This window comes from Mesorhizobium sp. M1423 (assembly GCF_040317575.1).
GTDB lineage: Bacteria > Pseudomonadota > Alphaproteobacteria > Rhizobiales > Rhizobiaceae > Mesorhizobium.
On record NZ_JAMYKU010000025.1, the window covers coordinates 56635 to 103922 of the forward strand.

The following is a 47288-nucleotide window of genomic DNA, read 5'->3' on the forward strand; positions in this document are numbered from 1 at the left end:
GGGCGCCGCCGGAGGCCGCAAACAGGATCAGCGGCCGCTTGCGCTGCAGGGCGACCTCAAAGCCATGCACGATGGCGTCACCGGCCGCCATGCCGAGCGAGCCGCCCATGAAGGCAAAATCCTGCACCGTCACCACCACCGGCAGGCCTTCGACGGTACCCAGCGCATTGATGATGGCGTCTTCCATGCCGGTCTTGGCCTTGGCATCCTTCAGCCGGTCTACATAGCGCTTCTCGTCGCGGAACTTGAGTGGATCCTGCACCACCTTGGGGTTTTCCAGCGTTTCGTATTTGCCGTCGTCGAGGAAGAACTTCAGCCGTTCCTTGGCCGATATCTTCATATGGTGGCCGGAGGACGGGATGACGAACTGGTTCTGCTCCAGATCCTTGTGGAACACCATTTCGCCGGTCTCGGGATCCTTGATCCACAGGTTTTCCGGCATGTCGGTGCGGCGGCCGAGCATCGAATTGATCTTCGGGCGGACGTAATTGGTGATCCAGTTCATCGCTTCGGCTCCTGTCCTTACGAAGAGTTAGACCATGATCCCGAAAAGTGGAAACCGGTTTTCGGCAAAGATCATGGTCAACCAGATGATCAAGACTATTCGGCGGCAGCAAGGCGAGCCGCGCGAACCCCTTGCGACAGTCCGCTGACCAGCGTGGCGACAGCTTCTGCCGGATCGGCGGTCTTTTCGCCCTTCGGCCCGAGCACGTTGGCGACCGCATTGACGATCGCCGTGCCGACGACGACGCCGTCGGCCGAGGCACCGATGGTGCGCGCCTGCTCGGCGGTCTTGACGCCGAAGCCGACGCAGACGGGCAGGTCGGTATGGCTCTTGATGCGCTTGACCGCTGCCGCCACCTTGCCGGTGTCGGCCAGCGCCGAGCCGGTAATGCCGGTCATCGAGACATAGTAGACGAAGCCCGACGTGTTCTGCAGCACCTTGCGCAGGCGCTTGTCGTCGGTGGTCGGGGTCGCCAGCCGGATGAAGTTGATGCCGGCCTTGAGTGCCGGGATGCAAAGCTCCTCGTCCATCTCCGGTGGCAGGTCGACGACGATCAGCCCGTCTATGCCGCTGGCCAGCGCGTCGCTCAGGAAGCGCTTGACGCCGTAGATGTAGATCGGATTGTAGTAGCCCATCAAGACAATCGGCGTTTCATTGTCGCCGGCGCGGAATTCCGAGGCCATCTTCAGCGTCTTGACCAGTGTCTGGCCGCCCTTCAGCGCCCGCAGGCCGGCCGCCTGGATCGCCGGGCCGTCGGCCATTGGATCAGAAAACGGCATGCCGAGCTCGATGATGTCGCTGCCGGCGCCAGGCAGCGCCTTCATGATCGACAGCGACGTGTCGTAGTCGGGGTCGCCGCCCATGAAATAGGTGACGAGTGCCGGTCGGCCTTCGGCCTTCAGCTTCGCCATGCGGCGGTCGATACGGGTGGTCATGATCAGATCTCCATGCCCAGCATATTGGCCACCGTATGCACGTCCTTGTCGCCGCGGCCGGACAGATTGACGATGACGATCTGGTCCTTGTCCATATCAGGCACGATCTTCACCGCCTGCGCGATAGCGTGGGCGGATTCCAGCGCCGGAATGATGCCCTCGACGCGCGTCGTCAGCTGAAACGCCTCGAGCGCCTCGTCGTCGAGGATCGGCACATAGTCGACGCGGCCGGAATCGCGCAGCCACGAGTGCTCCGGCCCGACGCCGGGATAGTCGAGCCCGGCCGAGATCGAGTGGCCGTCCATGATCTGGCCGTCGGCGTTCTGCAGGAGGTAGGTACGGTTGCCATGCAGCACGCCGGGCGCGCCGGCACTCATCGAAGCGCAATGCTCGATGCCATCGAGGCCGCGGCCGCCGGCTTCGACGCCGATGATGCGAACCTCTTTGTCGTCGAGGAAGGGATGGAACAGGCCGATGGCGTTGGAACCGCCGCCGACACAAGCGATGATGGTGTCCGGCAGCCGGCCTTCCTGCTCGAGGATCTGGGCGCGCGCCTCGGTGCCGATCACCGATTGGAAGTCGCGCACCAGCTCTGGATAGGGGTGGGGGCCGGCGGCGGTGCCGATCAGGTAATAGGTGTCCTCGACATTGGTCACCCAGTCGCGCAACGCCTCGTTCATGGCGTCCTTCAGCGTGCCGTGGCCGGCGGTCACCGGCCGCACTTCCGCGCCCAGAAGCTTCATGCGAAAGACGTTGGGGCTTTGCCGGGCGACATCGGTCGCGCCCATATAGACGATACAGGGAAGCCCAAAGCGCGCCGCCACTGTAGCGGAAGCGACGCCATGCTGGCCGGCTCCGGTCTCGGCGATGATCCTCGTCTTGCCCATGCGCTTGGCGAGCAGGATCTGGCCGAGGCAGTTGTTGATCTTGTGCGAGCCGGTGTGGTTCAGATCCTCGCGCTTGAAATAGACCTTTGCGCCGCCCCCGAGGCCCTTCGCTGCGGAAACCTCGCGAAGATGCCTGGTCAAGCCTTCGGCGAAATAGAGCTTCGACGGCCGCCCGGCGTAATGCGTCGAGAGATCGGTCAGTTCGGCCTTGAAGTCCGGATCGTTCTTGACCTCGTTCCAGTGCCGCTCCAGCTCAAGGATCAGCGGCATCAGCGTTTCGGCAACGAAACGACCGCCAAAAATGCCGAACATGCCCTGCTCGTCGGGGCCGGTGCGGAAGGAATTCGGTATCGCCGGCTGATCCATCGCCGATCTCCTGGTCTGTGGTTTGAAGCGTGGTCAGGCGGCGCGGTTGTCGCGTGCTGCCCCGACGGCCCGGAAAAATTGTTCGATCAGCGCCGGTTCCTTGACCCCCGGCGCGCTTTCCACGCCCGAGGAAAGATCTATTCCGGGCGGGTTCGCCAGCCGAAGGGCGTCGCCGATATTGCCGGCATTGAGCCCACCGGAAAGCATGTAATCGACGCCGGCGTCAAGGCCGGCCAGAATGCGCCAGTCGAAGGCAAGACCGTTGCCGCCCGGCAGTTCCGAACCCTTAGGCGGCTTGGCATCGAACAGGAAACGGTCGGCAATGCCGACGAAGGGTTTAACCCGCTCGAGATCGGCAGCCTCGCTGACCGGCAAGGCCTTCATCACCGGCAAGCCGTAGCGCGCCTTCACCTCAGCCACCCGGTCGGGCGTTTCGGCGCCGTGAAGCTGCAGCATGTCGGGCTGCATTTTTTCGACGATCTCGTCCAGGAACGCGTCGCTGGCGTCGACCGTCACCGCAACCGCCTTGGTCTTGCCGCGCGCCGCTTCGCGCAGGCGGCCGGCTTCCACCGGCTCGACATAGCGCGGGCTTTTGGCAAAGAAATTGAAGCCGACATGGCTGGCGCCGCCGGCCAATGCCGCGGCCAGTGCCTTGTCAGTCTTCAATCCGCATATCTTGATGTCCAGCGCCATGGCGCGGGATTGGCACGAAACGACCAAAGAGTCGAGAAAAAGCATCCTGTTTGCCGCCGGCGCGGAACGCGCTACCTTGCTAATGTAAGTGCGGAACGCGCCACCTTGCTAATATAAGAGCGCAACGCGCTACCTTGCTCAGGCACAAAGGCGGGAGAACAAAGACCATGCCGGAAAAGACCGTCGCGGAACTCAGGCAAAAGCTGGCGCAGGCCCATGAGGTCATCGCTCATTTGATGGACAAGGCAGCCTTCAACGGCGCGGAGGCGCATCGGGCGCTGGCTTATTTCAGCAACGATGGCTTCGAGAAGGATTTCCTGCCCTGGCCGCGCCATGTCGACGAGGGATTGCGGCCGGAGGAGTTGAACGCCGCCAACGACGATTGAATCGGACAACTACTCGAACGTGATCGCCTGCAGCGCGCCGCCATTGCGCTTGAGCCAATCCTTGCAGCGCTCGGTGTCCGGGCACAGCTGCTCGCATAATTTCCAGAATTTCGGGCCGTGGTTCATCTCCTTGAGATGCGCCACCTCGTGCGCCACGAGGTAGTTTATCACCGGCCGCGGCGCCATCATGATGCGCCAGGAAAACGACAGATTGCCGTCCGACGTGCAGGACCCCCAGCGGCTCGACGTATCCTTGAAGCGGATCGCCTTGGCGCGCTTGCCGACCGCAGCACTGTGCTTGGTCACCAGCGCCTCGATCTCGCGCTTGGCTTCGCGCTTGAGGAAATCGGCGATGCGGCGCGGCAGATGCAGGCGCTCACCATGCACGATCATCAGCGGACCGCGCTCGTCGCGCGACAGCGTGACTGTACCGCGTTTCGACGGTTCATGGACGATGCGATGCGACACACCGCGCACCGGTATCTTGATGCCGGGCCGCACCTGCGGCCGGTTGGGCACCTTGGCCAGCCTTTGCTCCAGCCAGTCCTGATGACGGTCGAGGAATTTTTCCACCTCGCCGCGCCGCAGCCCCGGCGGCACGGTGATGCGCAGGCCGCGGCCGCCGGAATCGATGCGCAGCGTCAGGCGCCGCGCCCTGTCGTTCTCGACGATCTTGAGTGGCAGCGTGCGGCCGGCAACGCAATGCTCGCGCTCCACGACGGGCGTGGGCTTGGGTTTCGTCGGGGTGCGAAAGAAGCCGAAGGACATTCCGGGACGATACGTGATTCGAGGGAAACGACTAGAACAAAAAAGAAACGGCGCCGCTGACGCGACGCCGTTGGATTATCTATCTGGGCACGGGACCCTTACTCGTCGAGCAGGCCTGGCGTGGACTTGCCGGTGGTTTTGTTGTTCGTCGTCGACCCGGTCGTGGGAGACGTCGACTTGTTGCGGTTGGCCATGAAACGATCGAACTCTTCCTGGTCCTTGGCGCGGCGCAATTCGCGGGCATATTCGTCGAACTCGCTCAGCATCTCGTCGAGCTTGCGGCGTTCCTCGGCAAGCCGCTCGAGTTCCTTTTCGCGCCAGTCGTCGAAAGCGACGTTGCCGGTGCGGGCGGAGCCATGGCCCCAGCGCGCGGCCTTGTCGGAACCGCGGCGGCAGCCGGCGAAGATGCCGTCGGTGGCGCGGTTGACGTCACGCTTGAAGCCGTCGAGCCGGTCGCCCCAGATGATGTAGGCGAGCATGGCGAAGCCGAGCGGCCAGAACACCATGAACCCGATCACCATCAGCGCGATGGTCGCCGGCGTCCAGGCCGGACGGATCAATGCAGATGTGTTCATTTCTCCCAATCCTTCAGTTGGAGACAGCCAAATCCGGCTGCGTGGAATCGAAATGGGATGGAGAAAACGGCGATTCAAGACAGCAACCGCCAAAACCGGACAAGCGGCTGAAATGATTATCGCTTTTTGAGCATTTCAAGGAAAAGCACGACCAATCCGGCGATCAGGCCCCAGAACGCCGCACCGACGCCGAACAGCGTCAGCCCTGATGCGGTGACGGCGAAGGTGACGGTAGCGGCCATCCGCTCGTCCTCGTCTTTCAAGGCGATCGACAGCGCATTGGCGAGCGGTGCCATCAGCGCCAGGCCGGCGACCAGCGCGATCAGGCTCTGCGGCAATACGGCGAAGATCGCCACCAGCGAGGCGCCGAACAGGGCAAAGACAAGATAGGCCAGCGCATAGAACGGGCCGGTCTTCCAGCGCTCGGCCGGATCGGGATGCACGTCGGGTCCGGTGCAGATCGCCGCCGAGATCGCCGCAAGATTGGTCGTCGAGGCGCCGAACGGCGCCGTCAGCAGCGAAAACAGGCCGGTGACGCCGATCAGCGGCCCGGGTTCGGGATGATAGCCGGCTGCCCTCAGCACGGCGAGGCCGGATAGGTTCTGCGAGGCCATGGTGACTAGATAGAGCGGCAATGCCAGGCCGATGATCGAAGCGGCGGTGAACTGCGGCATTACCAGCGTCAAGCTCGAGAGTTCCGGTGCCGGCAGACCGCCGACCCGGTCGGTAAGAAAGGCCGCGAGACCGCCGCCGATCAGCACCAACAGCACCGACAGCGCCGGGTTGAACAGGCGGATGACGAAGAAGACCGCAACCAGCGGCAGGATCAGCCAGGGGTCGACGGGCACGGCCTTCACCGCATTGATGGCGAAGGTTACGACGATGCCGGCCAGCATTCCGGACGCGACCGAAGCCGGTATTCTGGCGATCAGCTTGGTCAATGGCCCGAACAGGCCGGTGGCGACCAGCAGGACCCCGGTGACGATGAAGGCGCCAACCGCCTCGCCCATCGAAAAGCCGGTCGATGCGGCGATCAGCGCGACGCCCGGCGTCGACCATGCGGTGATGACCGGCATTTTCGTGCGCCAGGACAGCCACAGGCTCTCGATGGCCATCGCCAGGCAGAGTGCCGTCACCCAGCTTGCGGTCTCGACCTGCGTTGCGCCGACCGCCTTGGCGGCGGCAATGACGATGGCCAGCGTACCGCCGAAGCCGACGATCGCCGCCACAAAGGCGGACACCGGAATGGAAATGCGCATGTTTCTATCCCGCCTGCCGCACCATCGCGTCCACCGCCCGCACCAGCATGTCGAGATCCTGAGGCCGCGACAGGCGGTGGTCGCCGTCCGGAATGAGCGACAGCGTGACGTCGTCGGCCGGCAACAGGCCGACCAGCTTCAGCGCATGGCTCGACGGCACGTCGGGATCGGCCAGGCCTTGCAAGATGTGGACCGGGCAGTGCGTGTCGATCGGCCCGGTCATCACCCGGTTGCTGCGGCCGTCCTCGATCAGTGCGCGGGTGTAGATGTACGGTTCGACGGAATAGTCCGACGGCTCTTCGAAGAAACCCTTTTTCCTGAGGTCGCGCTTCTGCGCCCCAGTCAGCACCGGCTCCACCAGTTCGAACGTGAAATCGGGCGCCGGGGCCAGCAACACAAGGCCGGCGACGCTGTTCTCGCCCGCCTTACGCAATTCCTGCACCATGCGCAGCGCGATCCACGCGCCCATCGACGAACCAACCAGGATTTGCCTGCCCTGGGTGAAGCGGCGGAAAACCGCCAGGCTCTCGCCCAGCCATTTCGAGATGGTGCCGTCGGCAAAGGCGCCACCCGATTCGCCATGGCCGGAATAATCGTGGCGCAGGAAGGCCCGGCCTTCTTTGCGCGTCCATTCCGACAGGGTTTCGGCCTTGGTGCCCAGCATGTCGGATTTGTAGCCGCCAAGCCAGACGATGCCGGGCTCGGCACCTGCCGCATGCCTGACGGCGATGCTCGTCCCGTCGACGTCTAGGAAGATCGGGGTGGTGGTGCTCATGGTGTATTCCCTCGCGCCGGTCTTTTGGCACAAGCGGGGGTTCAACGAAAAGTGCTCTGTTACTTTCTTCGCTTGGTGCAGAGGAGCATTCATCGAGCAGGTGATTTCCTGAGAATGCTGTGCTATTGACTCCGACCGCGCGCTCACCACATTGCGCGTTCGCAATTCTGAACTGAAGAACCCCTTAACGAAACGGCTCAAGGAGACCACGACCATTCGCAGACCTTTCAAAGCAGCGGCGCCGACCAAGGAAGGCCCGCGCTCCAACCGTGATATCCGGGTTCCCCGGGTCCAGCTAATCGACGCCGAAGGCCAGAACCGGGGCGATGTCTCCATCAACGACGCATTGCTGCTCGCCGAAGAGGCTGGGCTCGATCTGGTCGAGATATCGCCCAATGCAGTGCCGCCCGTCGTAAAGATCCTCGATCTCGGGAAGCTGAAATACGCCAACCAGAAGAAGGCGGCCGAGGCGCGCAAGAACCAGAAGGTCATCGAGATCAAGGAGATCAAGATGCGCCCGAACATCGACAGCCACGACTATGAGACCAAGATGAAGGCCGTCCGGCGCTTTTTCGAGGAAGGCGATAAGGTCAAGCTGACATTGCGCTTCCGCGGTCGCGAGATGGCGCACATGGAACTCGGCATGCAGCTTCTGAATAAGGTTCGCGAGGAAGTGGCGCCCATCGCCAAGGTCGAAGCCGAACCGAAGCTCGAAGGCCGCCAGATGATGATGGTGCTGGCGCCCCGCTAAAGCGCGTTGCGCTTTAGTTCTGTTTTGTGCATGTCGTTGTCCCAAAACCGCTGCGCACTTTTGGGCGACATGCATTAAATCCGCCTGAATCATGTTGCAAGGCGTCCCGGCGATCGGCGGGGCGCCTGTTTTCTTGGCCAGACGCTGCGATCGCCGGCGAGAGCAACGACGCTCTGGTTCCCTCGACGATCGGATTCCCGACATGGTCAATGAAGTCAGATACGCGCAAGTTAAGCACGGGCTTGGCAGCTACCAGCATATGCGCAGGATGGTACTTGCCGTTCTCATCGTGGTGATGTTCGCGGCGCTGCTGTTCGGCCAGTCGGTTTTCCCTCCCGATACGCCAGTGCATGAAACGATCGAAATGGTCGGCGTCGTGCTGATCTTTCTCGGCATCGTCGGGCGCTTGTGGTCGACGCTTTACATCGGCGGACGCAAATCCTCCGAAGTGGTGACCGGCGGACCCTATTCGATCACGCGCAACCCACTCTACCTTTTCTCCACTTTAGCTGCCGCTGGTGTCGGCGCACAGATCGGCTCCATCGCGGCCACGATCGGCTTTGGAGCGCTCTGCGCGGGTGCCTTTTACATCGTTATCCTGCGCGAGGAGAAATTCCTCAAGGAGGTTCTCGGCGCGCCATACCAGGCCTATCTGGCGAAAGTGCCGCGCTTCTTCCCGAAACTGTCACTGTATCAGGAAGGCGACACCGGCAGCTTCAAGCCGCGCCTGCTGCGAACCACGTTACTGGACGGGCTGGTGTTCCTCCTTGCCTTGCCGGCTTTCGAACTGATCGACGGCGCCCAGCAGTCGGGCATATTACCGGTGCTGTTCCGTTTCCCCTGAGCACTACAAGGTTGCTGAGCGCTGGGTGTTGCGCGCGCCCTCGCTTTGACGTATATGACCGCGTTCCAAAAAAAACCGCCCGGCAGGGCATGCCGTGGCGGTTTCATTTGCTTTTCGGGCTTTGGTCGGCCTGAAGCGAACAAAAAGCGCATTGGTGCGCATATAAACGGAGTAGCAAAATGCCCAAGATGAAGACCAAATCGGCCGCCAAGAAGCGGTTCAAGATCACAGGTACGGGTAAAGTTCTGTCGGCTGCGGCCGGCAAGCGTCACGGCATGATCAAGCGTTCCAACAAGTTCATTCGAAATGCCCGCGGCACGATGGTTCTGGCTGAACCGGATGGCAAGAAGGTCATCAAGAATTTTCTGCCGAACGGCCTCTAGGGCATGATGCCAAAAAGTTGCAGACTTTTTGGAAAACATCATGCGCCAAATAAGGGCATTCGGTCTGGACACGCATTTGTTTACGCAATTCCGAACGGAAAACCGCTAGGCACTTTTCCTGGAATTGCTTTTAAGGAGATCATGACATGGCACGCGTAAAGAGAGGCGTCACCTCGCACGCCAAGCACAAGAAGGTCCTGAAAGCCGCCAAGGGTTTTTACGGCCGCCGCAAGAACACCATTCGCATCGCCAAGCAGGCGGTGGAAAAGTCGCTGCAGTACGCCTATCGCGACCGCAAGAATCGCAAGCGTTCGTTCCGCGCGCTGTGGATCCAGCGCATCAATGCGGCGACGCATGAGCATGGCTTGACCTATGGCCGTTTCATCGACGGTCTCAACAAGGCCGGCATCGAGATCGATCGCAAGATCCTGTCGGACATGGCCATCCACGAGCCGCAGGCTTTTGCCGCACTCGTGGCCAAGGCCAAGGTCGCGCTCGAATACCTGAAGAACACCACGCCGAACGCTTTTGAAAGCGCTGTCGCTTAAGACCAGCGCTTCCCAAGCTATTCGACACTTGATTTGGGAAACCCGCGCTGGCAGGGCTGGCGCGGGTTTTTCTTTGCTTCCAATCGGGTCTGGAACATGAGTGACATGGAAACTCTCGAAAATTCCCTGATGGCCGAGATCGCCTCTGCCGCCGACGAGCAGGCAATCGAGGCGGTGCGCGTCTCTGCCCTCGGCAAGAAGGGTTCGGTCTCCGAGATACTGAAGACACTCGGCTCGATGAGCGCCGAGGAGCGCCAGGTCAAAGGTCCGGCAATCAACGGCCTCAAGAACCGCGTCACTGAGGCGCTTTCGGCCCGTCGCGCCGAGCTGAAAGATGTGGCGATCACGGCACGGCTTGCCGCCGAGAAGGTCGACGTCACCTTGCCGGTGCGACAATCGCCGGCCGAGCGCGGCCGCATCCATCCGATCAGCCAGGTTATCGACGAGATCGCGGCCATCTTCGGCGATCTCGGCTTTGCCATCGCCGAAGGTCCCGACATCGAGACCGACTATTACAATTTCACCTCGCTGAACTTCCCGGAAGGCCACCCGGCGCGCGAGATGCACGACACCTTCTTCTTCCAGCCGGACGAGCAGGGCGAACGCAAGCTTTTGCGCACCCACACCTCGCCGGTGCAGATCCGCACCATGGAGATGCAGAAGCCGCCAATCCGCATTGTCATTCCTGGCAAGACCTACCGGCAGGATTCCGATGCCACCCACTCACCGATGTTCCATCAGGTCGAGGGGCTGGTGATCGACAAATCGGCCAACGTCGCCAACATGAAGTGGGTACTGGAGGAGTTCTGTAAGGCCTTCTTCGAGGTGCCGAGCGTCAAGATGCGCTTCCGGCCGTCCTTCTTCCCCTTCACCGAGCCCAGCCTCGAGGTCGACATCCAGTGCGACCGTTCGCGGCCGGGCGAGGTGCGCTTCGGCGAAGGCTCAGATTGGATGGAGATCCTCGGCTGCGGCATGGTCCACCCCAATGTGCTCCGTTACGGCGGGCTCGATCCCGACGAATACCAGGGCTTTGCCTGGGGCATGGGCATCGACCGCATCGCCATGCTGAAATACGGCATGCCCGACTTGCGCGCCTTCTTCGACGCGGATGTGCGCTGGCTGTCGCATTACGGTTTTAGGCCGCTCGACATGCCGACGCTGTTTGGCGGGCTAAGCGCGTGACAATCGGGCCGCAGCAAATCCGCGGGCAGGTCGCCTTCCTGCACATGTCCGACGCGCGGCCGCATAGCTTCAAGTGCAGCGTGCCCAGACCAGACGGAACACAGTCATGAAACTCACCCTCTCCTGGCTCAAGGATCACCTCGAGACCGATGCCTCGCTGGCGGAAATCGTCGAACGTCTCACCTCGATCGGCCTCGAGGTCGAGCATGTCGACGACCGGGCGAGCCTGGCCCCCTTCGTCATCGCCAAGGTGCTGGCGGCGGTCCAGCATCCCGACGCCGACCGGCTTCGCGTGCTGACCGTCGACACCGGCGACGACAGGGCGCCAGTGCAGGTCGTGTGTGGAGCGCCGAACGCCCGCGCCGGCCTGATCGGCGCCTTTGCAGCACCCGGCACCTATATTCCCGGCATCGACGTGACGCTGGCCGTCGGCAAGATCCGCGGCGTCGAAAGCCACGGCATGATGTGCTCCGAGCGCGAGCTCGAACTGTCCGAGGAGCATGACGGCATCATCGACCTGCCGGCCGATGCGCCGGTCGGCACCAGTTTCGCCGCCTATGCCCATCTCGATGATCCGCTGATCGAGATCAATCTGACGCCGAACCGGCCGGATGCCACCAGCGTCCATGGCATCGCCCGCGATTTGGCGGCAAGCGGGCTCGGCACGCTGAAGAGCGCGCCGATAGAGCCGATCCCCGGCAAGGGCGAGACGCCGGTCAAGGTGACGATCGAAGCGCCGGAGCTCTGTCCCGGCTTTGCGCTGCGCCTGGTGCGCGGCGTCAAGAACGGACCGTCGCCGAAATGGTTGCAGCAAAGGCTTCTCGCCATCGGCTTGAGGCCGATCAGCGCGCTCGTCGACATCACCAATTACGTCACCTTCGATCGCGGCCGGCCGCTGCATGTGTTCGACGCTGCGAAGGTCACCGGCAACCTCACCGTGCGCCGGGCACGCGACGGCGAAAAGGTGCTGGCGCTCGACGGCCGCCAATACACGCTGACGCCGGAGATGTGCGTCATCGCCGACCAGGACGGCATCGAATCGATCGCCGGCATCATGGGCGGTGAGCATTCCGGCTGCGACGAGAACACCACCGACGTGCTGATCGAGTCGGCGCTTTGGGATCCGATCACCACCGCCCGCACCGGCCGCACGCTCGGCATCATCACCGATGCACGCTACCGCTTCGAGCGTGGCGTCGACCCGGAAATGATGATTCCCGGCGTGGAGCTGGCGACGAAGCTGGTGCTCGATTTCTGCGGTGGCACGCCGGCGCAAACCGAAGTCGTCGGCTATGCCGGCCATCAGCCGAAGATCGTCTCGTTCCCCTTGTCGGAAGTGAAGCGGCTGACCGGCATCGAAGTGCCGCGCTCGACAAGCCTCGACATTCTAGCCCGCCTCGGCTTCAGGCCGGAGGGCACGGGCGATGTCGTCAATGTGGCGGTCCCGTCCTGGCGGCCGGATATCGACGGCAAGGCCGACCTGGTCGAGGAGGTCATGCGCATCCACGGCGTCGACAATATCGCGCCGCAGCCGCTCGGTTCCCATGACGCGGTCAACGCCAAGATCCTGACTGTGCTGCAGATCCGCACCCGCGCCGCCAAGCGGGCACTTGCCGTGCGCGGCATGATGGAGGCCGTCACCTGGTCGTTCATTCCGGCAAAACACGCCGAATTGTTCGGCGGCGGCCAGCAGGCGTTGAAGCTTGCCAACCCGATCGCCGCCGATATGTCGGACATGCGGCCGTCGCTGCTGCCGGGCCTGATCGCAGCCGCGCAGCGCAACGCCGACAAGGGCATCGGCGATGTCGCGCTGTTCGAAGTGTCGGGCACTTACGAGGGCGACGGCGCCGACCAGCAGCGGCGTGTTGCCGCCGGCGTTCGGCGCGGCACCGCCAAGCTCGAGGGCTCCGGCCGTCATTGGGCCGGCAACGCCGGCGCCGTCGGCGTCTTCGACGCCAAAGCCGATGCGATCGCAGCACTCGAAGCCTGCGGCGCGCCGGTCGAGCGGCTGCAGATCGAGGCCGGCAGCCCGGCCTGGTATCACCCCGGCCGCTCCGGCACGATCAAGCTCGGGCCGAAGGTAATCCTTGGCACGTTCGGCGAGTTCCACCCGAAGACGCTGGAGGGGCTTGACGTCTCCGGTCCGCTTTGCGGGTTTGAGGTGTTCATCGATGCCGTGCCCGAGCCGAAGGCCAAGCCGACGCGGACAAAGCCGAGGCTCGATCTGTCCGCCTTCCAGGCGGTCAAGCGCGATTTCGCCTTCGTCGTCGACAAGGCGGTCGAAGCCGGCACACTCGTTCGCGCCGCCCTTGCCGCAGACCGGAAGCTGATTTCCGGCGTCTCGGTGTTCGATGTTTTCGAGGGTGCAGCGCTCGGCGCGGCGAAGAAGTCGATCGCCATCGAAGTTTCGATCCAGCCGGTCGAAAAGACGCTGACCGACGAGGATTTCGAGGCGCTGGCCAAGCGCATCGTCGAGAATGTCGGCAAACAGACCGGCGGCGTGCTGCGCGGCTGAGGGATTGCGGACGCATGGCGAATCGCCCTCCAAAGGGCGATGAACCATTTGCGCTATTCAGGGCTGCCCTTCGAGGAACAGCGTGCAGCCTTTCTCGATATCGTCTCGGCCGATCCGCTGGTCGGCGAGACGCTGTCGCGGGTACGGGCGCTCGACCTCCCCGACTGGCTGGTCGTGTCCGGCGCGCTTTACAACAGCGTCTGGAATCATCTGACGGCGAAGCCTTCGGGATATGGCATTCGTGATGTCGATCTGTTCTATTTCGATGAGAGCGATCTGTCTTACGAGGCCGAGGACACGGTCATCCGCCGGGCGGCGAAGCAGTTCGAAGGACTGACGCTGCCGGTCGAAGTGCGCAACCAGGCGCGGGTGCATCTGTGGTTTGAGGCGCGCTTTGGCGGTTCCTATCCCAGACTGTCGTCGTCCGCCGAGGCGCTGTCCTATTTCGCTTCGAAAACCCATGCGGTCGGCGTTAGATTCGGCACCGATGGGCAACTCGCGCTCGTGGCGCCGTTCGGGCTCGACGACATCTTCTCGTTTCGCGTTACCCCGAACCGTGCACTGGATAATCAGCAGACGCACGAGATGAAGGGCGCGCGTGCGAGGGAGAACTGGCCGGAGATCAGTGTCGTGCCTTGGTAGGAAATGTCGGCGGGACAGCACCCCCTCTGTCCTGCCGGGCATCTTCCCCTCAAAGGGGGAGATCGGCAGCTTCGCCGCCCTACCCCTCTTTCAACGTTGGCGATTGGCGAAAGTCGAAGTGACATCCAATCTCCCCCCTTGAGGGGGAGATGTCCGGCAGGACAGAGGGGGGTGCCTCGCGCCAATATCTCGCAATTATTTGCATTGCGGTGCGACCGAAAACGGGACGCCGAAACGCCCCGTTTCGATTACGCCGTCGATCGCCGTTCAACCGTTGACCAGCGCCAGCAGCTCCTCGGTATAGCGCTTACCGACCACCTTCTCCGGCGACAGCGCATCGCCAATGGATGCCACCTCGGCCTGGCTCAGCACGATATCCGCTGCCGCCGTATTCTGCTCCAGATGGCGGATTTTTCGCGCACCCGGGATCGGCACAATGAAGTCGCCCTGATGCAGCACCCAGGCGAGCGCCAGCTGCGCCGGCGTTACGCCCTTCTCGGCAGCAATCTTTTCCAGCACCGCGATGACCACCGCATTGGCCGCCATGGCGTCGGCCTGGAAGCGCGGCAACCCGCGGCGCCAGTCGTCGGCGCCGAGAACATCGGGCTTGGCAATCGTGCCGGTGAGCAGGCCGCGGCCGAGCGGGCTATAGGGGACAAAGCCGATGCCGAGCTCGCGACAGACGGCAAACACCTCTTCCTCCGGATCGCGGCTCCACAGCGAATATTCGCTCTGCACCGCGGCGATCGGATGCACCGCATGCGCCCGGCGGATGGTCGCCGCACTCGCCTCCGACAGGCCGAGCGCCCGCACCTTGCCCTCGCGCACCAGCTCGGCCATGGCGCCGACCGTATCCTCGATCGGCACTTTGGGGTCGACGCGGTGCTGGTAATAGAGGTCGATGACCTCGGTATCCAGCCGCTTCAACGACGCTTCGGCAACCGCCTTGACGTGTTCCGGGCGGCTGTCGACGCCGGCCATGCGCTCCATGCCGCTGCCTTCTTCCAGGATCTTGAAGCCGAATTTCGTCGCAATCGTCACCTTGTCACGCACCGGCTTCAGCGCCTTGCCAACCAGGATTTCGTTCTCGTAGGGGCCATAGACTTCGGCCGTGTCGAAGAAATTGACGCCGATGTCGACAGCGTGGCGCAGCGTGGCGATCGCGTCCGCCTCCGGCTGGCCACCATAGGCAAAGCTCATCCCCATGCAGCCGAGGCCGACCGGGTAGACGTCAAGTTCATTGCCGAGCTTGCGGGTTTGCATCACGTATCTCCTTGTTGTGATGGTTGTGATGCCGCAGAGATAGCGTCTTGCGCTGCGTTCGATAATCGGCTCTCATTTGCACAGGCTGTTCCAAAAAATAGATCAATGAAGCGAACCCATCTTTCACAGCTCGCTGTACTGGCAACGGTCGCCCAATGCGGCAGTTTTCGCGGCGCGGCCAAGGAGCTGGCAATCGCGCCATCGGCGGTCAGCCACGCGGTTTCCAGCCTCGAAGCGCGCCTCGGCGTGCGCCTTCTGGCGCGCAGCACGCGCAGCGTCGCTCCGACCGAGGAAGGCGCGCAACTGCTCGAACGTCTCAGGCCGGCGCTATCGGAGATCGATCTGGCGCTGGAATCGGCGATCGAGGCGCGCGACCGGCCGGCCGGCAATCTCAGGCTGACCGTGCCGCGCACCGCGGCCCACCTGACGCTGACGCCAAGACTCGGCGCCTTTGCCGCCGCTTATCCGGAGATCGTGCTGGAGATCGTCATCGAGGACCGCTTCACCGATGTGGTCGAGGGCGGCTTCGATGCCGGTGTGCGACTGGGCGAGAGCCTGCAGCGCGACATGATCGCCGTGCGCATCGGGCCGAACCTTCGCGGCGCCGTGGTCGGCGCGCCATCCTACTTCGAGACCAGGCCCAAGCCGCAGCATCCGCGCGATCTTGCCGGTCACCGCTGCATCCGCTTCCGCTTCTCCAGCGGCATTCTCTATCGCTGGGAATTCGAGAAGAACGGCGAGGAGATCGAAATCCCGGTGCAAGGGCCGCTGATCCTCGACGAGGACCATTTGATTGCCAACGCCGCAGTCGACGGCGCCGGGCTCGCCTTCGTGTTCGAGGACTATGTCCGCGACGCGCTCGCCGCTGGCAAGCTTGTTCGCGTGCTGGAGGACTGGTGCCCGCCTTTCGACGGCTTCTTCGTCTATTACCCAAGCCGCCGCCAGATGCGGCCGGCGCTCAGGGCCTTTGTTGATTTCTTCAAGGTCGGCGAGTAAGCCAACCCTCCCCACAAGGGAGAGGTGGAAGAAAGCCGACCTGGCATTCGTTCACCGACCATGTCAGCACTGCCCAAAAACCAGGCCACCGGCTACGGCTGGACGGCGATCATCCTTCACTGGCTGATCGCGGCGCTCTTTATCGGCCAGTTCGTGCTCGGCTTCGTCATGGTGCGACTGTCCAGCCAGCGCACCGCCTTCGAACTGATCCAGCTGCATAAATCCTTCGGCTTCCTGCTGCTTGGGCTGGTCATCCTGCGCATCGCCTGGCGCCTTGGCAGACCGGCCCCGCCGCTGCCGCGCTCGGTCGGCCCGTTCGAGCGCCGCATCGCGCCACTTGTCCATCTTGCGCTTTATGCGTTTCAGCTCGCTCTGCCGCTGTCCGGCTGGGCGCTGGTCTCGGTCTCGGTGCTGGAGATCCCGAGCGTGCCGTTCAATCTGTTTGTTATGCCCAATCTGCCGCTTGGCGAATCGGACGTGGCTGAAAGCTTCTGGGCAGCGACGCACTGGTATCTCGCCTATGCCGGCATCGGACTTGTCGCTTTGCATCTGGCCGCGGCGCTGCGTCATCATTTCTGGCTGAGGGATACCGTGCTGATGCGCATGATCACGGCTTCGTCACATCGCGACACGGAATAGAGCGGGCGGCTCATTCGTTCATGGGGCGAGGACGCAAGAAAGCGTTGCCTGCCAAGAGGACCATTTCCATGTACGCGCGCATCTTCGGATTTGCGGCAGCCGCCGCTTGTTTTGCTATGCCTGTTTTCGCCGCCGTCGCCCTTGGCGACGCGGCCGGCAGCTACACCATCAGCCCGGGGAGTTCCAGCATCCACTTCTCGATCGGCAAGCTCGGCGGCGGAGGGCTCGACGGTGCTTTCTCCCGCTTCAAGGGCAGTATCCTCATCGACAACAGCGATGTCGGCCGGTCCCAGGTCAATTTCACCATCTTCCCCGAAAGCGTCGGTACCGGCCAAAGTCGCATCGACGCCTTTCTTCGCTCGGACGCGGTTTTCGACGCGGCCAACAATCCGGAGATCCAGTTCCGTTCGACCAGCGTCAAACGCACCGGCGCCACGTCAGCCCTTGTCACCGGCCGGCTGACGGCGCGCGGCAAGACCTTTCAGGAAAAGTTCACGGCCGAGCTCGGCGGCCTCAGGGCGGGCACGATAAAATTCCATGTCACCGGCAAGGTGTTGCGGTCGCGCTACGGCATGGATGTCGGCACGCCGATTTACTCCAACGTCGTCGACTTCGACATGACGCTGACGGGTAGAAGGGGATAGTCTTTGCAGGACCTGGGTTCGTCGCCCCCGCAAGGGCAGCGCCGGCATCCGGAAAAGCCGCAGATGATCGCCCTGTTCGCCGCCAGGCTCCCGCATTGGCTTTTCTCCTGAATTAGGGCAAACCTCCAGGCCTGCAATCGAGAGGAGAAATCTGATGTTCCGATGGGGTGTTTTGTCGACGGCCAAGATCGGCCGCGAGCAGCTTTTGCCGGCAATCGTCGAGGCGGAGAACGGCGTGCTGTCGGCGATCGCCAGCCGCGATCTGTCGAAAGCCCGGGCACTGGGCGAACGCTTCGGCGCGCGCCACGCTTTCGGCTCCTATGAGGAGCTGCTCGCCTCCAGCGACATCGACGGCGTCTACATTCCGCTGCCGACCTCGCAGCATGTCGAATGGACGGCCAAGGCGATCGAGGCCGGCAAGCATGTTCTGGTCGAAAAGCCGCTGGCGCTCGATGCCAAGGATATTCCGCCGCTGATCAAGCTGCGCGATGCCAGGAAGGTGCTGGTCTGCGAAGCCTTCATGGTCGTCTACCATCCGCAATGGATCAAGGTGCGCGAGCTGATCGCCAACGGCGCCATCGGCCGGCTGCGCCATGTCCAGGGCGCGTTCTCCTATTACAATGTCGACCCCAACAACATGCGCAACAAGCTCGATCTCGGCGGCGGCGCGCTGCCCGACATCGGTGTCTACCCGACGGTGTCGACACGCTTTTCGACGGGCAAGGAGCCGCTGCGCGTCCAGGCGACGATCGAGCGCGACAAGACGTTCGGCACCGACATCTATTCCTCGATCCGCGCCGATTTCGGCGATTTCGAGCTGTCATTCTACCTGTCGACGCAGATGGCGGCACGCCAGGTGATGGTGTTCCACGGCGAGAAGGGATTCATCGAGGTGTTCTCACCGTTCAACGCCGGGCTCTATGACCATCACCGCGTCGAGCTGCACAACCAGAACCACAGCGAGGCGCAGGTATTCCGCTTTCCCGGCACGCAGCAATACCGGCTGGAAGTCGAGGCCTTCGCGCGGGCGGCACAGGGCGGCAAGGACCGCGTTTTCACCCTGGAAGAATCGGTGCTCAACCAGAAGGTCATCGATGCCATCTTCCGCGCCGGCGAGAAGGAAGGCTGGGAGACAGTCTAGGCCGGCCATGATCCCAAAAAATGAGGGACCGGTTTTTGGACGAGATCATGGCCAAATAGATGCCAAACGACGCGGATGTGATCATTGTCGGCGCCGGCCTTGCCGGTCTTGTCGCGGCGGCCGAACTGACTGAGGCCGGCAAGAAGACCATCATCGTCGAGCAGGAGCCGGAGCAGTCGCTTGGCGGCCAGGCGTTCTGGTCGCTCGGCGGCATCTTCCTTGTCGATTCGCCCGAACAGCGGCGCATGCGCATCCGCGATTCGTATGAGCTGGCGCTCGAGGATTGGCTGGGCACTGCAGCCTTCGACCGCACGGAAGATCTCTGGCCGCGCCGCTGGGCTGAGGCCTATGTCGGCTTCGCCGCCGGCGAGAAGCGCTCCTGGCTCATGCAGCGCGGCCTGAAATTCTTTCCGGTGGTCGGCTGGGCCGAGCGCGGCGGCGGCAATGCCGCCGGCCACGGCAATTCGGTGCCGCGCTTCCATGTCACCTGGGGCACCGGGCCTGGTGTGCTCGAACCGTTCGTGCAGCGCGTGCGCGAGGCCGTTAAGCGTGGGCTGATCCGCTTCAAATTCCGTCACCGGGTTAACGAATTGACCCGGACGGGCGCCGTCGTCGACGGCGTGCGCGGCGACATATTGGCGGCGAGCGATGCCGAGCGCGGCCGCAAGAGCTCGCGCGAGATCACAGCCGATTTCGAGTTGAAGGCGCAGGCCGTCATCGTCGCCTCCGGCGGCATCGGCGCCAATCACGAGCTGGTCCGGGAGAATTGGCCGCAACGGCTGGGTGCGCCTCCAAAACGCATGATCACCGGCGTTCCCGACCATGTCGACGGCCGCATGCTGGCGATCGCCGAGGCTGCCGGCGGCAGGCTCATCAACCGCGACCGCATGTGGCACTATGTCGAGGGCATCAGGAACTGGGCGCCGCTCTGGACCGACCATGCGATCCGCATCCTGCCCGGCCCGTCATCGCTGTGGCTCGATGCGCGCGGCAAACGCCTGCCGGTGCCGCTCTATCCCGGCTTCGATACGCTGGCGACGCTCAGCCACATCATGAGCACGGGCTTCGACTATTCCTGGTTCATCCTGACCAAAAAGATCATCCAGAAGGAGTTCGCGCTGTCGGGCTCCGAGCAGAACCCCGATCTGACCGGGAAAAGCTGGCGCCAGGTGCTTGGCCGTGCCACCAGCGGCGTGCCCGCGCCGGTCAAGGCGTTCATGGAGAAGAGCGAGGATTTCATCGTCGAGGCCGAACTGCCGGCGCTGGTCGCCCGCATGAACGCACTGGCCGGCGGCGAGCCGCTGCTCGAACTGGCGCAGGTCGAGCGCGAAATCCGCGCTCGCGACCGGCAGCTCGACAATCCGTTCTCCAAGGACATGCAGATTACCGCGCTGCGCGGCGCGCGCGCCTATCTCGGCGACCGGCTGATCCGTACCGCAAGGCCGCACAAGCTGCTCGATCCCGCCAATGGCCCGCTGATCGCGGTCAGGCTCGGCATCCTGACCCGCAAGACGCTCGGCGGGCTTGAGACGGACCTCGACAGCCGCGTGCTGGGCGCCGGCGGCCAACCGGTCGAAGGGCTGTACGCGGTGGGCGAGGCCGCCGGTTTCGGCGGCGGCGGCATGCACGGCTATGCAGCGCTCGAAGGTACGTTTCTCGGCGGCTGCATCTTTTCCGGCCGCAGTGCCGGACGGGCAGCGGCGCGAGCGGTGGGGTGAAACAAGGCGCTTTAGGCGAAGGGTTGCAAATTGACGTCTTGAAGCTTGGAACCGGCAAGCAAAGCCTCGAGCACCTGCTTCTTGAGGAACAGGCACTGCGCACGGGCAAGTTTGACGATGGCGGAAACGTCGCCTGCCTCGCAGGCAAGAACCAGTTCCTTTTGCTGGGCGATGATCAACTGGGTGAAGTCGCGCGACTTGAAGCCCAGGTGGAGAACCCGCGCCGACTGGTCGAGTATCTGGTCCAGGAGATGCGCCAGCCGCAAATTTCCCGAGAGCTCCGCAAGGGCCAGGCGAAAAGCACGATCGGCCGCAAGGAAGGCAATGTGGCTGCGTAGCGTCTCCGGCTTCAGCACTTTTTGCGCTGCCAGCCTAACATCCTCGAGCCCGCGCTCGGTCATGTTCGATGCCGCCACCCTGAACACTTCCGGTTCGATCAAGCTGCGGACATCGAAGATCTCGTTGACGTCGCGCAGGCTGAGCGTCGCAACGACGTAGCCGCGGCGCGGCTCGCTCCTGACCAGCCCTTCCTGCATCAGGCGGGCCAACGCCGCGCGGATGGTAGCCTTTTTGATCAGGTATCGATCGCCGATCTGTTTCTCGGTGAGCGCTTCGCCGGGGCGCAGCACACAGGCTATGATGTCGTTCCTCAGCTGCTCATATGCCTGTTCCCTGCGAAGGACGTCGGCGGCTGACAGTGCTGTCGCCTCGGCCGTGGCCGGCCCTGCCGGTTCGGCGGTCAACTTCGTCGTTTTCATATTCTGTCCGTCTGGCTGTCCCGTTGACGCTGGCCTCAGCATTCGCTAGCGTGAGCACCTCAGATTGATAATCTGAGCATCTCAGGGAGGATAACTGATATGCCTTTAGCCGCCAACTCACCTCTCTACGCCGTTGCCGATGATATCGTCAATGCCGCGAGAGGCCCAGATCCCCTCGAAGCGGTAAGGACGGTCCTGGGCGACTACACGAACCGTTTTCACGCATCGGGAACACTCGCTCACGAAGAAGACGACGACGAGGTGCTTCTGCATGCGAGCCCTAACCTGACGATCTATCACATCACGCTGTCGCCCGGCCTGCAGTAGCCGCCTCATAACCACCTGATGGATGCCTTGATCGGCATCTACAAGGGCAGCGAGACGAACTTCATCTATCCTGTTGCCGGCAGCGAACTCGATGTCCCGGAAAGGCAGGACATCGCAGCGCCTGCCGTGGTGCACATGGCCTCAAATACCGTGCATTCGGTTGCGAATACCGGCAGCGCGCGATCGGGTGCGCTGCATGTCTACCTCGGCGATCTCACACGAACCCACCGGCAGCTGTGGAGCCCGGAAAGCAACCAGGCCGAGCCGTTTGACAATGACCGCTACCTGGCCGGCGCACGGCCCATTCAGCAGTCCGGGCGCGAATGAGCGCAGAGGCGTCGCTGGCGGCGAAATTGGCCGTGATCAGCGAACCCGTCGGAATCGCGTCACACTTGTCACTCTCGCCAATCCGCTATCAGCCCCTATCCTATCTCACGACCCAACACGTCGCGCCGGTGCGGCGACAAACCAGCAAGGGAGATGCACAATGATGGCACATCAGAATGGCACAGGCGAGCAGGCGACGCGGCTCGCGATGAAGACACCACCGGTGGTTTCGCCTGACGCGTGGGAGGCCGCGCGCCAGCAACTGCTCGTGAAGGAGAAGACCGTGACCCGGGCTCGCGACGCACTGGCCGCCGAGCGCCGGCGGATGCCATGGGTGGCGGTGGAGAAGTCCTATACGTTCGAAGGGCCTGACGGAAAGGTGAGCCTGCTCGACCTGTTCGAGGGCCGCCGCCAGCTGGTCGTCTACCGTGCCTTCTTCGAGCCCGGCGTATTTGGCTGGCCCGATCACGCCTGCCGCGGCTGTTCGCTGGGGGCGGATCAGGTCGGCAATCTCGCCCATTTGAACGCGCGCGACACCACGCTTGCCTACGCCTCGCGCGCACCGCAGGCCGACATTGCGCGGCTAAAGGCGCGGATGGACTGGAAGATGCCCTGGTACACCATCACCGACAGCTTCGATGCTGATTTCGGCGTTGACGAGTGGCACGGCCACAACGTGTTCATCCGCGACGGCGATCGCGTGTTCCGCACCTACTTCATCAACAACCGCGGCGACGAGGCGATGGGGACCGTATGGAGCTACCTCGACCTGACGCCGCTCGGCCGCCAGGAGGTTTGGGAGGATTCGCCCGAGGGCTATCCGCAGACGCCGACATACAAGTGGTGGAACTGGCACGACAATTACGGCGCCGAAGCCGTCCCCGACAAAAAATGGGTCGAGATATCGGACGCCGGAGAGGCCGCGTTCCGGAATCGCACCGAATAGAACATCTTTGGCGTCGCAGAAATGCGGCTAAGACAAATGGAGGAGCGGGATGCGCTGTTCATTCGAACGCATCCCGCTCACTACCAGGGACAACGGACATGAGCGAGATTCATGCAGGCGGATCCGGCGGCGATGCGAGCCCGGCCGCCCTTGGCGCAGCCGACTGGCTGTCCTTCGCCGCCGCGCCGACCTTCGCAACCATGGCGTTGTTGACACTGCTCGGCGGCGCGCCGGATATGATGTGCTCGACCGGGCAAGAGACCTCACCGCTGGGCGGCATGGTCCCGATGTACCTGCTGATGAGCGCCTTTCATTTGGGGCCTTGGCTGAGGCGGGTTTCCGGGCGGCGACGCAGCCGCAAGTAGAGCTATCCCGGCGGATAAAAGCCCGTCGGGGTGAGGAGGACATCCCTCACCAGATCCATTCGCCCTTCCCCAGAACCGTCACTGCATCGACAATCCGGGTAAAGCTCGAGCGGGCGCGGCCGACCGTGTGCCTGGCGCGCAAATAGCCATGCACCAGCCCCGGCTCCTCGAGCCACCAGGCACGTCCGCCCGCGGCAACGATGCGGTCGCGATAGGCTTCGCCGTCCGACGACAGCGGGTCGCATTCGGCGGTGATCACGACGGTGGGCGGCAGATTGGCAAAGTCGGCGTCGGCGAGCGGCGACAAGGTGAGATCGCCGGTGCGGTCCTCGCCCCCGGTCCTGATGTCCCTGTAGAAAACGAGGTCGCGCACGTTAAGCATCGGCGCTTCCGCGTGGGTGACGTAGGAGCCGGCGGAGCTGTCGCCGCCAAGGCCGGGATAGACCAGAATCTGGCCGATCGGCTTGCGCGCATGGCCGCGCGTCGCGTGGCTGACGGCGGCGGCGAGATTGCCGCCGGCGCTATCGCCGCACAGCAGGATAGGACGCTCGTAGGTGGTCGACGCCCATTCGAAGGCGCTGATGGCATCGTCGAAGGCGGCCGGATGAAGGTGTTCCGGCGCCAGCCGGTAGTCGACCGAAACCACTTCGTAGCCGGTGCGGCTGCAAAGCTCGGCGCAGAGGTCGTCATGGCTATCGAGCCCGCCGAGGACAAAACCGCCGCCATGGAAATAAAGCACCATCGCCGCTGTTTCCGGCGCCGGGGCGCGGTAGACGCGGATCGGGATGTGCCAGGGTGTGGCAATGGCGGTGGTTTCCGCCGTGACGCCTTGGGGATAGCCGGCAAAGAACTCGCGGCACATCCGGTTATAGATCTCGCGCTGCTCGGCGATGGTGTAGTCGATCGTATCGGGTGGATAATAGGAATTGGTCCGCTCGATGAAGGCCCAGGTCTCGGCGTCGATGAGGGTTTTGTAGTTGGTCATGGGCGCCGAATGGGCCGCCAAGGTTGAGCTTGGACACCCCCCTCTGGCCTGCCGGCCATCTCCCCCGCAAGGGGGGAGATCGGCAGCTTTGGCCTTGCCGCTTGTCCTGCAACGCTGGAAATTGGCGAAATCCGATGCGACATCCGATCTCCCCACTTGCGGGGGAGATGCCCGGCAGGGCAGAGGGGGGTGTGAAGGATCGCCATCATCTCCGCAGCGTCACTTCCCCTTCCACACCGGGTCGCGCTTCTCGGCAAAGGCGCGAAAACCCTCGAGATTGTCCTCCGAGCCGTAGAGTGCGTCAACCGTTGGCAGCTGCCGGCGCGTCACCCGGTTCATCGCGTCCTGGAACGTCAGCGATTCTGCGACCCTGGCCGTTTCCTTGATCGCGGCGAAGACCAGCGGCGGGCCGCTGGCGAGCAGCCGCGCGATCTCCCAGACGCGGTCCTCCAGCCTGTCCTTGGGCAGCACCTCGTTGACCAGGCCCCAGCGATGCGCCTCGGCGACATCCATCCAGCGGCCGGTGAGCAAAAGGTCCATGGCGACATGGTAGGGGATGCGCTTCGGCAGCTTGATCGTCGCCGCATCGGCCAGCGTGCCGGCACGGATTTCGGGCAGCGCGAAGGAGGAGTGGTCCGACGCATAGATGAGGTCGCAGGATAGGGCCAGTTCGAAACCGCCGCCGACCGCCATGCCGTTGACGCAGGCGATCACCGGCTTGTTGAGGTCGCGCAATTCCTGCAGCCCGCCGAAGCCGCCGACGCCATAGTCGCCGTCAACCGCGTCGCCGCCGGCAGCAGCCTTCAGGTCCCAGCCGGCGCAGAAGAACTTGTCACCGGCGGTCTTGACGATGGCGACGCGCAAATCCGGGTCGTCGCGAAACGCCTTGAAAGTCTCGCCCATAAGCCGCGACGTGTTCAGGTCGATGGCATTGGCCTTGGGCCGGTCAAGCGTGACTTCGAAGATCGTGCCCTCGCGGCGGGTGGTGATGATTTCAGCCATTCTTCTTGCCTCCCAGCACCATCAGCGCGTCGGCGATCCAGGCGCCCTTGCCCTCGGCGCAGACGATCAGCGGATTGATGTCGAGTTCCTCGATCTCGCCGGCATTTTGCTGCACGAAGCCGGCAATGCCCGATATCGCCTCGATTGCCGCCGTGACATCGGCCTTCGGCCGGCCGCGATAGCCGTCGAGCAGCGGGAACAGTTTCAGCCCGCGCAAAGCGGCCTCGATATCATCGCGGGTCGCCGGCAGCATGAGCGTGACGCTGTCGCGCAACAGCTCGACCAGCACGCCGCCGGTGCCGAGCGTCATCACCGCGCCGAACATCGGGTCGCGGGTGAAGCCGACCAGCAGCTCGGCGATGCCATCGCGCACCATGCGCTCGACATAAAGGCCGGTGCCGAGCGGGCCGAGATCATGGGCGGCGGTGCTGACGGATTCGGCATCCCTCAAATTGAGCCGGACCGCGTCGAGCTCGGATTTGTGGATGACGCCAAGAGCCTTCAGCGCCACCGGGAAGCCGAGCGCCATCGAGGAGATCACAGCCTCGACCGCGTTGCCGGCGCGCTCGCCCTTCGGCACCGGGAGCCCGGCCTCGATGAGCCGCGCTTTCGCCTCCGCCTCGTCCGGGGTGACATGGTCGCCGGCCGGCGCGCCAGACGCCGAGGTGTCGATCGGCTGCGCCAGCGGCTCGCGCCACGCCCAGCCGATGAAGGCTGCCGCCTGGGCGGCGTCCATGGCCTCGGAAATGCCGAACAGCGGCACCATGCCCCGCGCCATCAGCCCTGCAGTGTATTCCTCGGGCAGGTTCTCCGGCAGCGAGGAGACGATCGCGCCTTGCGCGCTGTTGGTCTTCAGCGCCGCTTCGAAGGCGCGCAGCGTCGCCCACCAGTCGGTGTCGGAGCAGCGGTCGGGGCGCGGAAAGTCGAGCACCAGCATGTTGAGGTCGAAGCCGCCAGACACCATGGCGGTGAAGGTGGCGGTCATCGCCGGCTCGTTGTTCCAGATGAAGGTATGGTAGTCGAGCGGGTTGGCCACCGCGACCAGCGGCCCGAGCGTCGATTTGACCTGAATGCGACGCTCGGCGGTGAGAGGCGGAAAGGTCACCCAGCGGCCTTCGGCGCTGTCGGCCATGACGGACGCCTCGCCGCCCGAACAGCTCATCGACGACAGGCGGTAGCCGGGCAGGGGACCGGTGACGTGCAGCAGCTTCAGCGCCTCGATGAAGGCCGGGATCGAATCGATGCGGGCGATGCCGAGCCGCTTCAGGAACGCGCCGGACGCTGCGTCCGAGCCGGCCAGCGACGCGGTATGCGAGACGGTCGCCTGCCGCGCCTGCTCGGAGCGGCCGACCTTCATGGCGATAACAGGCTTCTTCAGCTCTCGTGCCCGTGCCGCCAGCCTTTCGAAGCCGGCTACCGAATCAAAAGCCTCGATATGCAGGCCGAGCGCGGTGACGCGGTCGTCCTCGATCAGGCCGAGCGCCATTTCGGAAAGCCCGGTCTGCGCCTGGTTGCCGGCGGTCATCAGAAAGGCGATCGGCAGGCCGCGCTTCTGCATCGTCATGTTGATGGCGATGTTCGACGACTGGGTGATGATGGCAACGCCGCGACCGCCTTCAGGCAGCCTGATGCCGCCATGCTGGTCGGGCCACAAAAGCGCGCCGTCGGCGTAATTGATCAGCCCATAGCAGTTCGGCCCGATGATCGGCATGGGACCCGCCGCCGCGACCAGCTCGGCCTGCAGCCGCTCGCCGTCCTCGTCATAGGCCTCGGTTTCGAGGAAGCCGGCGGCGAAGCAGACCGCACCGCCGGCGCCGCGCTCGGCCAGCGCCTTGACCACTTCGATGGTCAAGTGCCGGTTGACGCCGATGAAAGCGGCATCCGGCGCACCGGGCAATTCGGCCACCGAGCGATAGGCCTTGCGGCCGGCGACCTCGTCCTTGCTTGGATGCACCGGCCAGATCTCGCCGGCAAAGCCCATCTTGATCGACTGCGCGACGACGGCAGCAGCCTGCACGCCACCGAAGACTGCGATCGTTCGTGGGCGCAAAAGCCGCTCAAGTTTGTGCATCGTCATCTTTTCGTTTGAGCATGATCTTTTCCAAAAACCGGATTCCACTTTTTGGGATCATGCTCTAGCCCCCGAACGGGCGCAGCAGCGCCCGCGAGATGATGTGGCGCTGGATTTCCGAGGTGCCTTCCCAGATGCGCTCGACGCGGGCGTCGCGCCAGATGCGTTCCAGCGGCAGATCGTCCATCAGCCCCATGCCGCCATGGATCTGGATCGCCTCGTCGGCGACGAAGGCGAGCATCTCGGTGGCCTTCAGCTTGGCCATGGCCATGTCCTGGTCGGTAACGGTGCCCTGATCGTACTTCCAGCCGGCTTCGAACACCATCAGGTCGGCGGCCTTCAGCTCGGTCGCCATGTCGGCGAGCTTGAACGACACGCCCTGGAACTTGCCGATCGGCTGGCCGAATTGCTGGCGCTGCGCGGCGTATTCGATGGCGTGGCCAAGCGCCCGCTCTGCGCGGCCGAGGCAGGTGGCGCCGACCTGCAGGCGCGTCGCGCCGAGCCATGAATTGGCGACATCGAATCCCTTGTGGACCTCGCCGAGAACCTGAGTGGCCGGCAACCGGCAATCGTCGAATTCGAGGATGGCATTGGTGTAGCCGCGATGCGAGACGTTGCGGTAGCCGTCGCGCACGGTAAAGCCCTTGGTGCCCTTGTCGACGAAGAAGGCGGTGATCTTCTTACGCTTGCCGCGCGCAGAATCCTCTTCACCCGAGGCCATGAAGACGATGGCGAAATCAGCGAGGTCGGCGTGGCTTATGAAATGCTTGGTGCCGTTCAGCACCCAGTCGTCGCCGTCCTGCACGGCGGTTGCCTTCATGCCGCGCAAATCGGAGCCGGCGCCCGGCTCGGTCATTGCCAGGCAATCCCATTTTTCGCCGCGAATGCACGGGAACAGATACTTCTCGCGCTGCTCCGGCGTGCCGGCAAGGAGGATGTTGGAAGGCCGCGCCACGCAGGTCCAGTGCAGCGCGTAATTGGCGCGGCCGAGCTCCTTTTCATAGAGCAGCCAGGTCACCGTATCGAGCCCGGCGCCGCCGACATCGGCCGGCATGTTGGCGGCATAGAGACCAGCTTCGATCGCCTTGGCCTTGATCTCCTCGATCAGCTCACGGCGCAGCACGCCGGTGCGCTCCACTTCGCGCTCATGCGGGTAAAGCTCGTTCTCGACGAAGGCCCGCGTCGTCTCGACGATGAGCTTCTGTTCCTCCGAAAGACCAAAATCCATGGTCTCAGCCTTTCTTCTTTTTCTTCGGCTTTTCAGCCTTGGCCTTCTCGGCAGCCTTGGAGGCGGTGGGCTTCTTCGCCGCAAGCTTGGCCAGCTGCCTGGTATAGTCCTTATGCAGGGCGCCGGCGCCCCAGCCTTTGCCTTTGTTCTGCTTCGACAGTGCCTCCATGATCGCGACCAGATTGTCGTCGCGGATCTTTTCGAGTTCGCGGATCGACAGACCGTGCGCCTGGTCGTCCGACTGGGTCGCGATCAGCTCGACCAATTCGTCGTTGAACTCCGGCACATCCATCAGCTTGGTCCATGGCCATTTCAGGCACGGGCCGAACTGCGCCATGAAGTGGCGCATGCCGGCCTCGCCGCCGGCGACGCGATAGACCTGGAACATGCCCATCTGCGCCCAGCGCAGGCCGAAGCCATAGCGCATGATGTCGTCAAGCTCCTCGACCGTGCAGATGCCGTCCTTGACCAGCCACAGCGCCTCGCGCCAGGCCGCTTCGAGCAGGCGGTCGCCGACAAAGGCTTCGATCTCCTTGCGGATCACCACCGGCTTCATGCCGATCGAGGCATACATCTCCTTGGCGACTTCGATCGCCTCGGGAAAGGTCTGTTCGCCGCCGACGATTTCGACCAGTGGCAAGAGATAGACGGGGTTGAACGGATGGCCGACCACCAACCGCTCCGGATGCTTCTTCATCGCCACCTGCATGTCGGTCGGCTTGATGCCGGAGGTGGAGGAGCCGACTATGGCGTTGGCCGGCGCATAAAGGTCGATCTCGGCCAGCACGCGGTGCTTGAGGTCGAGCCGCTCCGGCACGCTTTCCTGGATGAAGTCGGCATCGGCGACCGCCTCGGCGATCGTCTTGGCGAAAGTGAGCTTGCCCGCTTTCGGCAGGCCGCCGGGCAGCATCTGCTTGTAGGCGCGTCGCGCTCCCTTCATCACCTCGCCGACCTTGCGTGACGCCTCGGGGTCGGGATCGAAGATCGACACGTCGATTCCGTTGAGCAGCAGCCGCGCGACCCAGCCGGCGCCGATGACGCCGCCGCCGATGGCTGCCGCCTTGTTGATGATGCTCATGCGGAGGCTCCGGTTCTTGTGCTGGCTGTTGCGGGGTCGGTGAGGGCGACACGCTCGCCGGCACGGATCACGGACGCGTCATAGGCCTTGCGCGCGAACACTTCGAGCACCAAGGGCCGGAAGAAATCGATCGGCAATGTCTCGTAGTCGGGATCGAAGCTCGACTGGTCCCAGCGCTCGCAAAACTCATCGCAATCGTGGAAATAAATGTGCCCGGCGAAACGGTCGCGGGCGTGCGGGTTGCCGCCGAGGTGATGTGCGTAATAGAGGCGCTGGAAGTCGCCGTGCTTTTCCACCACCCAGGTGCATTGCTCGCGTACAAAGGGCTTCAGGATCGACGCCGCATACTCGTCGTGATTATAGGGCGCGTAGATGTCGCCGATGTCGTGCAGCAAGGCGCAGGCAATCCAGTCGGTGTCGGCGCCGTCGCGCCAGGCCCGCGTCGCCGCCTGCAGCGAATGGCCGAGCCGGGTGATCTTGTAGCCCGACAGCCCTTCGTCGAGCTGGACAAGCGCGTCGAGCAGACGCTCGCCGGTCTTTGCCGCATGGTCGATCTCATGCTCGGTGAGGAAGGCATAATCCTCGCGGTCGCCGTCCTTCATGGCGGTGAACTTCACGGTCTTCATCGGCGGCTCCTCCCAACCGGGTTCTTCCCGCCCTTGCTCAAAGCGGTGCGCGCTTCGTCAGGTTCAGCTTCTTTCGCACCTCATCCGGGCCGATGACCCTGGCGCCCATATTCGACACGATACTGACCGCCCGCTCGACCAGCTGCGCATTTGTCGCCAGCACCCCCTTGTCGAGCCAGAGATTATCCTCCAGCCCGACACGGACATTGCCGCCGGCCAGCACCGCGGCAGCGACATAGGCCATCTGGTTTCGGCCAATGGCGAACGCCGACCAGTTCCAGGTCGACGGTACATTGTTGACCATGGCCATGAAGGTGTTGAGGTCGTCCGGCGCCCCCCACGGCACACCCATGCACAATTGCACCAGCGCCTCCGGCTTCAGCACTTGTTCCTCGACCAATTGCTTGGCAAACCACAGATGCCCGGTGTCGAAGGCCTCGATCTCCGGCTTGACGCCGAGCGTCGTCATCATGCCGCCCATGGCGCGCAGCATGCCGGGCGTGTTGGTCATGACATAATCGGCCTCGGCGAAATTCATCGTGCCGCAGTCGAGCGTACAGATTTCCGGCAGGCACTGGCGCACATGTTCCATGCGGTCGGTCGCGCCGCCCATGTCCGTGCCTTTTTCGTTCAGCGGCAGCGGCTTTTCCGGTGGGCCGAACACCATGTCGCCGCCCATGCCGGCGGTCAGGTTCAAAACCACGTCGACGTCAGCCGCGCGGATGCGCTCGGTCACCTCGCGGTAGAGGTGCACGTCGCGCCTAGGCTTGCCGGTCTCGGGATCGCGCACATGGCAGTGCACGATCGCAGCCCCTGCCTTTGCCGCCTCAATGGCCGAATCGGCGATCTGCTTGGGCGAGCGCGGCACGTGCGGGCTGCGGTCCTGCGAACTGCCGGACCCGGTCACGGCACAGGTAATGAAGACCTCACGGTTCATCGCTAACGGCATCGGACTCTCTCCCAATAGAACGTAGGGCAAGAATGCCTGACTTGCCGGAAACTGTTTTGCGTTTTACGAAGATCATGTGACCAAAACCGAAAAACCGACGATCTTTCGTGCCGAACGTCTGCCGCTCAAGGTGACGCTGCTGGTATTCTCCGGCTCGTCGATCATGTGCGTCGCGTCGGCCGTCGACCCGTTGCGCGCCGCCAACCGTATTGCCGGCGAGACGCTGTTCGATTTCAGGCTGGTCTCGGTCACAGGCGAGGCGCCGGTCACCACATGCGGCCTGCCGGTGGCGGTCAGCGGCCGCTTCGATGCGGCTGACACAACCGACATGCTGGTCGTCGTCGCCGGCTTCGGCACGCAGAACTACGCCACTTCAGCCTTGCTTTCCGGACTGCGCCGGGCGGCGCGCGCGGCACGCGCCTGCGGCGGCGTCGAGGCCGGCACCTGGCTGGTGGCGCGCGCGGGCTTGCTGGAGGGGCGCAGCGCCACCACCCACTGGGAGGATATGGAGGATTTTTCTTCGGCCTTTCCCGGCGTCGACGTGCGCCCCGACCGCTACGTCATCGACGGTCCCGTATTCACCTCTGGCGGCGCCTCGCCGACCTTCGACCTGATGCTGCATCTGATCCGCACGCGGCTCGGCATGGCCGTGGCGCTCGATGTCGCGAGCGTCTTCATCTACGACCAGGCGCGCGCCGCGACGGACGCGCAGCCGCTGGTCTCGCTCGGCCGTCTTGACGGCTACGATCCCAGGCTGGCGCAAGCCATCCGGCTGATGGAAGCGCATGTCGACCAGCCCCTGACTGTCGCCGCCGTGGCCAAGCGCGCCGGGGTGACGGCGCGGACGCTGGAAAGTATCTTTCGCAAGTCGATCGGCGAAACGCCGGGCGCCTATTATCTCAGGCTGCGCCTCGGCGCCGCGCGCCGGCTGGTGGTCGATACGCGCATCGCCATGGCGGACATTGCCGGGCGAACGGGGTTTTCGTCCGCCGCGGCATTTTCCAGAGCGTTTTCAAGAGCGTTCGGCGAAGCGCCGGTCAGGCTGCGCCTGAGATAGTGGGGATCAGGCAGCGTCTTGGCGGACGCTGTTGCCGTCGATCTGCGAGCGCATCTGTCTCGCCAGATGGGTCTCGAAGCGGCTGGCGACCGCGCGATCCCATTCGTTTGCACTCAGCGCACCATGCTTGGGGTGCGGCAGCGCCATCAGCCGGTCGATGATCGATCCGGCCTCGCCAGATGAGAGCAGGGCGTCGATTTCGCGTTCGTGCTGCATATCGTTTCGCCTCCTTCTTTCTGATTCCCGCCACGAACCACACTATAGGAACTCCGTGACGGCTGTTTGAAGGCAAGAGCGAGGCGATTGATGGGCGATGCCGGGCAAAGTTTTGTCCGCCGCCGCCCATCTTGGGCACGATCTTTCCGACAGATCAGGCGGTGCGTCAGCCGAGCCGCATGGACAGTTCGACATCCTCGCCGAACGGCGTGGACATGTAGCCGCTTCCGGTCGAGCGCACCCGCGAGAGGTATTCGGGGCAAAGATCGGCATTGTCGGCAACGACCAAGGCGCCCGGCCTGAGGCGACTTTCAACTAGGGTCAAGACCTCGGGATAGAGCGCTTTGGCGCCATCGAGCAGCAGCAGGTCGACCGTTTCGGGAAGATCGACGCTTAATGTTTGCAGCGCGTCTCCCTCTCGGATTTCCACCATGTCGATGAGACCGCCTGCTGTGAGGTTGCTCCTGGCGCGCGCCACCTTGGATGGCTCGAACTCGCTGGTGATCAGGCGGCCGCCGCCATTGTCCCGCAAGGCTGCGGCAAGGTGCAGGGTCGAGATGCCGAACGAGGTTCCAAATTCGACGATCGTCCGGGCGCCGCTGCTCCGTGCCAGCATGTAGAGCAGCGTGCCGGTCTCTCGCGAAACGGGAAGCCAGAGATCCTTTAGCCGCCCGTAGAAATCGAGGTATTCGGTCTTGCTCCGAATGAAGCGGCTCCGCTCCTCGGCGGAGAGCTCCGCCACGGCAGGGCTCGTTGCCGCAGCGGCTTCCTCGAACAGGCGGTCCAGCAGGGGCGCCAGCGGCGTTGTCGTCAGTGTGGTCATATTGGTCTCCAGTCAAAATTGAATGCGTTCTTGTGCGGCATTCAAAATACGACTAATCATTCGCATTCACTAATCGCATTGGCGCGCCTCTCAATGAGCGATCACCGAAGTCCGCGGATTTCCTCGCGAAAACAGCCCAAGCAGGCCCGCTCGGCGGAGCTCGTTGCTGCGATTTTGGAGGCTGCTGTTCAGGTTTTGGCGAGGGAAGGCGCGCAGCGCTTCACCACGGCGCGGGTGGCCGAGAAGGCCGGTGTCAGCGTCGGATCGCTGTATCAGTATTTTCCGAACAAGGCGGCGATCCTGTTCCGGCTCCAGAGTGACGAATGGCGGCAGACGACCGATTTGCTGCGCGACATCCTCGAGGATATCAGGAAACCGCCGCTTGAAAGGCTGCGCGGCCTGGTCCACGCCTTCCTCCGCTCGGAGTGTGACGAGGCCGCGGTGCGTGTGGCGCTCGACGACGCCGCACCGCTTTACCGCGACGCGCCTGAGGCGCGGGCGGCAAGGGCGTCCGGAGACCGCACCATCCAGCTCTTCATGCAGGAGGCGTTGCCCAACGCCGCGCAAGTGACCCGCGAATTGGCCGGCGACCTCGTCATGACGACGCTGAGCACGGTGGGGAAGCAGTTCTCGGAGGCGCCTCGAACCGCCACGGAGATTGAAGCCTACGCCGACGCCATGGCCGACATGTTCTGCGCCTATTTGAGAGGCCTCGATCACGGCTAGGGCAAATGCCAGGCCCGGTCAGCAAGCAGACCGAAAGTTTCGCAGGGGGCAAACCTTGTCGGTTTCAGCCCCGCGGAAGCCGCCTTTATCCGCGGCCGCTGAAAATGCGGCCGCGAAACGGCACGCCTCAGACGTACCGGTTGACGATGTTCTCGAGCAGTTCCTGGCGGCCGGATCGGGGCTGCGGCTCGATCTTCTCCTTGACGACGCGATCAGCAATTTCCTCCAGCGTGCGCTTGCCGGCAAGCATCGCCTTGGCCTCGGCCGAATCCCAGCCGGCATAGCGCTCGGCGAGCGGCGCCGACAGCGCCTTGTCCTCGACCATGCGTGCCGCTGCCTTGAGGCCTCGAGCGCAGCAATCCATGCCGCCGATATGACCGATCAGCAGATCCTGCGGATCGAGCGACTGGCGCCTGAGCTTGGCGTCGAAATTGGTGCCGCCGGTCTTGAAGCCGCCCGCCTGCAGTACGTGATAATAGGCGAGCGCCATCTCCGGTACATTGTTTGGGAACTGGTCGGTGTCCCAGCCCGATTGGTAGTCGTTGCGGTTCATGTCGATCGAGCCGAAAATGCCGAGCGCATTGGCCAGCGCCAGTTCATGCTCGAACGAATGGCCGGCCAGGATGGCGTGGCCTTGCTCGATGTTGAGCTTGACCTCGTTCTCCAGTCCGAAACGCTTGAGGAAGCCATAGACGGTGGCGACGTCGTAATCATACTGGTGCTTGGTCGGTTCCTGAGGCTTCGGCTCGATCAGGATGGTGCCTTCGAAGCCGATCCTGTGCTTGTAGTCGACGACCAGATTGAGAAAGCGGCCGGCCTGTTCCTGCTCGCGGGCAAGGTCGGTGTTGAGCAGCGTCTCATAGCCCTCGCGGCCGCCCCACAGCACGTAGTTCTCGCCGTTCAGCCGCTTGGTGATGTCGATGCAGTGTTTCACCGTCGCGGCCGAATAGGCAAAGACGTCCGGATCGGGATTGGTGGCGGCGCCCGACATGAAGCGGCGGTTGGAGAACAGGTTGGCCGTGCCCCACAACAGCTTGACGCCAGTCTGCTTCATCTTTCCCGAGAAATAATCGGCGATCTCGTCGAGCCGCGCCGCACTTTCGGAAAAGTCCCGGCCCTCCGGCCGCACATCGGCATCGTGGAAGCAGAAATAAGGCGCGCCCAGCAGCGAAAACATCTCGAAGGCGACGTCGGCCTTGAGCTTGGCCAGCTCCATCGTGTCGGTACCGCCGGCCTTGGGGAACCACGGCCGGTCAAACGTCTGGCCGCCGAACGGATCGCCGCCTGGCCAGGCAAAGGAATGCCAGTAGGCGACGGCAAAGCGCAGATGGTCTTCCAGCCGCTTGCCGGCGACGATCTCGTCGGGATTGTAGAACCGGTAGGCCAGCGGATTGGTCGAATCCGGTCCCTCATATTTGATCTGTTGGATGTCGCCGAAAAAACCGCTGGTCATGTTCTTTTCCTCTCGCATGGTTCGGCCTGATTACCTCAAGCGTAATTGGTTTCGCGCTGGCGCTGGTCGAAAAGGCTCATGTCAAGAGCATCCAACGAAGGAGACAGACCATGACCGACCTCAACACCATTGCCGAAAACTACATCGCCGCCTGGAACGAGAGTGACGCCGCGCGCAGGAAAGCCTTGCTCAAGACGACTTTCACCGAGGATGTCGGCTACCGCGATCCGATCATGCAGGGCGACGGCCATGACGGCATCGCCGCGCTGATCGAAGGCGTGCAGCAGCGCTTTGCCGGCTTCAGGTTCTCGCTGAAAGGCGAGCCGGACGGCTTCGCTGACGCCATCCGCTTTTCGTGGAACCTTGGGCCGGACGGCACCGAGCCCGTCATCGAAGGCACCGATATCGGCATCATCGAAAATGGCCGGCTGAAAAGCGTCACCGGCTTTCTCGACAAGGTGCCGGCGCAGTGAGGAAATCTCGGCAAAGTGGGGGCCAAGCACCCCCCTCTGCCCTACCGGGCATCTCCCCCTCAAGGGGGGAGATTGGCTGGCCTTTCCGCCTTCGCCAATCACCGATCTTGCAAGACTGGCATAGCCGTCGACGCTGCCGATCTCCCCCCTTGAGGGGGAGATGCCAAGTGGTGGCAAAGAGGGCAGGCCAGAGGGGGGTAAGCGCCAGCTCACGCGGTTACAGCCCTGATCGCCGGGTAAAGCTGGCGGTAGCGCTGATAGGCCTGCGCATAGGCGTCGCCGAGGGCGGCGACCGGCTCGACCGTGGCGTCCGTCGCCGGCGCCGTGCACACGGCGCGCGGATCGGCAGCGGTCGCCGCGATCAGACCAAGCCGGGCCGCACCGAACGCGGCGCCGAAATCGCCGTCGGCGGGAATATCGATGGGCAGGCCAAGCGCGGTGGCGATGGCCTTCAACCAGTAGCGCGAACGCGAGCCGCCGCCGATCGCCGTCACCCGGGTCAGCGTCGTGCCGGCCTTGGCCAGAGCTTCCAGGCTGTCGCGGAAAGCGAAAGCGACGCCTTCGAGCACGGCCTGGGTCAGCGCCGCGCGGCCGGATTCGTGTGCAAGCCCCGTAAACGCGCCGCGAATGGCGGAATCATTGTGCGGCGTCCGTTCGCCTGAGAGATAGGGCAGGAAGGAGACACCGGTCGGCGCCTGCAGCGCATCGCCGAGTTCGGCGGTCAACTCGCCAGCACCTTTGCCCGCGATTGCCGATAGCCAGTTGAGCGAATCGGTTGCCGACAGGATGACGCCCATCTGATGCCAGGTGCCGGGCAGGGCATGGCAGAATGTATGCACGGCGCTTTCCGGGTTGGGCAGATAGGCCGCGTTGGCGGCAAAAAGCACGCCGGACGTGCCGAGTGAGACGAAAGCCTGGCCGGCGCCGACCGTGCCCATGCCGCAGGCCGAGGCTGCGTTGTCGCCGGCGCCGCCGGCGATCGGGATGCCCGCCTGCATACCCCATTTCGTAGCCAGTTCGCTGCGCAAGGTACCGGCCTTTGCCGTGCCTTCGACCAATGACGGCATCTGCCTTTCGTCGAGCGACGTGGCGGCGAGCAGTTCGGCGGACCAGGCTCGTTTGCCGACATCGAGCCACGACGTGCCAGCCGAATCCGACATTTCCGAAATGTGCTCGCCGGCAAGCCAGAGCCGCAAAAAGTCCTTCGGTAGCAGGACCTTTGCCACTTTGGCGAAAACAGCCGGTTCGTTGTTTTTCACCCAGGCGAGCTTCGGCGCGGTGAAACCGGGAAAGACGATGTTGCCGGTCAGCTGGCGAAAGCGGGGGTCGGCATCGAGTACAGCCGCCTCGGCGTGGCTGCGTGTGTCGTTCCACAGGATGCAGGGGCGCAGCACCTGGTCGGCGGCGTCGAGCAGGGTGGCGCCATGCATATGGCCGGAAAGGCCGATGCCTTTGACCGCCGCGAGCTCCTTCGCATGCGCGGATCGCAGCTCGGCGATCGCCGCTTCGCAGGCGCGGATCCACTCGGCCGGGTTCTGCTCGGACCAGCCGGGATGCGGGCGCGACACGTCGAGCGACGCATGGCCGGAACCGACGATGCCCTGCCTTGCATCGATCAGCAGCGCCTTGACGCCCGACGTGCCGAGATCGAGGCCGAGATACATGTTTCCTCCCATGTCCGTCATGCCTGGCGGCGACGGTCTTCCTTGCTTCCCCGCCCTGTCCTGCGACACGGGCGGCGAAGATATCCCTGGCAATCGTGCCGTCGGACAAGCGCTCCGGTCAACACGTGAAGATTTTTTCGACGCTCGAAAAAATCTGGCCGGGGCAGTTTTTAAGGCAAGATGTGGCCTTGGTCAATTCGCCGCGAGAGCGGTTGCGCGCCGTGAAAACAGTGCCGACCGCGGGCTGTCCGGCCGTGCCAGCGCGCGTTCCGCCGCAAGCGCCCGCGCCAGCGCGCCATCACCGGAACGCAATGCCGCTTCGATCAGCGTCAGGTCGATGACGTCGCGTTGGGCGTGGCTGCCGCCGAAGCGATGGGCGATCGCCCGGATCGGCCGGATCAGGCGGATCGTCCCGGCATAATTACCGTCGCCGAATGCCTTGATGGCGAGCGTCAGGGGATGGCCGACATCCCTGGTGAAACCAGCGTTGTCGTCTTTGCCCTGCATCGCCTCGCGCTGCGCCTCGAGCAAGCCGCAGGCCGGCGCTTCGAGGCCGGCGCCGACAAACGCCATCATTGCGTGGGCGTCGTTGAAGGCATAATGGCCGGCGCTGGCCTTGGGCAACCAGTTGGCGGCCAGTGCCGTCCAGCGGTCGCCGACATCGACGCCGCCGAGATGCAGGCGCCACAGGATCGCCGAGGCATCGACCATGTTGAGCGCCAGCGTCGAGCGCTCGCCATAGATCGGCCCGTCGTAGAGCGCCAGCACGTCGTCGGTCTCGCCGAGTTCGTAATGGAACAGCGCCAGATGCCACCAATTGTGCACCTGCAGAAAGCTTTCCCGCGTCCACGCTTCGGGGTTGGCGCGCATCCACAGAATGCCGTCTTTCTGCCGGCACTGCATCTCCATGACATGGGCGACGGCATGCTGGGCCCAGCCGTCGCGCGGCTCGAGATCCACCGCCGTGCGGCCAAGCTTTTCGGCGCGCGCGTAGTCGCCCATTTCCTCCAGGCCAAAGGCCTGCATGCCGAGTATGGCGTGGTAGCCCGGCATGCCGCTCTGCCAGGACGGCAGCGCGCGGCCGATGCGGTCGCGCAGCATGCGGGCATTGCCGGTGAAGAAGTCGATCTGGTGGCCGGTCTGCAGCGCCAGGGCATCGAGCGGGAACTCGATGGCGATATCCTCCAGCACGCGGGCGGCATCGTGCCAGCGTCCCTCCGCAAGATGGCCAAGCGCGGCGACATGCGCCTGCTCGCGCGTCGTCGCGGCAAGCGCCAGTGCTGCCTCGTGACACGCCTTGGCCACCGCCGTCGCTTCACGCTCGGTGGCGAGGCCAAACAGATAACCCTTGAACACATGCGCCATGACGAAGCCGGGATCTTCGGCGATTGCCCGGTCAACGGAACCGACAGGATCGCCGATGAAGCACTGCAATTCGCGCACAGCCCGGCTGTAGGACGAGAACCCGGCTTCCGTCGCGCCAGACAGCGCTAGGCCAAATGCATCCCTGACCGCCATGGTGTGTCCTCAGTTGCCCGAGCGCATCGCCACCGTGGCGATGCCGGCGCCGACCAGCAGCGTGCCGCCGGTGCGGTTGAAGATGCGGATCGCCTTTGGATTGCGCACGACGTTGCGCGCCCTTGCGGCGATCAGCGCATAACCGAAGGCATTGGCGAAGGCGAGCGCCAGGAAGGTCGTCTCGAAGATCAGCATCTGTGTCCAGAAATCCGCATGCCTGTCGAGGAACTGCGGCAGGAAGGCGACGAAAAAGGTGATGCTTTTCGGATTGAGCGCGGTAACCAGCCAGGCATGTGCCGTCATCTTGGCCGATGACACCGCATCGGTGCGCGGTTCGGCCCGCAGCGCGCCGCCGGCGCGAAACAGCTTTATGCCGAGATAGATCAGATAGCCGGCGCCGATCACCTTCAGCACGGTGAATACGGTCGCCGACGCCGCCAGCAGCGCGCCGATGCCCAGCATCGACAGTGTCATCGCGGTGAAGTCGCCGAGCGCCACGCCGACTGCCATCGGCAGCGCGGTGCGCCAGCCCTGGCCGAGCGCATAGGACACCACCAGCAGGATGGTCGGGCCCGGAATGACCAGAAGGACTGCCGAGGCGGCGGCAAATGCGGCCCAGTTTTCGAAGGACATTTTCTTCTCCTTGAGCTCAAAGAAGAGGATAAATCCTTGGCCTCGCGAAGATGTAAAGAGGCAAAAACCGAAAAAGCCCCTCGTTAACGGCAGATGGCTGGCCTTCACGCTTTTTCAACCATGATTGGTGAAAATGCCTGCTATCCGGCCGGACCGTGTTTCCCGCCGATAGCGTAGGGTTTGGGTAAATGGGTGAGTTGCCGCACGGTCTGTCGCTGCCGCATAATGGCGACGCAATCGAAACCGAAATACAGCTTTCCCGTCGCACGGTGCTGTCCGGCGCCGGCGCGCTGGCGCTGCTCGGCGTCGCCGGCTGCAGCCAGACGCTGGACTTGCCGTCGCTCCAGCTCGACGATGTCACCACCGGCTCGATCCGGCCCGTGCGTCCGAGCATCAGCGTCGACAAGAACATCACCAGCCCTGACGTGATGTACGCTTCGCTCACCGACGGTGGCTTCAATGTACCGGAGGTGCCCTACCTCAAGGTCAAGCCGGAGTTCCGCCGCCAGATTGTCGTCGATCCGACCGGCGAGCAACCCGGCACGATCGTCGTTCACTCGCAGGAGCGGCTGCTCTATCTGGTGCAGCCCGGCGGCGAAGCGATCCGTTACGGCGTCGGCATCGGCAAGGACGGATTCCGCTGGTCGGGCCGCGCCAACATCCAGTACGGCAAGGAATGGCCGGTCTGGACCCCACCGCCCGAGATGATCGCCCGCAAGCCGGAGCTGGTGAAATGGCAGAGCGGACAGCCGGGCGGCCTCGACAATCCGCTCGGCGCGCGTGCCCTCTACATCTATCAGAACGGCAGCGATACCGGCTATCGCATCCACGGCTCGCCCGAATGGCGGAGCATCGGCCAGGCGATGTCGTCGGGCTGCGTGCGCCTGATCAACCAGGACATCATCGATCTCTACAGCCGCGTCTCCAAGAAGAATCCGGTCGTCGTCGTCTGACCGGCGGCTTCGCTTTCAGCGATCACTCTGCCGTTGCGCGATGCCGCAAGACAGGCGAATGTGCCTGCGATTTTCATCGCCCGGGAGACGTGACCAATGGCCGGAACTTTTGTCATCGCGCAAGGCGGCGGCCCAACCGCCGTCATCAACCAGACGGTGGTCGGCGCCGCGCTCGAAATCCGCAAGCGGCATCCCGGCGCCAAGGTGCTGGGATCCATCCACGGCGTGCGCGGCATTCGTGACGGCAATTATGTCGATCTTTCCGCCATCCCCGAGGACCGTTTGCGGCTGATCGCGGCGACGCCGAGCGCCGCGCTTGGTTCGACGCGCGACAAGCCGGATGCCGCCTATTGCGACCTCATCCTCAACGGCTTGAAGAAAGCCGGCGCCGACGCCTTCATCTACATCGGCGGCAACGACACGTCGGGCACGCAGCAGATCCTGACCGACGCCGCCGGCGGCAAGATCGCCTTCGTCCATGCGCCGAAAACCATCGACAACGATCTCGAGGAGAACGACCACACGCCCGGCTTCATGTCGGCGGCCGAGTTCGTCGCCGGGGCGTTTCTTTCGGTCGATCTCGATTTCCGCGCTCTGCCGGGCATCTATGTCGGCATCGTCATGGGGCGGCATGCCGGTTTCCTGACGGCCGCGTCCGCGGCATGGCAGCTCGACCAGGACAGCGGCCCGCATCTCGTCTACGTGCCGGAGCGGCCGTTCTCGGCGGCCGGTTTCATCGACGACGTGCGCGCCACGCTCGACCGCCACAAGCGCTGCATCGTTGCCGTCTCCGAAGGCGTCAGCACCGCCGACGGCAAGGCGCTGGTCGAAAGCCTGGTGCCACCGGAAAGGCTGGAGCGCGACCAGCACGGCAACGTCAAGCTGTCGGGCAGCGACCTGCCGGCAGCCTTGGAGCGCGCGCTGGCCGAGGGATTGCCGGGCAAGCGGGCGCGCGTCGATGCGCTCGGCTACATGCCGCGCGGCTATGTCGGCGCCATCAGCGCGGTGGACGCGCAGGAGGCCTTCGACGCCGGCGCCTTCGCGGTCACGGTCGCCGACGAGGGCGGCGGTTCGGTGGCGCTGCAATATGACGGCAAGAAAACCGTGCTGAAGAAGGTGCCGCTGAAGAACGTCGCCGGCAAGACGCGCCATATGCCGGATGATTTCATGCTGCCCGATGTCAACCGGCTGTCCGATGCGGGGATGGCCTATCTGAAGCGGCTGGTCCCGCAAAAATACAAGGTCGGCAAGCCGTTCGTCTGATGCCGGCCTTGATCTGATGGACAACTGGTTCAGCAAAACCATCGTCGACGCAGAGACGACCATGCTGACCGAGCCCTTCGTGCATGAATTCGTGCGCGCCAATATCTGGCATTTGCGCGGCCGCGACGTCGACCTGCTGGTCGACACCGGCATGGGGATCTGCCCGCTGGCGCCGCAGATCGACACGCCGGCCGGCAAGCCGCTGCTCGCCGTCGCCACGCATATCCATCTCGATCATGTCGGCTCGCTGCACGAGTTTCCGTTGCGGGCAGGGCCGCGCCACAGCGCCGCGCAGTTCGGCAGCATGGATGAAGCAGTGACCTACGCCTACATGTTCCATGATCTGGAAGGGGCTGTCTCCAGGCTGCCGGCGGAGGGCTGGAAAGCCGCCGATTACAGGATTCCGCCAGCGCCGCTGACTAGGACCCTGGACGAGGGCGATAGGGTCGACCTCGGCGACCGCCAATTCCGCGTCCTGCATCTGCCCGGCCACTCTCCTGATTCGATCGCGCTGTTCGACGAGGCCGACGGCCTGTTCTTCGCCGGCGACGCCATCTACGACGCCACGCTGATCGACGACCTGCCGGATTCGGATCGTGCCGCCTACCGCCACACGATGCAGCGGCTGCTCGAGCTGCCGATCCGCATCGGCCATGGCGGTCATGGACCGAGCTTCGACGGCAGGCGGATGCGCGAGATCGCCACCACCTATCTCCGCCGGACCGACGGGACAGCGGCATAGGAAGCCTTGGCGGGGTAGTGAGGGGGCGGCACAAATCTGAAGCGATTTGTCTTGGGTAGGCTATTTTGTTCTTGTTTTGTGCCGGCAGCTATGCTACTAATTTGGGTATGGTGCTGATTCGCCCCAACAACCCGCCGCAAGGCGGGTTTTTGTTTTCGGGTTTCGGCGCCAGCCCGGCAAGGCGGCTGCCAGCCGGAAATTAAATCTTCGTAATATTATCTGGAAACTACGATCGGCGCCCTAGATGCGGGGCTGTCGATTCGGTCGGCCGCCGTGCCAGGCGAGACAGGCAAGGCCGACACGCCGATGGAGCGTTCCGGTGACGGAACACTGCGGCGCCCGATCAATCTCTCGCCCGGACAACGGCCATGTCACCAATCCAGACCCTTCGCAGACATCGCGTCGCCGCTTTGCTGGGCGCCGCGCTGATCGTCAGCCCCTTCGCCCTGCCTCTCGCTCCCAGGCTGAATGATGTCCTGGCGGCAACAGTGACGCCACCTGTCACCGGCATGACCGCTCCCAGCGGTTCGTTCGCTCCGGTCGTGGCGGCCGACAAACCGGCAGTGGTGACCATCACGACGGTCATGAAAGTACAACAGCCGGACACCATGAGCGACGCCTCTCCCTTCGGCGGAAACTCGCCTTTCGACGATTATTTCCGCCATTTCTTCGATGACCAGGGACAGCCCACCCCCAAAACACCGCCGGAGCAGGCGCCGCGCACCGAGGCCCTCGGTTCAGGCTTCATCGTCGGCGCCGACGGCACCATCGTCACCAACAATCACGTCGTCGACGGCGCCCAGTCGATCAAGGTGACGCTCGACGACGGCACCGAGCTTCCCGCCAAATTGATCGGCCATGACGCCAAGAACGATCTTGCCGTGCTCGAGGTCAAAGCCGGCAAGCCCTTGCCGACCGTCAAATGGGGCGATTCCGACAAGCTCATGCCGGGCGATCAGGTGCTCGCCTTCGGCAATCCTTTCGGCCTTGGCACCACCGTCACGGCCGGCATCGTCTCGGCGCGCGGCCGCGACCTGCACAGCGGGCCGTTTGACGACTTCATCCAGATCGACGCACCGATCAACCGGGGCAATTCCGGCGGCCCGCTGACGGATGTGAACGGCAATGTCGTCGGCATCAACACGGCGATCTTTTCGCCGAATGGCGGCAGCGTCGGCGTCGGCTTCGCCATCCCCTCGGACCAGGCGCAAAAGGTCGTCGCCAAGCTGATGAAGGGCGGCTCCATCCAGTACGGCTATCTCGGCGTCCAGATCCAGCCGGTGACGCCTGATATGGCGAGCGCCATCGGCCTCGATCACCCCGCCGGCGTGCTGGTCGCGCAGGTCAGCGACGGATCGCCGGCCGCCAAGGCCGGCATCGAGACAGGCGATGTCATTACCAGCTTCGCCGGCCAGGACATAAAGGATCCAAGGGACCTGTCACGCGCCGTCGCCGACATTGCGCCCGGCACGAGGGAAGCGCTCAATGTCTGGCGCAAGGGGAAGGGCCTGCAGATCTCCGTCGAGATCGGGCGCAACGAAGACGATATGGCGACGGGATCGGTGGCCGGCGATCAGGGTCAGCCGTCGACGGAGCAGGGCCTTCGCGCACCGACCCTCGGTCTCGGCCTGATGGACGTCACCCCGGATGTGCGCCAGGCAATGAACATGACAGGCAACCAGCACGGCGCACTGGTCGAGCGCGTCGACCCGAACAAGGCGGCATCGGCTTCCGGCATTCAGCCCGGCGACATCATCGTCGCCGTCGACCAGCATCCGGTGAGGAGCGCCAGGCAGGCTAACCAGGCGATTTCTCAGGCTGCCAAATCCGGCAAGAAATCGGTGCTGCTGCTTGTCGAGCGCGGCGACGCCCAGATGTTTGTCGCCGTGCCCTTTGCCAGTGGCTGAGGCACGCGCCGCGCTGCCAAGATCGACGTAGAGCACTGCCGCCAGGCCGAGCCAAGATTTCGGTTGCCGGCGGGCGCGTCTTCGAGAAAACTGACAAGGGTCGATTGGACCTTGCGCAAACGGATATTCTCGATGGTTACCCGAGGCTTCTCTTCCGGACGAAAGCCCCCGACGGATACGAATGCACGTATCCCGCCGGGGCAGTATCTCGAGCAAGGTTTCCCGGTCCTGTCGGCCGGCCCGACGCCGCATGTGCGCACCGAGGATTGGTCGTTCACGCTTAAGCACGGGCCGCGGCCGATCAAGAAGTGGAACTGGGCCGAGTTCAATGCGCTGTCCTTGACCAAGATGACGCGCGACATCCATTGCGTGACCGCATGGACCAAGTTCGACACGGCGTGGCAGGGCGTGCTGGTCGACGACATCCTTGCCGACGCCGGCATCGAGCCGCCCACCGCCTTCACGCTGGCGCTGGGTTTCGACGGCTATTCCACCAACGTGCCGACGAAGGATCTCACCGGCGGCAAGGCGATGGTGGCACTGCTTTACGAGGGCAAGCCGATCACCCCCGATCATGGCGGGCCGGCGCGGCTGCTCGTTCCACATCTCTATTTCTGGAAATCGGCCAAATGGCTGAACGGGCTGCAGTTCACCGAGCGTGACGAGCCGGGTTTCTGGGAGTTGCGAGGCTATCATATCTATGGCGACCCGTGGCGCGAGCAGCGCTACACGAACGATCCATGAGCGACGCACCGGCGGCGCAGTCGCCCTGGCAGACAGTCACCATCACCCGCATCCAAAAGCGCACGCCGCGCGTCACCAGCTTTTTCCTGCAGCCATCGCGGCCCTTCGCTTACCGTGCCGGACAGCATGTCGACGTCAGGCTGACGGCGCCTGACGGTTATCAGGCGCGCCGCTCCTATTCCATCGCCTCGGCGCCGGAGACCGGCGAGACCATCGAACTGGCGATTGAAAAACTCGAGGACGGCGAGGTCTCGCCGTTCTTTCACGAGATTGCGGCGGTGGGCGACGACGTCGAATTGCGCGGGCCGCTCGGCGGCCATTTCGTCTGGTCCGACAGCGATGGCGGACCGCTCCTGCTCGTCGGCGGCGGGTCGGGCGTAGTGCCGCTGATGTCGATGGTCCGTCACCGGGCGATGCGGGGGTCGCTGGTCGCCGCCGCCTTGGTATTTTCCGCGCGGGTCTGGGACGAGGTGATCTTTCGCGACGAGTTGATCGACCTCGCCGAGCGCCGGGATGGCTTCGACCTGGTGCTGACGCTGACGCGCGAGCCGGCCCGCCGTCCGGCGGATTATGCGCGGCGGATCGACGCCGCGATGATGGTGCAAGCCATGACGAGGCTGCCCGCGCCGCCGAAGCTGGCCTTCGTCTGCGGCTCGAACGCATTCGTGACGGCCGCCGCCGAGGCACTGATCGATGCCGGCGTCCCGGCGGCACTCATCCGCACCGAACGCTACGGGGTCTGATCCGGTTCTGCTTGCTCCGTTGCAGTCTTCGCTGCCCGGCATAAACGGGCCGAAAACAGGTAGAACGGCAAGGTCGCGTTTGGCTGAAATGGTTAACGATTCGACAAACAACCGCTGCTGCTACTTTTATCGGTTTAAAAAATCGAACCGAACGGTTCGTTTCTGTTGACAATGCGTGCAGGACGCTGTGAACGCTGCCTCTCCAAGCCACCTTGCAGCCAGACCGATGCTATGGGCTATCTACTTGATATTTAGCAATAAAATTGTGGCGGAGGGAATCTCTGGCACAATTTCAAGGTGTAGATTCTTGGTCCACACCAAACAACTTCGTGATTGGAAACTGGCCATTGCCTTTCCCACATCGGGGCTGTCCGGACGACGCGAATTCCTCCCAAGACACGCCGCTAGACGGACCGAAAACTAAGATACTGGAGTACTAAAAATGAAAAAGATCGCTCTTGCCGCCGTCGCCGTTTTGGCCATCACCGGCAGCGCCTTCGCTGGCAGCGACAACTTTGGTTCCAAGGGTGCGAACCAGCCTGCCGCTTCGGTCGACAGCTCGTACACGGCTTCCATTCAGAAGCCGGCTCATGCTGACGAGCAGCCTGTCCAGGGCGCCGACCGCAACCTCTTCGGCAACAACTAACAGCCGATCCCAGCATCAGGGCGGCGGGCATTATCCGCCGCCCGGGACCCGAGAAATTCAGGAGTATTAAAATGAAAAAGATCGTTCTTGCTGCCGCCGCCGTTCTGGCCATCACCGGCAGCGCTTTCGCCGCTAGCGACAATTATGGTTCCAACGGTGCCAACCAGCCTACTGTCTCGGTCGACACCTCCTACACGGCTTCCGTCAAGACGTCGGACCAGGCTGAAAAGCAGCCGGTCGTCCAGGGCGCCGACCGCAACCTCTTCGGCAACAACTAACAGCCGATCCCAGCATCAAAGCGGCGGGTGAGCCCGCCGCTTGATTCGAAAATCCAGGAGTACCCAAATGAAAAAGATTGTTCTTACTGCCGCCGCTCTCTTGATTGCCGCCGGCAGCGCCTATGCCCGCAACGACAATGTTGGCGGGACCGACATCAACAAGCAGTCGACCGTCAACGTCGACAAGACGCAGACGTTTTCGGTACGTGACAGCAATTCGCCGATCTACAAACTGCTGAATTCGTCTGGCGACGTGCCCAAGTGCGGCCCCAAGCGCCGCCCACCCCAACAAAAAACAAAAAAAAAAAAAAAAAAAAAAAAAAAAATTAAAAAATTAAAATATCCGATAAAAATAAAAAAAAAAAAATAAAT

The 47288-nt window shown here is 63.6% G+C and carries 52 protein-coding genes (1 of these 52 running past the window's edge); 29 read left to right on the plus strand and 23 right to left on the minus strand.

Features of this window, described 5'->3' with window-relative positions; all coding sequences use genetic code 11:
• From accD to NKG95_RS26245, 4 genes are all read right to left on the minus strand, one after another.
• A protein-coding gene (accD, locus tag NKG95_RS26230; RefSeq protein WP_023718290.1) for an acetyl-CoA carboxylase, carboxyltransferase subunit beta crosses the window boundary here: on the minus strand, positions 1-505 show its 5' portion. Its footprint begins 422 nt before the window's first position; the window shows 505 of its 927 coding nt (coding positions 1-505); its start codon is at positions 503-505; its stop codon lies beyond the left edge, outside the window.
• 95 nt (positions 506-600) lie between these two features.
• Positions 601-1440: a tryptophan synthase subunit alpha gene (trpA, locus tag NKG95_RS26235; protein ID WP_352484473.1), complete on the minus strand. Its 840-nt coding sequence runs from the start codon at positions 1438-1440 to the stop codon at positions 601-603.
• A gap of 2 nt (positions 1441-1442) precedes the next feature.
• The gene (gene trpB / locus NKG95_RS26240) at positions 1443-2693 is read right to left on the minus strand and encodes a tryptophan synthase subunit beta (RefSeq protein ID WP_353042921.1); all 1251 of its coding nucleotides are present in this window, start codon (positions 2691-2693) and stop codon (positions 1443-1445) included.
• A 33-nt stretch (positions 2694-2726) separates the two neighbouring features.
• Positions 2727-3386 carry a phosphoribosylanthranilate isomerase gene (locus tag NKG95_RS26245; protein WP_023718293.1) on the minus strand — a complete coding sequence of 220 codons (660 nt, stop codon included), beginning with the start codon at positions 3384-3386 and terminating at the stop codon, positions 2727-2729.
• 167 nt (positions 3387-3553) lie between these two features.
• Between NKG95_RS26245 and NKG95_RS26250 the strand changes: the two genes are divergently transcribed.
• Complete coding sequence (locus tag NKG95_RS26250) at positions 3554-3772, plus strand: hypothetical protein (protein ID WP_023718294.1); 219 nt, start codon at positions 3554-3556, stop codon at positions 3770-3772.
• Positions 3773-3781: 9 nt separating this feature from the next.
• Here the strand turns inward: NKG95_RS26250 and NKG95_RS26255 are convergent, their stop codons facing one another.
• The 4 genes from NKG95_RS26255 to NKG95_RS26270 all read right to left on the minus strand — a co-directional run bounded on the left by NKG95_RS26255 (position 3782) and on the right by NKG95_RS26270 (position 7149).
• Positions 3782-4540: a M48 family metallopeptidase gene (locus NKG95_RS26255; RefSeq protein WP_352847687.1), complete on the minus strand. Its 759-nt coding sequence runs from the start codon at positions 4538-4540 to the stop codon at positions 3782-3784.
• A gap of 98 nt (positions 4541-4638) precedes the next feature.
• Positions 4639-5115, minus strand: coding sequence for a DUF2852 domain-containing protein (locus NKG95_RS26260; protein ID WP_352495238.1), 477 nt, complete (start codon positions 5113-5115; stop codon positions 4639-4641).
• 116 nt (positions 5116-5231) lie between these two features.
• Positions 5232-6374, minus strand: a complete 1143-nt coding sequence (locus NKG95_RS26265; RefSeq protein WP_352847690.1) for a benzoate/H(+) symporter BenE family transporter — start codon at positions 6372-6374, stop codon at positions 5232-5234.
• Between the two features lie 4 nt (positions 6375-6378).
• On the minus strand, positions 6379-7149 hold the full coding sequence (locus NKG95_RS26270) for an alpha/beta hydrolase (RefSeq protein ID WP_353042922.1): 771 nt from the start codon (positions 7147-7149) through the stop codon (positions 6379-6381).
• Between the two features lie 214 nt (positions 7150-7363).
• On the opposite strand from NKG95_RS26270, the gene infC reads away from it, so the two are divergent.
• The 7 genes from infC (at position 7364) to NKG95_RS26305 (ending at position 14014) form a co-directional block, all read left to right on the plus strand.
• A complete protein-coding gene (gene infC, locus NKG95_RS26275) occupies positions 7364-7900 on the plus strand; it encodes a translation initiation factor IF-3 (RefSeq protein ID WP_023677573.1) in 537 nt (178 codons plus the stop codon).
• 202 nt (positions 7901-8102) lie between these two features.
• A complete protein-coding gene (locus tag NKG95_RS26280) occupies positions 8103-8744 on the plus strand; it encodes a methyltransferase family protein (protein WP_353022950.1) in 642 nt (213 codons plus the stop codon).
• Between the two features lie 179 nt (positions 8745-8923).
• Complete coding sequence (gene rpmI, locus NKG95_RS26285; RefSeq protein WP_006201248.1) at positions 8924-9127, plus strand: 50S ribosomal protein L35; 204 nt, start codon at positions 8924-8926, stop codon at positions 9125-9127.
• A gap of 146 nt (positions 9128-9273) precedes the next feature.
• Complete coding sequence (rplT, locus tag NKG95_RS26290; RefSeq protein WP_006201247.1) at positions 9274-9675, plus strand: 50S ribosomal protein L20; 402 nt, start codon at positions 9274-9276, stop codon at positions 9673-9675.
• Between the two features lie 96 nt (positions 9676-9771).
• Entirely contained in the window at positions 9772-10857 is a 1086-nt protein-coding gene (gene pheS, locus NKG95_RS26295; protein WP_352847692.1) for a phenylalanine--tRNA ligase subunit alpha, read from the plus strand.
• A gap of 106 nt (positions 10858-10963) precedes the next feature.
• Positions 10964-13372, plus strand: coding sequence for a phenylalanine--tRNA ligase subunit beta (gene pheT, locus NKG95_RS26300; protein WP_353042923.1), 2409 nt, complete (start codon positions 10964-10966; stop codon positions 13370-13372).
• A gap of 39 nt (positions 13373-13411) precedes the next feature.
• On the plus strand, positions 13412-14014 hold the full coding sequence (locus tag NKG95_RS26305; protein ID WP_352484467.1) for a nucleotidyltransferase family protein: 603 nt from the start codon (positions 13412-13414) through the stop codon (positions 14012-14014).
• Positions 14015-14281: 267 nt separating this feature from the next.
• On the opposite strand, the gene NKG95_RS26310 is transcribed toward NKG95_RS26305, so the two are convergent.
• On the minus strand, positions 14282-15277 hold the full coding sequence (locus NKG95_RS26310) for an aldo/keto reductase (protein ID WP_353042924.1): 996 nt from the start codon (positions 15275-15277) through the stop codon (positions 14282-14284).
• 105 nt (positions 15278-15382) lie between these two features.
• Here NKG95_RS26310 and NKG95_RS26315 point away from each other — a divergent pair, with 105 nt between their 5' ends.
• The 5 genes from NKG95_RS26315 to NKG95_RS26335 all read left to right on the plus strand — a co-directional run bounded on the left by NKG95_RS26315 (position 15383) and on the right by NKG95_RS26335 (position 20415).
• Complete coding sequence (locus tag NKG95_RS26315; RefSeq protein ID WP_352591867.1) at positions 15383-16273, plus strand: LysR family transcriptional regulator; 891 nt, start codon at positions 15383-15385, stop codon at positions 16271-16273.
• 60 nt (positions 16274-16333) lie between these two features.
• On the plus strand, positions 16334-16912 hold the full coding sequence (locus NKG95_RS26320) for a cytochrome b (protein ID WP_352484688.1): 579 nt from the start codon (positions 16334-16336) through the stop codon (positions 16910-16912).
• A 68-nt stretch (positions 16913-16980) separates the two neighbouring features.
• Entirely contained in the window at positions 16981-17556 is a 576-nt protein-coding gene (locus NKG95_RS26325; protein WP_352484690.1) for a YceI family protein, read from the plus strand.
• A gap of 154 nt (positions 17557-17710) precedes the next feature.
• Positions 17711-18697: a Gfo/Idh/MocA family protein gene (locus tag NKG95_RS26330; RefSeq protein ID WP_352484691.1), complete on the plus strand. Its 987-nt coding sequence runs from the start codon at positions 17711-17713 to the stop codon at positions 18695-18697.
• Between the two features lie 59 nt (positions 18698-18756).
• Complete coding sequence (locus tag NKG95_RS26335; protein ID WP_353042925.1) at positions 18757-20415, plus strand: FAD-binding dehydrogenase; 1659 nt, start codon at positions 18757-18759, stop codon at positions 20413-20415.
• A gap of 11 nt (positions 20416-20426) precedes the next feature.
• Here NKG95_RS26335 and NKG95_RS26340 read toward each other — a convergent pair whose 3' ends face one another.
• Positions 20427-21173: a GntR family transcriptional regulator gene (locus NKG95_RS26340; protein WP_352847704.1), complete on the minus strand. Its 747-nt coding sequence runs from the start codon at positions 21171-21173 to the stop codon at positions 20427-20429.
• A 99-nt stretch (positions 21174-21272) separates the two neighbouring features.
• Here NKG95_RS26340 and NKG95_RS26345 point away from each other — a divergent pair, with 99 nt between their 5' ends.
• The 4 genes from NKG95_RS26345 to NKG95_RS26360 all read left to right on the plus strand — a co-directional run bounded on the left by NKG95_RS26345 (position 21273) and on the right by NKG95_RS26360 (position 23138).
• A complete protein-coding gene (locus NKG95_RS26345) occupies positions 21273-21500 on the plus strand; it encodes a hypothetical protein (RefSeq protein WP_353042926.1) in 228 nt (75 codons plus the stop codon).
• Positions 21501-21527: 27 nt separating this feature from the next.
• Positions 21528-21827, plus strand: coding sequence for a hypothetical protein (locus NKG95_RS26350; RefSeq protein WP_353042927.1), 300 nt, complete (start codon positions 21528-21530; stop codon positions 21825-21827).
• Positions 21828-21990: 163 nt separating this feature from the next.
• Positions 21991-22773, plus strand: coding sequence for a DUF899 domain-containing protein (locus NKG95_RS26355; protein ID WP_353042941.1), 783 nt, complete (start codon positions 21991-21993; stop codon positions 22771-22773).
• Positions 22774-22871: 98 nt separating this feature from the next.
• Positions 22872-23138: a hypothetical protein gene (locus tag NKG95_RS26360; protein ID WP_352495233.1), complete on the plus strand. Its 267-nt coding sequence runs from the start codon at positions 22872-22874 to the stop codon at positions 23136-23138.
• Between the two features lie 46 nt (positions 23139-23184).
• Here NKG95_RS26360 and NKG95_RS26365 read toward each other — a convergent pair whose 3' ends face one another.
• From NKG95_RS26365 to bcoG, 7 genes are all read right to left on the minus strand, one after another.
• Positions 23185-24123: an alpha/beta hydrolase gene (locus tag NKG95_RS26365; protein ID WP_353042928.1), complete on the minus strand. Its 939-nt coding sequence runs from the start codon at positions 24121-24123 to the stop codon at positions 23185-23187.
• A 219-nt stretch (positions 24124-24342) separates the two neighbouring features.
• Positions 24343-25125 (minus strand): carnitinyl-CoA dehydratase, encoded by a 783-nt coding sequence (locus tag NKG95_RS26370; protein ID WP_353042929.1) that lies wholly within the window; start codon positions 25123-25125, stop codon positions 24343-24345.
• The gene (locus tag NKG95_RS26375; RefSeq protein WP_353042930.1) at positions 25118-27196 is read right to left on the minus strand and encodes an acetate--CoA ligase family protein; all 2079 of its coding nucleotides are present in this window, start codon (positions 27194-27196) and stop codon (positions 25118-25120) included. Before NKG95_RS26375 ends, NKG95_RS26370 begins: the two co-directional genes overlap by 8 nt.
• Before the next feature lie 64 nt (positions 27197-27260).
• Complete coding sequence (locus NKG95_RS26380) at positions 27261-28424, minus strand: acyl-CoA dehydrogenase family protein (RefSeq protein ID WP_352484702.1); 1164 nt, start codon at positions 28422-28424, stop codon at positions 27261-27263.
• A gap of 4 nt (positions 28425-28428) precedes the next feature.
• A complete protein-coding gene (locus NKG95_RS26385) occupies positions 28429-29502 on the minus strand; it encodes a 3-hydroxyacyl-CoA dehydrogenase NAD-binding domain-containing protein (RefSeq protein WP_023718316.1) in 1074 nt (357 codons plus the stop codon).
• Positions 29499-30128 (minus strand): HD domain-containing protein, encoded by a 630-nt coding sequence (locus tag NKG95_RS26390; RefSeq protein ID WP_353042931.1) that lies wholly within the window; start codon positions 30126-30128, stop codon positions 29499-29501. The genes NKG95_RS26385 and NKG95_RS26390 overlap by 4 nt, the downstream gene beginning before the upstream one ends.
• Before the next feature lie 37 nt (positions 30129-30165).
• On the minus strand, positions 30166-31077 hold the full coding sequence (gene bcoG, locus NKG95_RS26395) for a 3-dehydrocarnitine:acetyl-CoA trimethylamine transferase BcoG (protein WP_353042932.1): 912 nt from the start codon (positions 31075-31077) through the stop codon (positions 30166-30168).
• A gap of 76 nt (positions 31078-31153) precedes the next feature.
• Between bcoG and NKG95_RS26400 the strand changes: the two genes are divergently transcribed.
• Positions 31154-32134, plus strand: coding sequence for a GlxA family transcriptional regulator (locus tag NKG95_RS26400; RefSeq protein WP_352591840.1), 981 nt, complete (start codon positions 31154-31156; stop codon positions 32132-32134).
• A gap of 6 nt (positions 32135-32140) precedes the next feature.
• On the opposite strand, the gene NKG95_RS26405 is transcribed toward NKG95_RS26400, so the two are convergent.
• Entirely contained in the window at positions 32141-32350 is a 210-nt protein-coding gene (locus tag NKG95_RS26405) for a hypothetical protein (RefSeq protein ID WP_023718320.1), read from the minus strand.
• Positions 32351-32516: 166 nt separating this feature from the next.
• Entirely contained in the window at positions 32517-33173 is a 657-nt protein-coding gene (locus tag NKG95_RS26410; protein WP_023718321.1) for an O-methyltransferase, read from the minus strand.
• A gap of 93 nt (positions 33174-33266) precedes the next feature.
• Between NKG95_RS26410 and NKG95_RS26415 the strand changes: the two genes are divergently transcribed.
• Positions 33267-33899 carry a TetR/AcrR family transcriptional regulator gene (locus NKG95_RS26415; protein ID WP_352484707.1) on the plus strand — a complete coding sequence of 211 codons (633 nt, stop codon included), beginning with the start codon at positions 33267-33269 and terminating at the stop codon, positions 33897-33899.
• Positions 33900-34026: 127 nt separating this feature from the next.
• Here NKG95_RS26415 and xylA read toward each other — a convergent pair whose 3' ends face one another.
• Positions 34027-35352, minus strand: coding sequence for a xylose isomerase (gene xylA / locus NKG95_RS26420; protein ID WP_023718323.1), 1326 nt, complete (start codon positions 35350-35352; stop codon positions 34027-34029).
• Between the two features lie 110 nt (positions 35353-35462).
• Between xylA and NKG95_RS26425 the strand changes: the two genes are divergently transcribed.
• Entirely contained in the window at positions 35463-35825 is a 363-nt protein-coding gene (locus tag NKG95_RS26425; protein ID WP_352484709.1) for a nuclear transport factor 2 family protein, read from the plus strand.
• Positions 35826-36034: 209 nt separating this feature from the next.
• Here NKG95_RS26425 and xylB read toward each other — a convergent pair whose 3' ends face one another.
• The 3 genes from xylB to NKG95_RS26440 all read right to left on the minus strand — a co-directional run bounded on the left by xylB (position 36035) and on the right by NKG95_RS26440 (position 39640).
• Positions 36035-37489 carry a xylulokinase gene (gene xylB, locus NKG95_RS26430; RefSeq protein WP_353042942.1) on the minus strand — a complete coding sequence of 485 codons (1455 nt, stop codon included), beginning with the start codon at positions 37487-37489 and terminating at the stop codon, positions 36035-36037.
• 192 nt (positions 37490-37681) lie between these two features.
• A complete protein-coding gene (locus NKG95_RS26435; protein ID WP_353042933.1) occupies positions 37682-39007 on the minus strand; it encodes a tetratricopeptide repeat protein in 1326 nt (441 codons plus the stop codon).
• A 9-nt stretch (positions 39008-39016) separates the two neighbouring features.
• A complete protein-coding gene (locus NKG95_RS26440; RefSeq protein ID WP_023718327.1) occupies positions 39017-39640 on the minus strand; it encodes a LysE family translocator in 624 nt (207 codons plus the stop codon).
• 188 nt (positions 39641-39828) lie between these two features.
• Here NKG95_RS26440 and NKG95_RS26445 point away from each other — a divergent pair, with 188 nt between their 5' ends.
• From NKG95_RS26445 to NKG95_RS26485, 9 genes are all read left to right on the plus strand, one after another.
• Complete coding sequence (locus NKG95_RS26445; protein WP_353042934.1) at positions 39829-40593, plus strand: L,D-transpeptidase; 765 nt, start codon at positions 39829-39831, stop codon at positions 40591-40593.
• 96 nt (positions 40594-40689) lie between these two features.
• Positions 40690-41856: a diphosphate--fructose-6-phosphate 1-phosphotransferase gene (locus NKG95_RS26450; protein WP_352451606.1), complete on the plus strand. Its 1167-nt coding sequence runs from the start codon at positions 40690-40692 to the stop codon at positions 41854-41856.
• A 16-nt stretch (positions 41857-41872) separates the two neighbouring features.
• On the plus strand, positions 41873-42598 hold the full coding sequence (locus NKG95_RS26455; protein ID WP_353042935.1) for an MBL fold metallo-hydrolase: 726 nt from the start codon (positions 41873-41875) through the stop codon (positions 42596-42598).
• Between the two features lie 368 nt (positions 42599-42966).
• On the plus strand, positions 42967-44505 hold the full coding sequence (locus NKG95_RS26460) for a DegQ family serine endoprotease (protein WP_353042936.1): 1539 nt from the start codon (positions 42967-42969) through the stop codon (positions 44503-44505).
• A 132-nt stretch (positions 44506-44637) separates the two neighbouring features.
• Positions 44638-45249, plus strand: a complete 612-nt coding sequence (locus NKG95_RS26465) for a molybdopterin-dependent oxidoreductase (RefSeq protein ID WP_352817125.1) — start codon at positions 44638-44640, stop codon at positions 45247-45249.
• A complete protein-coding gene (locus tag NKG95_RS26470) occupies positions 45246-45992 on the plus strand; it encodes an FAD-binding oxidoreductase (protein WP_023718334.1) in 747 nt (248 codons plus the stop codon). The genes NKG95_RS26465 and NKG95_RS26470 overlap by 4 nt, the downstream gene beginning before the upstream one ends.
• A gap of 442 nt (positions 45993-46434) precedes the next feature.
• Positions 46435-46638: a DUF680 domain-containing protein gene (locus NKG95_RS26475; RefSeq protein ID WP_023718335.1), complete on the plus strand. Its 204-nt coding sequence runs from the start codon at positions 46435-46437 to the stop codon at positions 46636-46638.
• A 71-nt stretch (positions 46639-46709) separates the two neighbouring features.
• A complete protein-coding gene (locus NKG95_RS26480) occupies positions 46710-46916 on the plus strand; it encodes a DUF680 domain-containing protein (RefSeq protein ID WP_352817130.1) in 207 nt (68 codons plus the stop codon).
• A 67-nt stretch (positions 46917-46983) separates the two neighbouring features.
• A complete protein-coding gene (locus NKG95_RS26485; RefSeq protein WP_353042937.1) occupies positions 46984-47286 on the plus strand; it encodes a DUF680 domain-containing protein in 303 nt (100 codons plus the stop codon).
• Positions 47287-47288: the final 2 nt, after the last annotated feature.

What these genes read in the sequence shown, in the direction of transcription:
- trpA (WP_352484473.1), bottom strand. Translation starts at nt 1,440, where the DNA reads ATGACCACCCGTATCGACCGCCGCATGGCGAAGCTGAAGGCCGAAGGC.
- trpB (WP_353042921.1), bottom strand. Translation starts at nt 2,693, where the DNA reads ATGGATCAGCCGGCGATACCGAATTCCTTCCGCACCGGCCCCGACGAG.
- NKG95_RS26245 (WP_023718293.1), bottom strand. Translation starts at nt 3,386, where the DNA reads ATGGCGCTGGACATCAAGATATGCGGATTGAAGACTGACAAGGCACTG.
- NKG95_RS26250 (WP_023718294.1), top strand. Translation starts at nt 3,554, where the DNA reads ATGCCGGAAAAGACCGTCGCGGAACTCAGGCAAAAGCTGGCGCAGGCC.
- NKG95_RS26255 (WP_352847687.1), bottom strand. Translation starts at nt 4,540, where the DNA reads ATGTCCTTCGGCTTCTTTCGCACCCCGACGAAACCCAAGCCCACGCCC.
- NKG95_RS26260 (WP_352495238.1), bottom strand. Translation starts at nt 5,115, where the DNA reads ATGAACACATCTGCATTGATCCGTCCGGCCTGGACGCCGGCGACCATC.
- NKG95_RS26265 (WP_352847690.1), bottom strand. Translation starts at nt 6,374, where the DNA reads ATGCGCATTTCCATTCCGGTGTCCGCCTTTGTGGCGGCGATCGTCGGC.
- NKG95_RS26270 (WP_353042922.1), bottom strand. Translation starts at nt 7,149, where the DNA reads ATGAGCACCACCACCCCGATCTTCCTAGACGTCGACGGGACGAGCATC.
- NKG95_RS26280 (WP_353022950.1), top strand. Translation starts at nt 8,103, where the DNA reads ATGGTCAATGAAGTCAGATACGCGCAAGTTAAGCACGGGCTTGGCAGC.
- rpmI (WP_006201248.1), top strand. Translation starts at nt 8,924, where the DNA reads ATGCCCAAGATGAAGACCAAATCGGCCGCCAAGAAGCGGTTCAAGATC.
- rplT (WP_006201247.1), top strand. Translation starts at nt 9,274, where the DNA reads ATGGCACGCGTAAAGAGAGGCGTCACCTCGCACGCCAAGCACAAGAAG.
- pheS (WP_352847692.1), top strand. Translation starts at nt 9,772, where the DNA reads ATGAGTGACATGGAAACTCTCGAAAATTCCCTGATGGCCGAGATCGCC.
- pheT (WP_353042923.1), top strand. Translation starts at nt 10,964, where the DNA reads ATGAAACTCACCCTCTCCTGGCTCAAGGATCACCTCGAGACCGATGCC.
- NKG95_RS26305 (WP_352484467.1), top strand. Translation starts at nt 13,412, where the DNA reads ATGAACCATTTGCGCTATTCAGGGCTGCCCTTCGAGGAACAGCGTGCA.
- NKG95_RS26310 (WP_353042924.1), bottom strand. Translation starts at nt 15,277, where the DNA reads ATGCAAACCCGCAAGCTCGGCAATGAACTTGACGTCTACCCGGTCGGC.
- NKG95_RS26315 (WP_352591867.1), top strand. Translation starts at nt 15,383, where the DNA reads ATGAAGCGAACCCATCTTTCACAGCTCGCTGTACTGGCAACGGTCGCC.
- NKG95_RS26320 (WP_352484688.1), top strand. Translation starts at nt 16,334, where the DNA reads ATGTCAGCACTGCCCAAAAACCAGGCCACCGGCTACGGCTGGACGGCG.
- NKG95_RS26325 (WP_352484690.1), top strand. Translation starts at nt 16,981, where the DNA reads ATGTACGCGCGCATCTTCGGATTTGCGGCAGCCGCCGCTTGTTTTGCT.
- NKG95_RS26330 (WP_352484691.1), top strand. Translation starts at nt 17,711, where the DNA reads ATGTTCCGATGGGGTGTTTTGTCGACGGCCAAGATCGGCCGCGAGCAG.
- NKG95_RS26335 (WP_353042925.1), top strand. Translation starts at nt 18,757, where the DNA reads ATGCCAAACGACGCGGATGTGATCATTGTCGGCGCCGGCCTTGCCGGT.
- NKG95_RS26340 (WP_352847704.1), bottom strand. Translation starts at nt 21,173, where the DNA reads ATGAAAACGACGAAGTTGACCGCCGAACCGGCAGGGCCGGCCACGGCC.
- NKG95_RS26345 (WP_353042926.1), top strand. Translation starts at nt 21,273, where the DNA reads ATGCCTTTAGCCGCCAACTCACCTCTCTACGCCGTTGCCGATGATATC.
- NKG95_RS26355 (WP_353042941.1), top strand. Translation starts at nt 21,991, where the DNA reads ATGGCACATCAGAATGGCACAGGCGAGCAGGCGACGCGGCTCGCGATG.
- NKG95_RS26360 (WP_352495233.1), top strand. Translation starts at nt 22,872, where the DNA reads ATGAGCGAGATTCATGCAGGCGGATCCGGCGGCGATGCGAGCCCGGCC.
- NKG95_RS26365 (WP_353042928.1), bottom strand. Translation starts at nt 24,123, where the DNA reads ATGACCAACTACAAAACCCTCATCGACGCCGAGACCTGGGCCTTCATC.
- NKG95_RS26370 (WP_353042929.1), bottom strand. Translation starts at nt 25,125, where the DNA reads ATGGCTGAAATCATCACCACCCGCCGCGAGGGCACGATCTTCGAAGTC.
- NKG95_RS26375 (WP_353042930.1), bottom strand. Translation starts at nt 27,196, where the DNA reads ATGCACAAACTTGAGCGGCTTTTGCGCCCACGAACGATCGCAGTCTTC.
- NKG95_RS26380 (WP_352484702.1), bottom strand. Translation starts at nt 28,424, where the DNA reads ATGGATTTTGGTCTTTCGGAGGAACAGAAGCTCATCGTCGAGACGACG.
- NKG95_RS26385 (WP_023718316.1), bottom strand. Translation starts at nt 29,502, where the DNA reads ATGAGCATCATCAACAAGGCGGCAGCCATCGGCGGCGGCGTCATCGGC.
- NKG95_RS26390 (WP_353042931.1), bottom strand. Translation starts at nt 30,128, where the DNA reads ATGAAGACCGTGAAGTTCACCGCCATGAAGGACGGCGACCGCGAGGAT.
- bcoG (WP_353042932.1), bottom strand. Translation starts at nt 31,077, where the DNA reads ATGCCGTTAGCGATGAACCGTGAGGTCTTCATTACCTGTGCCGTGACC.
- NKG95_RS26405 (WP_023718320.1), bottom strand. Translation starts at nt 32,350, where the DNA reads ATGCAGCACGAACGCGAAATCGACGCCCTGCTCTCATCTGGCGAGGCC.
- NKG95_RS26410 (WP_023718321.1), bottom strand. Translation starts at nt 33,173, where the DNA reads ATGACCACACTGACGACAACGCCGCTGGCGCCCCTGCTGGACCGCCTG.
- NKG95_RS26415 (WP_352484707.1), top strand. Translation starts at nt 33,267, where the DNA reads ATGAGCGATCACCGAAGTCCGCGGATTTCCTCGCGAAAACAGCCCAAG.
- xylA (WP_023718323.1), bottom strand. Translation starts at nt 35,352, where the DNA reads ATGACCAGCGGTTTTTTCGGCGACATCCAACAGATCAAATATGAGGGA.
- NKG95_RS26425 (WP_352484709.1), top strand. Translation starts at nt 35,463, where the DNA reads ATGACCGACCTCAACACCATTGCCGAAAACTACATCGCCGCCTGGAAC.
- xylB (WP_353042942.1), bottom strand. Translation starts at nt 37,489, where the DNA reads ATGTATCTCGGCCTCGATCTCGGCACGTCGGGCGTCAAGGCGCTGCTG.
- NKG95_RS26435 (WP_353042933.1), bottom strand. Translation starts at nt 39,007, where the DNA reads ATGGCGGTCAGGGATGCATTTGGCCTAGCGCTGTCTGGCGCGACGGAA.
- NKG95_RS26440 (WP_023718327.1), bottom strand. Translation starts at nt 39,640, where the DNA reads ATGTCCTTCGAAAACTGGGCCGCATTTGCCGCCGCCTCGGCAGTCCTT.
- NKG95_RS26445 (WP_353042934.1), top strand. Translation starts at nt 39,829, where the DNA reads ATGGGTGAGTTGCCGCACGGTCTGTCGCTGCCGCATAATGGCGACGCA.
- NKG95_RS26450 (WP_352451606.1), top strand. Translation starts at nt 40,690, where the DNA reads ATGGCCGGAACTTTTGTCATCGCGCAAGGCGGCGGCCCAACCGCCGTC.
- NKG95_RS26455 (WP_353042935.1), top strand. Translation starts at nt 41,873, where the DNA reads ATGGACAACTGGTTCAGCAAAACCATCGTCGACGCAGAGACGACCATG.
- NKG95_RS26460 (WP_353042936.1), top strand. Translation starts at nt 42,967, where the DNA reads ATGTCACCAATCCAGACCCTTCGCAGACATCGCGTCGCCGCTTTGCTG.
- NKG95_RS26465 (WP_352817125.1), top strand. Translation starts at nt 44,638, where the DNA reads ATGGTTACCCGAGGCTTCTCTTCCGGACGAAAGCCCCCGACGGATACG.
- NKG95_RS26470 (WP_023718334.1), top strand. Translation starts at nt 45,246, where the DNA reads ATGAGCGACGCACCGGCGGCGCAGTCGCCCTGGCAGACAGTCACCATC.
- NKG95_RS26475 (WP_023718335.1), top strand. Translation starts at nt 46,435, where the DNA reads ATGAAAAAGATCGCTCTTGCCGCCGTCGCCGTTTTGGCCATCACCGGC.
- NKG95_RS26480 (WP_352817130.1), top strand. Translation starts at nt 46,710, where the DNA reads ATGAAAAAGATCGTTCTTGCTGCCGCCGCCGTTCTGGCCATCACCGGC.
- NKG95_RS26485 (WP_353042937.1), top strand. Translation starts at nt 46,984, where the DNA reads ATGAAAAAGATTGTTCTTACTGCCGCCGCTCTCTTGATTGCCGCCGGC.